A 56,635-nucleotide genomic window follows, 5' to 3' on the forward strand; every position below is an offset into this window, starting at 1 on the left:
GCCGTCCGAAGATGCTGGCAGCGACAAGGCGCCCGCCGGGACCGCCGTTGTAAGCAAACCCGCAGCGGCAGCCGCGACGGCGACGAAACCGACGGCAAAGGGCGCTCCCCCGCAACAGCCCGTGCCGCATCCCCCGCTCGCCAGCGGCGAGAAGCCACTCGCCTCCCCTGCCGTTCGCCGCCGTGCCCAGGATGCCGGCATCGACCTGCGCCTGGTCGGAGGATCCGGCCCGGCGGGACGCATCCTGCACGAGGATCTCGACGCCTATGTCGAGCACGGACCTTTGACGGCGCGCCAGAGCGGCCGCGTGCCGGCAACCGGCACGCGCGACGTCAAGGTCGTCGGAATGCGGCGGCGCATTGCCGAGAAGATGGCGCTCGCCAAGTCCCGCATTCCCCACATCACCATTGTCGAGGAAATCGACATGAGTGCGCTGGAGGACCTGCGCGCCCAGCTGAACGCCCTTCACGGCAAAAGTCGCGGCAAGCTCACCGTGCTGCCGTTCATCATGCGGGCCATCGTGCTCGGCGTTCAGGCCCAGCCGGAAATGAATGCCCATTACGACGACGAGGGCGGCGTCATTCACCAGCATGACGCGGTCCATATCGGCATCGCCGCGCAGACGCCGGCCGGACTGACCGTCCCCGTCGCCCGCCATGTGGAAGCCCGCTCCCTCTGGGAATCGGCGTCCGAAGTCGGGCGCCTGGCCGAGGCCGCGCGCGAGGGCAAGGCGAGCCGCGAGGAACTGTCCGGCTCCACCATCACCATCACGTCCCTCGGGCCGCTTGGCGCCATCGCGACGACGCCGATCATCAACCACCCGGAGGTGGCGATCGTCGGCATCAACAAGATGGCGGTGCGCCCCATGTGGGACGGCCAGGCTTTTCAGCCGCGCAAGATGATGAACATCTCCTGCTCCTTCGATCACCGGGTGATCGACGGCTGGGATGCCGCCGTCTTCGTGCAGAAGCTGAAGAGCCTGCTGGAAACCCCTGCCCTGATGTTCGTCGAGGACTGAAGCCATGAGCGACATGACCTGCAAGCTGCTGATCGTCGGGGCGGGACCCGGCGGCTATATCTGCGGCATCCGCGCCGGCCAGCTCGGCATCGATGCCATCGTCGTCGACGAGCAGAAGCCGGGAGGCACCTGCCTGAACGTCGGCTGCATCCCGTCCAAGGCGCTGATTCACGCCGCCGAGGAGTTCCACAAGCTCGCCCACTACAACGGCGCCTCGCCGCTCGGCATCACGGCGGCCTCTCCGGCCATCGACCTGTCGGCGACGATCGACTGGAAGGACGGCATCGTCTCCCGCCTGAATGCCGGCGTCGCGGGTCTGCTGAAAAAGTCGGGCACGCGTCTGATCTCCGGCAGGGCGACCTTCCAGGACGGCAAGACGGTCAAGGTCACGACCGGCGACACGTCCATCACCATCCGTGCCGAGCAGGTGGTGATCGCCACCGGATCCGCGCCTGTCGAATTGCCGTTCCTTCCCTTCGGCGGCAAGGTGATCGGCTCCAGCGAGGCGCTGGCGCTGCGCTCCGTGCCGGAAAAGCTCGTGGTGGTGGGCGGCGGCTATATCGGTCTCGAGATCGGCACAGCCTACGCCAAGCTCGGTTCGAAGGTCACCGTGGTCGAGGCGGCCGAACGCATCCTGCCGCAATATGACAGCGCCCTGACGCGCCCCGTCCTGAAGTCGCTGCAGGGGCTCGGCATCGAGGTGCACCTGGCGACGAAAGCCAAGGGCCTTGGCGACAAGGGCCTCGTGGTCGAAGCGCCGGACGGCGCTGAGCGGGAGATCGCCGCCGACAAGGTGCTCGTCACCGTCGGCCGCCGGCCGCGATCCGACAGCGCCAACATCACCAGCCTGGGCCTTGCGACAAACGGACCGTTCCTGCGCGTCGACGACCGCTGCCGGACGTCGATGCAGGGTGTCTACGCCATCGGCGACGTGACCGGCGAGCCGATGCTGGCCCACCGGGCGATGGCACAGGGCGAGATGGTGGCGGAGATCGTCGCGGGACATCCCCGCAGCTGGGACAAGCGCTGCATTCCCGCCGTCTGCTTCACCGATCCGGAAATCGTCACCTGCGGCCTGTCGCCGGAGGAGGCCAAGGCACAGGGCGCGCCGGTGACCACCGGGCAGTTCCCCTTCTCCGCCAACGGCCGGGCGATGACGATGGAGGCCGAGGACGGTTTCGTGCGCGTCGTGGCGCGCAAGGAAGACGGGCTCATTCTCGGTCTTCAGGCGGTCGGACACGGTGTGTCGGAGCTCTCCGCCGCCTTCGCCATCGCCATCGAGATGGGTGCGCGCGCCGACGATATCGGGGCGGTCATCCATGCCCACCCGACACAGAGCGAAGGCCTGCAGGAAGCCTGCCTGGCCGCCCTGGGACACGCGCTGCACATCTGAGCCCGCCTCCTCTTTTCCCGTTTGCCGGACAGAGAACGACAACACCCGGGATCGCCTTGCGGTCCCGGGTTTTTCACATGCGATTGCAGTCATGTTGCGGAAGCGGCCCGCGTGGCCACGCGGCGGATAGCGACGGCGGCAAGGCAACCCTTGAGCCGGGAACGCGGCGTGTTCCCGGTATGGTATTGCCTTGCCGCCGCCACCCACCGGATCCGTCAGAAACGGTTCCGGTGGTGGGAGCAGATTGGCCCGGCCTTGCGACCGGACAAGCACGTGACGCGCCGGATCAGGCCTGCGTGGCCCTCTCACCGACGCCGATCCCGGTCGCCAGGTAACCGCCATCAGCGACGAGCACCTGGCCGGTGATGAAGCCGGCTGCCGGCGACGCCAGAAATCCGATGGCCTCGGCCAGTTCCCGCGGCTCGCCGTAGCGGCCGAGCGGCATGCGCGCCGTCCACTCCGCCTGGTTGCCCGCCGAGTGGAGGCCGGACACCATCGGCGTTGCCACCGGGCCCGGGGCCACCGCGTTCACGCGGATGCCGAGGGCCGCAAGCTCGACGGCCATCACCTGCGTCAGGGTAATGACCGCCCCCTTGGAGGCGCCGTAGGCCGTGCGACCGGCATTGCCGATCAGGGCGGAAACGGAGGCCACATTGACAATCGCCGCGTCCGGATGACGGTCCGCCCCGGCGAACATCCGGGAACAGAGGAACGTACCGACGACATTGACGTCGAACACCTCGCGCATCATCGCCGCGCTCGTCTCCATGAACGGGACGTTTCGGGCAATCCCTGCCGAGTTGACCAGTCCGGCCAGCGGCGCGTCGAAACGGCTGCAGACCTGCTCGAAGGCGCGGGCAAGACGAACCTCGTCGCGAATGTCGGTTGCGATCTCCAGCAGGCGCCCGGAGGCCACTTCCGCGCTGTCGCAGACCTCGTCGCGGGCGGCGGCCAGGGCCCCTTCCGACACATCGAGCATGGCGACCCGCGCACCGCGCGCCAGGAACCAGCGCGTCGTCGCGAGACCGATGCCCGAGGCACCGCCCGTGACCACGAAACAACGGCCGTCAAGGCAACCGGCGGCGGCGTCCATCAGGCCCGCAGCCTGTCGCTGTCGCCCTCGAGATGCGCGGCGATCACCCCGTCGCGCGGGGCAAGCCGCGCGTCGGCGGGTTCCGCCAGCCATTCTTCCAGCACGATCTCGAAGGTCACGCAGACCGGGTTCTGGCCGGCGACGAAACGCCCCCCGGCGACCGTCCCGTTGGGGGCGGCCAGAAGGCCGACAAGCGTCGCAACCGGATTGCCGTCCTCATCCGGCAGGACCTCGCCCGCAAGGCCCACCACCTCGACCGCAGGGCCGCGCAGGACCCGGATGTTGCCGTTCGAAAGGCTGACGCAGGCATCGGTCAGGCTGCCAAGGCTGCCGCGCAGGAAACAGCGCTCGACACCCTCGCGCAGGCAGATCTTCTCCACCCCCTGGACGAGGTCCTCGTTCGGGTGAACACGGGCATAGAAGATGCGCCCCGTGCGGCCGCGTTCGATTTCCACGTTTTCGCTCATTGCACCCCTCCCAGATGGCCGACTGGCGAAAAGATCGCATGATTGGTTTCCGCGTCCGGCACCTGCCGGATGTCGAGATCACCCAGCAGCGTCATGCGCGCGACGAGGCCGCCCGGACCGATGCGCGTCGCCGTGGTGTCGAAATGACCGCCGGCAACCTGCCCGTCATGCGGATCGACGAACCATGCGTGGCAATGGACGAGCGGCTTGCCGTCGAGACCCGTGCCCAGCGTGGCGGCACCGCCCTGCACCGACACGGTGCCGGCATCGCGCATCGGGGAATAGGTGACGAGCCGCGCCCCGCTGGGATCGCGAACCGCCAGGCAGTAGACGCAAGGGGCCAGCGATCCGTGCAGGATCGCGAAGGCGGCGGAACCGCGTCGGCTTTTCCCCGCCCCTGCCTTTTCGGCCTCCACCAGTGCATCGGCCAGACTGGCCCCCTCCGGCAGGCAGATGCGAAAACTGCGTGCAGTCTCGTCGGAGAGCACCGTGAACCGTTCGCGGGCGACCGGTCCGGGGTGGCGCAACAACCGCGCCGGCGCCGGCCGGACCACGGGGGGAATGGCAGGCGCGATCATGTCGCCGCCCCCGACATGCGCGGCAGCGCCATGCGCTCCTCGATCATCTCGCGGACGAGCTTCTTGGTCACCTTGCCGTAGCCGGAGCGCGGCAGCGCCTCGACGATCTCGAAGCGTTTCGGGATCTTGTAGCCGGCGATGCGCCCGGCAAGATCGGCGCGCAGTTCCTCTTCCGTCACGCCGGCCCCTGGCGCCAGCACGATCGCGGCGACGCCGATCTCGCCCCATTTCTCGTCGGGGATGCCGACCACGCAGGCCTCGGCGACGGCCGGATGCGCAACGATCTTCTCCTCGATCTCGAGCGGGTAGATGTTGGATCCGCCGGAAATGAACATGTCCGAGGCGCGGCCGGTGATGAACAGGAAGCCCCGCTCATCAAAATGGCCGATGTCGCCGGTGCGGAACCAGCCGTCGCGAAACGCCTCGGCATTGGCGGCCTCGTTGCGATAGTAGCCGTTGAAGACGGCCGGGCCGCAAACGCAGATCTCGCCGTTTTCGAACGGCGGCAGCGGCTTGCCCGCATCGTCCTGGATCTCGATCTGCATTCCGGTGCGTGCATAACCGCAGGTGCCGATGCGCACGCCCGGCCCGTCCTCGGCCGCATGGCAGTGCGGCGGCAGCACGGTGATGTTGCCGGTAACCTCGCCAAGGCCGAAATATTGCACCAGGCACGGCCCGAGTTTCTTCAGGGCGAGCTTCTGGTGCTCGCGCAGCATCGGCGCGCCGGCATAGATCACGTAGCGCAGCGAGGAATGGTCGTGGCGGTCAACGGCCGGATCGGCGACCAGCGCGCTGACGATGCTCGGCACCGTGAACATGTTGGTCACCCGGCGCGTCTCGATCAGCCTGAACACCTCGTCCGCATCCAGGCTGCGCGACGTCGTCAGGACGCTCGGCACGCAGCGGGCCACCTGGATGAGCTGGTGGATGCCGGCGCCGTGCGACAGCGGCGCGACGACGAGCGAGACATCGTCTTCGCTCATGCCCGGCATCAGGTCGGCCAGGTGATTGTTGATGACGAAGGCCATCTGGCCGTGGCTGAGCACCGCCGCCTTCGGCTTTCCGGTGCTGCCGGAGGTGAAGAAGAACCAGCAGGGATCGTCGCGCTCGACGGGCGCGGCCGCGAACGGCGCGCCCTGGCCGGCGCGCACAAGATCCCCATAGGCGTGCTCGCCGCCACGCGGATCGTCGAAACACACGACCAGTTCCACACCGGCGGCCACCGCGGCATCGGCATGCGCGGAAAACTCCGCGTCATAGATGATGGCGCGGGCGCCCGAGGAGGTCGCGATATGCGAGACATCCGAAGGCAGGATGCGGAAGTTGGTCGGCACCCAGACCGCGCCGAGCTTGAAGACCGCGAACATCGTCTCGAACATCTCGAGCGAGTTGCGCGCGTGAATGATCACCTTGTCGCCGGGGCCGATGCCGAGACGGGCAAGCGAGGTCGCCAGTCCGTCAACGCGCGCGTTCACGTCCGCCCAGCTCCAGCTCCGTGCGCCGTGGATGACGGCATCGCGCTCCGGATGGCGGGTTGCGGCCTGGGTGAGAAGGTCGCCCAGGTTCATCACGCGGTTCGACATGCGCTGCGCGCCCTCGACCCTCATTTCAGCCGCTCCAGGATGGAGACGTAATTGGCGACCGCCGCGCCGCCCATGTTGAAGACGCCGGCAAGCTCGGCCTTCGGCAGCTGCATCTCTCCCGCGTCGCCGCAAAGCTGCATCGCCGCCATCACATGCTGCGACACGCCCGTGGCGCCGATCGGATGACCCTTGGACTTGAGACCACCGGAAGGGTTGACCGGCAGCCTGCCGTCGATGGCGGAAACGCCCTCGTCGATGACCCTGTGTCCCTCGCCCGTCCGGGCGAGCCCCATCGCTTCGTATTCCAGCATCTCGGCGATGGTGAAACAGTCATGCGTCTCGACGAAGGAAAGATCGGAAACCCCGACCTGCGCCCGTTCATAGGCGGCATTCCAGGCCCGCGCGGCGCCTTCGAAGGACGTCTTCGAGCGCCGGCTGAGCGGCAGGAAGTCGTTCACATGCTCGGCGGCGCGGAAATAGACCGCGCGCGGAGCGCTGGCCAGTGCGGTGTCGACATCGGAGAGAACCATCGCGGCCGCGCCGTCGGAGATCAGCGAACAATCGGTGCGGCGCAGCGGGCCGGCAACGATCGGGTTCTTCTCGGACACCTCGTTGCAGAAGGCGAAGTCGAAGGCCTTGCGCATATGCGCATAAGGATTGCTGACGCCGTTGGCATGGTTCTTTGCGGCGATCCGCGCAAGGCTCTCGCGGCGGTCGCCATGAGCCTGGAAATAGGCCTGGGCGATATTGGCGAAGACCCCGGCGAACCCGCCGTCGACCTCCGCTTCCTCGCGGCGGTAGGAGGCGCCGAGCAGGATGTCGCCGACAACCGGCGTCGGCGTTGCGGTCATCTTTTCGACGCCGACGACCAGCACCCGGCGGGCACGACCGCTCTCGATCTGGCGGATGCCGGCATGGATGGCGGCGGAGCCTGTCGCGCAGGCATTCTCGATGCGGGTTGCCGGCGTGAAGCGCAGCTCCGGAACGGCCAGCGCGACGAGGGAGGCCTGGAAATCCTGTTTGGAGAAGCCGTTGTTGAACGCCCCCAGGAAGACCGCATCGATCTCCTCGGCGCCGACGCCGGCATGCCGCAGACAGTCCGAAACGACTTCGGCGACCAACTCCTCCGCACCGGGTTGCTCGGACTTTCCGAACTTCGAATGCGCCCAGCCGACAATACAGGCACCCATCGCGAACCTCCCGTTGCGACATCCCCACTCATCAGTGTGAATATAGACCCGGAATTTCAGCTAAACTTGCCTTTTTCCGTCTGAAATCGAGTATCCTCTGCATGAATTTCGTGCATTTCGTCCAGAGAAGGGTTTTTCCATGCAGCCGCTTGACGATACGGACCTGAAGATTCTCCGGGTGCTCCAGCAGGACGGATCGCTGACCGTTTCGGAAGTCGCCGAGCGCGTCGGACTTTCGCAATCGCCGTGCTCGCGCCGCATCAACCGGATGATCGAGGACAGGATCATTCTCGGGCGTTCGATCATCCTCGACCGGCGCAAGCTCGGCTTCGATGCGACGATCCTCGTGCGCATCAAACTCTCCGGTCACGGACGCCAGTCGATCTCCGTGTTCCAGGAAGCCGCGTTGCGCATTCCCGAGATCCAGGTCGTGCAGCTGATGCTGGGCGAATTCGACTTCAATCTGCGGGTGGTCGTGCGCGACATGGATCATTTCCAGGCGCTTCTGCGCGAGAAGCTCGTCATGCTTCCCGGTGTGCACGAGATTCAAAGCACCGTCATCCTGGAAGAAACAAAATACACAACACATCTTCCGATCTAGACCACCATACCTACAATACAGCGCTATACATCCGGCCGCATATCAACTAATATGAATTATATATTCAAAACTATAAAACAACTTTTTTGAGGCGATTAGGTATCAACATATCTTATTATAATAATTGAAAGGCAAAACTTTACTCACTAGCCTGAAATTGTCCTGCCGGGGAGTTGCTCACGTCCTGAACCCGGCAGGCCAGAGGCCTCGTGGCGGAATGGCGACGCAAGGGATTGCAACTCCCTAAATCCTGGTTCGAATCCAGGCGAGGCCTCCAACTCTCCCCCTTTCCGTACCTTGTCTTGAGGACCGTTCCGGGCGTCGCTGCGGCAAACGGAGTGACGTGTTTCAAGGGGCGCTGTGGTCAACAGCCCCGCGCGCACCTTGCCGGGGGCCTCCCCGACAAGGCAAACAGCACCTTTCGTCCCGGCTCCGGATCTTCTCTCAGGCCGTCGCCCGCTCCGCTTGTGCCGGCGCGTCAAGGCGTGCCCGCAGGGCCTGCCGGTCGATCTTCCCGGTCGAGGTCTTGGGCAGGGCCTCAAGCAGCTCGAAGCGTTCGGGGACCATGTAGTTCGGGACGAAGCCGAGGCAGTGACGCTTGAGCTTGCGCGTATCGAGATCGCTGCCCCGCGCGACGAGGAAGGCTGCCAGATAGCGCGTCCCCTCGCCGTCCATCTCGTCGACAACCGCCGCCTCGCCAATTGCCTCGTGCCGCAACAGCGCGGTTTCCACCTCGCCGATGTTCACCCGGAACCCCCGGATCTTCACCTGGGTGTCGCGGCGGCCGACATAGTGGAAGGTCCCGTCCTCGCCGATGCGCACCAGGTCGCCGGTCCGGTAGACGGGATCCGGGTAAAGATCGTGCCGGGGGTCCTGGATGAAGCGCGCCGCCGTCATCTGCGGGTCACGCCAGTATCCTTTCGAGACGGTAGGGCCCCTGGCGCAGAGTTCGCCGACCGATCCGGCATCCTCCAGCAAGGCGCCGTCCTCGCCGAGTACCAGCGCCTCCATGTGCTCGCACGGCGCACCGATGGGCAGCGGGCCGTCGCCGGGAAGCGCGGTGACGGGGTGACAGGTGACGTCGTTGAACTCCGTCGCGCCGTAAACGTTGAAATAGAGCGCCTGCGGAAGCTTCGACATGAGATCACGCAGGTCCGCCGGCGGATAGGGCTCCCCGGCAAAGAAGATCAGGCGCAACGCGTCATGGCGCGTGCCGTCCTCCGGCAACTGTCTTGCAATCAGCCGCAGCACCGAGGGCACCGACTGCCAGACGGTGATGCGGTTGTCGGCGATGAACTCCACCAGGTCGACCGCCATGAAGGCGATGCCCTGCGGCACCAGATGCACCGCGGCGCCGTGAGCCAGCACCGTCCACACGTCGAAGAGCGAAAGGTCGAAATGCAGCGGCGCATGCGCGGAAACGCGATCCTGCGCCGTCAGCCCGAATTTCCACCCGGCCCAGTCCGAAAAGGCCGTGATGTTGCCGTGGCTGATCATCACGCCCTTGGGGCGGCCGGTGGAGCCGGACGTGTAGAGGATATAGGCCAGGTCGCGGTCGAGCGCCCGTTGCGGCAGCGGAGCCGGCTCCGTGTCCTCCGGCGAACCGGCGGCAACAAGACACAGGCGCGGATCGCTCCCCTCGCCCGTCCCCTCGCCAACCAGCAGCACCGGCGGCACGCTGACACCTTCCTCCAGCAGCGCCGTCAGCCTCGCCACCTTGTTGGCCGACGACACCAGCGCCTTCGGCTCGCAGTCGCCCAGGATATGAGCAAGTCGCGGGACCGGCCCCGTCGGGTCGAGAGGAACGCAGATCGCATCGGCCTTCAGGACAGCCAGCAATGCGGCGACAGCCTCCGGCGACTTGTCCAGATAGATTCCGACGCGGTCGCCCCGCCGGACGCCCTGCCCGGCAAGGCGGCTGGCGAGGTCATTGGAGCGGCGGTCGAGCTCGGCCCGCGTCCAGCGCGTTTCTCCCATCACGACGGCAGGCGCGTCCGGGTCGAAGCTAGCCATCTCCTCGAGCAATCGCGGCATCGTGCGTGTCATTTCAGCCTCCTTGCCTCTCCGCCGTTTTCCGGGCCGGCCGGCCAACAGGGGCCGGCCCTGCCGTGCGGCTACAGGTCGTAGCGTCCCATCAGCCAGGCAAACAGCTGGAACCGTTCGCCGAGGAACCGTTCCGCCTTGCCCCACATCTCGTCGTCGGTGATGTCGCTGGGATACTTCCGGCCAACCTCGGAATGCGCGAACAGCGGGCGCAACAGCGTCAGCGCCAGGATGTAGAAGAGGTCGTGATCCATCTTGTAGCTCTTGCGACGATCACCGTCCCACTCGTTGCGGATCGCCTCGCGGTGCTTCTTGAGAAGCTGCATGTGAGGGATGAAATAGCCCCACATGCGGCGCGAGATCTTGCGGATCTCGTCGTCGGGAACCTGCGGGAAATAGCCGGAGATCTTCGCCGCGATCGGATCGAACTCGAGCAGGTTCTCGATCGTGTACTTGTCGAGGGCGGTCGGATAGCCGAGCTTGCCGACCATGCGGTAGATCGCGCTGGCGAGATCCCGCCATGCCTGCATGGCCTTTGCCGGTCCCGGCAGGTGGTTGATGTCCTGAACGGAATCGAGATCGATCAGGAACAGTTGCCGGTTTTCGACGGAGTAGACGAAATTGCCCCAGTCGCCGGAATAGCGATACATCTCGGCAAGCGAGAAATCGTGCAGCAGCTTGCCGGCCTCACGCGCGAGGGCACAGATCACCGCCAGACGAACACGCTCGTCATCGGGATCGCCCTCGATGCCGAGCGCTTCCCGGATGGCGTCGTAATGCGCATCGAAGTCCGGATCCGTGCCGCGGGCAAGTCCGGCGCCGAACAGGATCTCCGAGATCCGGTAGGACGCGGCACCCGGCGACAGGGTCAGCACGGCGCCCATCGGCTGTCCCTGGAAGTTCAGGTTGCCGCCATACTCGATCACGGCCAGCGGCGCGATGGTCGGGATGCCGTGTTTCACCAGCCGTTCGGACGACCAGTATTCGCGATGCGCGCGCTCGTGAACGATGCCGCCGATCGGGCTCGGCGAGCTGTAGGCGTATTTGTACTCGCATTCGTTCGAGATGCCGAAATGCGGATAGGTCACGAGATATTCGAGCAGGTCGGTGAGCGGGGGAACCGGATCGTTGCCCGCATCGTCATGCAGCTTGTTGGAATATTCCGCGTCGCCCGGAAGGATCGGATTCCACAGCCCGACGCCCTTGAGCTTCGCCGCATGGAAGGTAACGGACGGATTGTCCTTCAGCGCGATGGGCTCGTTCAGCGCCTCCCACGATCCCCGGCCACGCCGCGTGAAGGTGGGCACATGACCGTTCCAGCTGGCAATGTCGAGCAGGCGCTTGAACTCCGCCTCGGAGATCGTCAGCCCGTCGAACTGGTGGGTGATGGTGTAGTCAAGCTTCTGGTGCGTGTTGATGTTCATCGAAAGTCATCCCGAAACGGTTTGAAACTGCGGTCAGGCATAGGTCCGGCTGCCGAAGATCGCCGAACCGACGCGCACGCTCGTGGCGCCATGGATCACCGCCTTCTCGTAGTCGCCGGACATGCCCATCGAGCGGCGATCGAGACCGGCATCGTCGGCAAGCGCGGTCAAAAGCTCGAAATGCGGTGCAGGGTCCTCACCCGCCGGGGGGATGCACATCAGCCCCTCGATGGCGAGGCCGAGGTCCTTGCGGCAGTGTTCGACAAAGGCAATCGCCTCGTCCGGATCGATGCCCGCCTTTTGCGGCTCACGGCCGGTGTTGACCTGTACGTAAAGGCGCGGTGCGCGTCCCTGGCGGGCGATTTCCTTGGCGATCTCGCTTGCGATCTTCTCGCGGTCGACGCTCTCGATGACGTCGAACAACGCCACCGCGTCGCGCGCCTTGTTGGATTGCAGCGGGCCAAGCAGGCGCAGCTCCACATCCGGATACTCGGCCTTCAGCGCCGGCCATTTCTCCTGCGCTTCCTGGACCTTGTTCTCGCCGAAGACACGGCATCCGGCGGCGATCACCGGACGTATCGCATCCGCGTCGAACGTCTTGCTGACGGCGACGAGTGTCACCGGACCGACATCCGCCTCGCGCACTTCCTCGGCCGCCGCGATCTTTCCCAGAACTGCCGTCAGCCGGCCTACCGATTCATCGCTGGTCATCATCCCTACTCGCTCACACATGGTTGCAGGAGCCGGGCCCGGAGCCGGGCACGGCATGGAAGTTTCAAACACCGACCCCGAAGAAGCGCGGAACCAGAAGCGTGATCGTCGGGAAGATCGCGCAGAGCACGACGATCACCACATGGGCGAAGGCGAAGGGCATCGCCTCCCTGACCGCGCTTTCGTAAGGGGCGTTTGCTATTCGCGCGGCGGTCATCAAGGTCAGGCCGACCGGCGGCGTGATGTTTCCAAGATTGAGCGCCAGCAGCATCACCATGCCGGCATGCAAGGGGTCGAAGCCGAGTTCGACCAGCGCCGGCGCCAGCACCGGAACGGCGATGATGATCGCCGGCAGAACGTCGATGAACATGCCGATCACGACGAGCAGGGCCGCCACTGCCAGGATCTGCGCGATCGGGTTGTCGCTCATCGTGGCGATCGTCTCGGCCGCGTGGCGCGCGATGCCGGAGCGGGTGACGAACCAGCCGAGCACATTCGAGGCGCCGAGCAACAGGAACACGACGCCGCTGAAGCTGACGGTGGAGACGAGCGATTCCCACATGTCGTTCCGGCTCAGCCGCTTGTAGGCGAACCCGCCAAGGGCCAGCGCGTAGATGCAGGCGATGACCGAGGCCTCCGTCACGGTTGTCAGCCCGCTCAGCACGCCGCCGAGAATGACCAGCGGAATGCCCATCGCGGCCAGCGCGCTGATCCCGGTCGAGATCACCACAGACAGCATCACCCGCTGGTGGCTGGCATATCCGCGCCGCCAGGAAATGATGCCGCTGACGATCAGCATGGCGAGGCCCATCATCAGGCCCGGCACGATGCCGGCGGCGAAGAGGCCGAGTATCGAGATGTCGCGCAGGGTCGCGGCATAGGCGATCATGATGATGCTCGGCGGGATGATCGGCCCGACAATGGCCGAGCACGCGGTCACCGCCGCGCAATAGGAGGCGCTGTAGCCCTCGCGGCGCATGGAGGGGATCAGCGTCTTGCCGATTGCTGCCGTCTCCGTCACCGCCGCGCCGGTCAGGCCGGCGAACAGCAGGCAGGTCGTCACGTTGACATGCGACAGCGCTCCCGGCACGCGGCCAAAGAGCGAGGTGGCAAAGGCGATCAGCCGTTCGGTCAGGCCGGCGCGGTTCATGATCTCGGCGGTGATGATGAAATACGGCACCGCAATCAGCACATAGCCCGAGACGCCGGCATAGAACCGGTCCGCCAGAATACCCAGGAAGTCGACACCGCCGATGGAGAACGCGCCGACCATTCCGGCCGCCGTCAGCACCAAGCCGAGCGGCAGGCCGATGAACATCAGCACGACGAATGCAATGGAGGCGCTCATTTCACCAACTCGAGCATCTTGCGCGGCGCGCGCCCCGGCACATGCGTCGGCCCGCCTCCGCCGTCATTGACGGCATGGAGATTGCCGGCCGGTCCGTCGCCGAACTCCTGCATGACACCGGCAACTGCCGGCTCACGCCCGTCCGCGGTTTCGCCGGCCACATCGGATGTCTCCCCGTCCGGCAACATGTCGGCGCTCAGCACGCCGCGCTCCTCCAGCAGGGCCATCCCGTCGACCAGATGAAGGCAGAGGATGAGGCCCGCGACAGGCACGGCCGCCGCCGTCCAGTGGTGCGAGACCTGCAAGCTGCTGGAAATGATGTAGAGATTGGTCGCGTCCCGGAAAAACGTGATGCCGTACCAGACCAGCGCAAGCCCGAAGATCGCGATGGCCGCCAGGTTGATGCCTTGCGCCAGCCGTGCGGCCCATCGCGGCAGCAACCGGGCGACGGCGCCGATCGCGATGTGCTCGCCATACTTGAAGGCGACGGTGATGCTCAGCATTCCGAGCCAGGGCAGGAACAGGCGAAACAGGGACGGCCGGGTGTTGGCATAGGCAAAGGCCAGCGGACCGCTGTCGAAGAGCGAGGCCTGGCCGATGCGGGAAAGCAGCGCGAGCAGCAATTCCAGCACGATGCCGGCAGCCGAGATGGCCAGCATCAGGGCAAGGATCACGGCGCAGACCGCAATGGTCGCCTGGTTGACCCCGTCGCTTATCCGGCGCAAGCCGAACAGCAGGCGCACGGATCCGTTCGTGGAAGACACGCTCATGCCCTGCTCCCGGGTTGGGTCCATCGATTGCCGGGGCGGGACGATCCCGCCCGCGCCGAGACCACGCGTTGCCGCGGGCCCTGGACGGACGGGACCGGCGGATCTGGCGCCGCCGCCCGTCCGACATGCCTGGCCGTTCAGTCGAGATAGTTCTCGACGACCGACCGGTTCAGTTCGTCGCTGATCCGCGTCACTTCGGCGCGCAACTCGTCATAGAGCACCGCCTTCTCGCCGAACTCCTCGACCAGCCATTCGCGATAGACCGGTTGCGCGATCTCCCGCATCCGCGCCTTCTCGTCATCCGACAGGATGTGGCATTCCTCGAACTTCTTGCAGGAGTTCACCCAGCCGATGACCGTGATCTGCGCGGCAATGCCATGCGCCATGGCGACGGCCTCGCGGGCCGAGGTCATGATGATCCTCTGGTAGTCCTCGGGCAGTTCCGAGAACCACGCCTCGCTGACGCTCCAGGTGATGGTGTTGTAGACATGGCCGCTCCAGGTCGTGAAATTGGTCACGTCGTAGAGCTTGAAGATGTCGTTGACGCCCGGGGCATGGAAATGCCCGTCGACGAGCCCTGTCGCCAGGCCGGTCTGCAACTCGCCCCATGGCAGGGGCGTGGGCGAGGCGCCGAGCGCCTTCATGATCGTCATGTGCGCCTGGTTCTCCTCGACCCGGATTCGCAGGCCCTTGAGGTCCTCGACGGTGCGGATCAGGCGCTTGTTGTTGGCGAAGGCGACAAAGCCGCCGCCATCGTCGAGCGTGCCGAGATAGCGCAGGCCGCTCTCCTCGACCATCGGCTTCATGAACTTCGCGAACCAGGGGCTGTCGAAGAAGGCCCAGGCCGTGCGGTAGTCGGGAAACAGGAAGGGAGACGTGATCATCTCGTAGTTGCGATAGAACGACGCCTGGGTGCCGGAACCGAGCATCACCGACTGGATGGTCTTGCCGGCGCGTGTCTGCTGCGCAGCCTCGACTTCGCCGCCGAGCGCGCCGTTGCCGAAGACCTGGACGTCGATGTCGCCGTTGGTGGCGCTTTCCACCAGCTGCTCGAAATGTTTCAGGGCCGGCGCGGTCTCGTTGTTGGTGAGATCGTCGGGATAGAGATGCGCGATCGTCATCGTGTAGCTGGCCGCCATGGCCTGCGGCGCTGCAGCCAGGGCAAGCCCCGCGAACAGCGCTCCCGCGATCATCGAGCCGACGCCCCTCAGGCGTACCGCGCCGCCCGAGCGGCTCCGCCGGGTCGCAAGCTCCGGCCGGCGCCCGTTACTTTTGAAAAGACAACAACAAGAACACTCTCCAGCAGACATAATCCCCTCCTCGCACGGACTTTATTTATCTTGATTATGGCGAGGAGGATATTGAGCAACGAAATGACGGTCTAATTCTATTTTTCTATTTCTGACTATGACCAGATCAACTTGAATGCTGGAGGCACAAGCACGTTCGACCGGGGCCCGCGAAGGCCCCGGTCGACCGGATCACAGACCCGGCACCTCTTGCAATGCGAACCCGCGGGAGCGCCCGGCTCAGCCGGTGACGGCCCCCTTGCTCGCCGGCGTGGCGAGCTGCGCGAACTTCCCGAGCACCCCGGTCCGGTAGCGGGGCTCCGGCTGCCGCCAGTTCTTCCGCCGCCGCTCCAGTTCGGCATCGTCGACCTCGAGCTGCAGCAGTTGGCGGGAGGCATCGATGGTGATCGTGTCTCCCTCCTCCACCAGCGCGATCGTTCCGCCTTCATAGGCTTCCGGCGTGACGTGGCCGACAAGCATCCCCCAGGAACCGCCCGAGAAGCGGCCATCGGTGATCAGCCCGACGTCGGCGCCCAGCCCCCGGCCGATGATGGCCGATGTCGGCGCCAGCATCTCCGGCATGCCCGGTCCGCCCTTGGGGCCGAGATAGCGAAGCACCAGCACGTCGCCCTTGCGGATGCCGTCCGACAGGATCGCATCCATGGCGCTCTGCTCGTCGTCGAAAACGCGTGCCGGTCCGGTGATCGAGGTCGCCTTCAGGCCGGTGATCTTGGCAACGGCCCCCTCCTCGGCAAGGTTGCCGCGCAGGATGGCCAGATGGCCCTGCTTGTAGAGTGCCTCGTCGATCGGGCGAATGACGTCCTGATCGGCCGGCGGCGCGTCCGGCACATGCTCCAGCTCCTCCGCCAGGGTGCGCCCCGTGATGGTGATGCAATCGCCATGCAGCAGCCCCGCGTTGAGCAGGATCTTCAGCACCTGCGGGATGCCCCCCGCCTTGTGCAGGTCGACCGCCATGTACTTGCCGGACGGCTTGAGATCGCAGATCACGGGAATCTTGAGACGGATCCGCTCGAAATCGTCCAGCGTCCATTCGACGCCGGCCGCGTGACAGATCGCCAGGTAATGCAGCACCGCGTTGGTCGACCCGCCCGTCGCCATCACCAGCGCGATGGCGTTCTCGACGCTCTTGCGGGTGACGATGTCGCGCGGCTTGATGCCCTTCTTCACGGCCTCGACGAGGACGCGGGCGGACTCTGCCGTGGAATCGAACTTCTCCTGGTCGATATTGGCCATGGTCGAGGAGTAGAGCAGCGCCATGCCGAGCGCCTCGAAGGACGAGCTCATCGTGTTGGCGGTGTACATGCCCCCGCAAGCGCCGGTCGTCGGACAGGCGTTGCGCTCGATGCCCTCGAAATCCTCCTCGCTCATCCGGCCGGCCTTGATCGCACCGACGGCCTCGAAGGCGGAGATGACGGAAAGGTCCTGCCCCTTCCATTTGCCGGGCTTGATCGTGCCGCCATAGACATAGATGGCAGGCACGTTGGCCCGCACGATGCCGATCATGCCGCCGGGCTTGTTCTTGTCGCAGCCGCCGAGCACCAGGACCCCGTCCATCCACTGGCCCTGGACCGTCATCTCGACGCAGTCGGCAATGACCTCGCGCGAGATCAGCGAGTATTTCATGCCTTCCGTGCCCATCGCCATGCCGTCGGAAATCGTCGGCACGCCGAACAGCTGCGGATTGGCGCCCGCCTCCTTGATCGCCTTGACGGCAATATCGGCCAACGGCTGAAGGCCGGCATTGCAGGGCGTGATGGTCGAGTGCCCGTTGGCAACGCCGATCATCGGGTTGTCGAAATCTTCCTTGGTATAGCCGAGACCATAGAACATGGCCCTGTTCGGCGAACGCTCGATCCCTTGTGATATCGTCTTCGAACGCTCGTTGTATGCCACCCGCAATCCTCCCTCAGGCAATGCATGGCGCCGGGCCGCCCGTTTTCCCGATCCGTCCTGCGTCCCGGCCCGGCAGCGTTGGCGAAGAGCTCCTCGAACCGGTCCCTGCCGGGTCGTTCAAACGGAACGTGCTCGTTGCTGTAAAGGCTTATGCAGACGGCATTTTCGGCGAAGTTAGCGCCTCGCTATTCATTTCAGAAATATATTTGTCATATTCTTTTGAGTGATTTTACATATCAATCGCCATTCCGGAAAGCCGGGTGCCGGGCCGGCCAAATGCCGGTCCGGCGCCCTCAACGCGTTTCGGCGCGCCTCAGCCGCCCCCGGGAAGCCCCTGGCCGTTGAAGCCGGACGTCGCCTGATTGATGGCAACGGCGGCCGGCGCGGAGACGCCGCCCAGTCCGGGAAGCACCCCGGCAAGGTCCGGTCCGCCATCGCCCGCGTCACGCCCCTGGTCGCTCGCGTTCCTGGCGATCTCGACCAGCCGCAACACGGTTGGCGAGGGATCGTCGCGGCGCCAGACAAGGCCGGTCTCGATCACCGGCGGCTTGCCCTCCAGCCCGACATAGCGGACCCCGACACGGCCGAGCCGGCGCAGGGAGCCGGGCACCAGCGCGATTCCCATCCCCGCCGAGACGAGACTGATGATGGTCTGCATCTGGATCGCCTCCTGCCCGATCGTCGGCTGAAGGCCGTTGGCGACGAAATAGGTCGTGATGACGTCGTGGAAGGCGGGGGCGGAGCGCCGCGGGAAGAGCACCAGGGGCTCGTCCGCGACATCCTGGATTCGCAGCCGCCCTTCGGACACGTCGACACGGCCCGAGCGGACCCAGTCCTCGGGCACGGCCGCCATCAGCGGCTCGTGCAGCAGCGGCAGGTAGTCGAGCGAGGAATGCAGGGTCTGATGCAACGGAATGATCAGGCCGGCATTGATGTCGCCCTGCATCAGGGCATCGATCTGCAGGTCGCTGGTCATTTCCTTCAGCGACACCTTCACCTCCGGATAGGTGGCCCCGTAGTGGCTGATCAGTTCCGGCAGCAGATTGTAATCCGCCGTGGTGACAAAACCGAGCTTGAGGGAGCCGATCTCTCCCCGCGCGAGCTGACGCGCCAGCGCGGGCAAAGCCTCGACCTCCTCCAGCAGCTTGCTGACATGGGAGAGCAGGTGCTCGCCAACCGGTGTCAGGGCGACATTGCGCTTCGTCCGCTTGAAAAGCGTGACGGACAACTCCTCCTCGAGCGCAAGGATCGCCTGGCTGAGCGGCGGTTGCGTCATGCAGAGCCGCTCGGCGGCCCGGCCGAAATGCAACTCCTCTGCAACCGTTACGAAGAACTTCAACCTCCTGAGATTCATTGCTTGCCTTCTTCTCCCTCGGAATTGGTACTTGAACGCCGCCGTAAAAATTCACTCCCAAACCTTTATATGGCAAAAATATATATTTCTCGACACGCACGGAAAGTTGTATCTTGGTTGTAATTAAAATTAGTTTCTCGTACTAGGCGTGCCTATAATACTGAGAATAGGATTTTGTCACGCTCAAGGCGGGGGTCAGGAAGGCTACATCATACGTATTTCGTCTTTCTTGGTCTATATATGCATATTTCATAAACATTTAAGAATATCGAATGCGCATGTAATAAAATATACGATGAATCGCCTTTGGCGAAAGAAACGAAAACAAAATGACGGGAGGAAGGAAAGAAACGATCAGAGCTTTCCCTTCGTAAGAAAACGCAACCTGAAGTCGCATTGCAGCGCCCGATAACGGGCCCCTCCCGTACGGGCGGTCGGCATACGGCGAGGGTTGGCGCACACGCCGAGGATCCCCGCCGGGCGGGGCAGGCAAGAGGAGCAGACATGGATTTCAGCTTCACCCCGGAACAGGAAGCCTTCAAGGAAAAGGTGGTCCGTTTCGCCCGCGACGAACTCAACGAAGGCGACCTCACCCAGCGCGACCGGGATTGCGTCCTGTCGCGTGACCTGTGGAAGAAGATCGCCTCCTTCGGCATTCTCGGCCTGCCCTTCGAGAAAGCCTATGGGGGCAGCGAGCAGGACATCATCACCACGGTGCTGGCGATGGAGGCGCTCGGCTACGGCTGCCGCGACAACGGCCTGCTGTTCAGCATGAACGGCCAGATGTGGACCGTTCAGATGCCCATCGCCCAGTTCGGATCGCCCGAGCAGAAGGAAAAATACCTGAAGGGCCTGATTTCCGGCGAGTTGATCGGTGCCCACGGGATCACCGAGGCGGAGGCCGGCTCGGACGTGATGAGCCTGGGCACCACCGCAACCCGCGACGGCGACCACTACGTTCTCAACGGCGCAAAGGTCTTCTGCACCAACGGCCCCGTCGCCGATGTCTTCGTCATCTTCGGGACCGTCGACAAGAGCGCCGGCTCGCTTGGCCTCACCGGTTTCATTGTCGACCGCGACACGCCGGGCCTGGAGATCAGCCCGAATCGTCAGAAGATGGGCCTGCGCACCTCGCCCATGGCCTGGCTGACGCTCAAGGACTGCCGCGTTCCGGTCAGCGCCAGAATCGGCAAGGAGGGCCAGGGCGGACGCATCTTCAACAACTCGATGGAGTGGGAACGCAGTTCCATCCTGGCCAATCTTGTCGGCGCCATGGAGCACCAGGTGGAGCAGTGCGTCCAGCACGCCAACAAGCGCACCCAGTTCCGCAAGCCGATCGGCAAGTTCCAGTCCGTCTCCAACCGCATCGTCGACATGAAGCTGCGGCACGAGACGTCGCGCCTGCTTCTCTACAAGGTCGCATGGCTGAAAAAGACCAAGGGAAGCTGCGCGATGGAGGCGGCACTCGCCAAGCTCTATCTCAGCGAGGCCTGGGTGGCGTCGTGCCAGAACTCCGTCGTCATCCATGGCGGCTACGGCTACATGCAGGACTACGAGGTCGAGCGGGATTTCCGCGATGCGGTCGGCAGCCTGCTTTATTCCGGCACGTCCGACATCCAGCGCACCATCGCGGCCCGGGCCCTGGGTCTGTAGCGCTCCGCAGTTTCGGCGTCCCGGAACGAGGCTGTTCGGGAGACAGACACTTCAGCACCGACACCGCCAGACCGGTGTGATTGCGTGACGGGCCCGCAAAGCCCGTCACGCACCTGTATAAATTACGTATACATCTCAAATCCCAATATATTTCTCGATACTTATTTACACATACACACGATATTGACTGAAGATAATTTGCAAATATTCTTTCACAAGCGCGATGAACCGAATTTCGATCTAAAAATATCAAGAACATTGAAAAGAAATTCGGGCTTCGAATGAGGCGCTGATCGCATCGGCCGCAACTGTCGAAAGACCAGCCGATGCTGCGAGATCCGGAGGGATCGCCCGCGAGGCGATGCCAGGCGACCGGAAAACCGAGGAGGAAATGGCGATGACCGCACAGGCAACCAAGCTCGACGATGTCAACAAGACCCTGCTGGACTACCTGCTGGAGAACTCCGGCGTGACCATTTCCGGGAGCATCGATCCGGAGGAAAACCTGCTCGACAGCGGCATTCTCGATTCACTCGGCATCGCCGAGATCACCGAATATGTCGAGAAGGAATTCGGCATCGTCATCGACGAGGACGAGATCACCTCGCAAAACTACAAGACGCTCAATGCCTTGACCAACTTCTGTCACAGCAAGATCACCGCCGCCGCGGCCTGAGGGCTTTGCCCGCACGCAACGGCGCCAAACGGATGGCGATATCATGACAAGCACAGTCAAGGCGGACCTCATCCTGGTCCATGCCCCGGCGATCTTCGATTTCCGCAATCGCGACGATTTCGCGCTCGGCTGGTACGCAAGCCAGGAGAGCAGCAACGTCACCCCGATCTTCGAGATGCACCCGCTCGGCTTCCTGTCGATCAAGAGCTTCATGGCCGAGCGCGGGCTCGACGTGAAGATCGTCAATCTCGCCTCGCTGATGCTCAAGCACCCGACGCTCGACGTCGAGAAGCTGCTCGAGCATCTCGACGCGCCCGCCTTCGGCATCGACCTGCACTGGTTGCCCCATTGCCAGGGCTCGGTCGAGGTCGCCGGCCTTCTGAAGAAGGTGCATCCCGACAGTTTCGTCGTCTTCGGTGGCATCGTCTCCACCTATTACGCGCGCGAGATGATGCAGTATCCGCAGATCGACGGCGTCATCCGCGGCTACGACACGCTGGAGCCCTTCGCCAATCTCGTCAGCCAGATCAAGCGCGGCGTGCGCGGCCGCTACGACGTGGAGAACCTCGTCTACAAGGACAAGGGCGAGATGGTCGACAACGGCCATTCCTACACGCCGGAGGTCCTCAACGACGTCGCCATCGACTGGTCGAAGATGTTCCCCAAGACCGACAGCCTGCTCAACATGCCCAACCTGATGGTGCTGCCGAATACCGGCTGCCAGCAGAGCTGCGGCTGGTGCTCGGGGTCGCGCTGGGCCTACCAGCGGATGATGAATGTCGAGAAGAAGACCGTCTTCCACCGGCGCTCCGAACAGCTCGAGCGGGAGATCATGACCTTCCCGAAGACGGAATCGCCCTTGAGCGTCTACACGTTGCAGGCCTATTCGGAATCCTCCCCCCGCCTGCTCTCCTATCTGCGCGCGGTGTCCGAAAGCGGCGTCGTCAACTCGGTCTCCTTCGAGCAGTTCCGCCTGACCAAGCCGTCCGTCCTCAGGCAGATGGTGGCGGCGGCGCCCAATCTCGACATCTACATCAACCTCTCCCCGCAATCGCATGACGTGGAGATCAGCCGCCTGACGGGCCGGGGAACCTATACCAACGAGGAGATGGAGGCCTGGATCGCCGAAGCGCTCGATATCGGCATCAAGGGCTTCTACCTCTGGTACACGATCGGCATGCCGCACCAGACCCATGCCTCGGTCATGGAGACGGTCGCCTATTCCCGCCGGCTGATGGAGCGCTTCCCGGACGACAAGGTGGTGCCGACGATCTTCGGCATGGTTCCCTTCCTCGATCCCGGCTGCCAGTGGTTCGAGCAGCCGGCCGAGCATGGCTACACCGTGTTCCATCGCGACCTGGAATCGCATCGCAAATCGCTCACCCAGCCGCGCTGGCGCGACGCGATGAACTACGAGACCAAGTGGATGAAGCGCGACGAGTTCCTGCCCTCGATGTACGAGGCGATGCAGGTGATGGCCAATGACAAGGCGGATTTCGGACGCATCACCAAGCGCTCGATCAAGATCGTCAACGACCGCATCGATCACCTGCGTCACCTGACCGGGTCCATCGACCGGGAAATGGAGGCGACCGGCCGGCTCTCCTCGTCGCTGCGCAGCGAGCTTGCCGCCCACAACAACGAGATCCTCTCCTACGCGGCGGATGTCGCGCTGGTGAAGAAGCCGTTGTCCGGGCGCTGGTACGACGACCACACCGTGCCGCAGGACATCATCGACGCCTGCACCAGCAAGGCCCAGGCCGCCTGAGCGGCCGGCCCGCGGCACAGCTCCAGGCCCGGCGGCGCGCTTGCGCCGTTCATGACCGGCGGCGGCAATCCGCCGCCGGGGCTGCCGGGCCGCGCCCTCCCTTCTCATCCAAGGACGGACAACGACCATGCAAGCTGCCGGAACCACCCGTAACGACAGTGTCGGAATTCTCGCCGCCGCCCGCTACCTGCCGGAGCGAAGGCAGGAGCTTGGCGAAATCCTCGCCCGCGAGGGCCTGCAGGACAGCGCCGAGGCCGCGTCGGGCATCGGTGTCACGGGCGTCCATGTCTTCGAGGGTGAAAGCCCGACGGACATGGCCGTCTCGGTTTCCCGCCTGGTGCTCGAGGACGCCGGGCTGACGCCGCTCGACCTTGATGCGATCATCGACTTCTCGGTCATGCCGCAGCGCTATGTCGAGCCGGCCTGGTCGATGAGCAACGAACTGCAGGCCAAGCTTGGCGCCAAGAAGGCCTTCACGCTGGGCTATAGCGGCGGGGGTTGCGCCAACCTTCATGCCGGGCTGAAATTCGCCCGCGCGCTGATCCGTGCCAATGCCGACGTCGACCGGGTGCTGCTCGTGGCCGCCGACCAGGCGATCGCCGGCAACCGGGTGATTGCCGCCGGCGGGCCGGTGACCGTGCTCGGCGACGGCGCCAGTGCGGTGATCGTCGCCCGCGGCGAAGGCAAGGCAACGATCGTCGGCACGGCCCTGCGCTCGAACGGGCACATGCACGACGTCCTCAACATTCCCGGCGGCGGCATGGCCCACCCGACCCGGCTCGACCTCTACCGCCTGACGCTGGATGCGGACAAGCTTGCCTCCGTCGACCGGATGGGGGAGTTGCGCGGCCTCGTCGACAAGCTGCTCGGGCGGCACGGGCTCGCGGGTTCCGACATCGGCCGCTTCGTCACCTCCAACATCTCGCTGGAGGACACGCGGCGCTTCGGAGAGACGATGAATGCCAACGGCCGGCTCGCCAGCAACGGCTTTGCCGCGCATGGCCACCTGCATTCCTCCGATCTCGTTTTCAACATGCTTGAACTGATGGCGGGCGACGTGCCGGCCGACACCCATGTCGTGATGGCAAGCCACGGTCTCGGCTTCCTCTACGGCGCCACCCTGCTCAAGTTCTGACGAGGGAGTTTTCCATGGATCACGTCGGCATACTGTCGGAAGCCTTCTACCTCCCGCCGGACAAGAAGCTGGTCGAGGATGTCTTCCGCGACGAGGACGTCCCCTTCGGCACGCTGTCCAAGCATATCGATTTCCAGCGCGACATCGGCATCCACGACATCCACGTCACCGACGAACTGCCATCGGTGCTGGCGATCGAGGCGGCGACGCGCGCCCTCGATCAGGCCGGGGTCAAGCCGGAAGATGTCGACCTTGTCGTCGACTTCACCTCGATCCCGGAAGACTATGTCGGCCCGACCTGGTCTGCCGCCGGCCTGGTGCAGGAGCGGCTCGGGCTCGTCAACGCCTTCGCCACGGCGGTCAATACCGGTGGCTGCGCCAGCTATCATCTGGCGCTGAAGACCGTCATGTCGCTGATGCTGTCCGACGACGATGTGGAGACGGCGCTGCTGTTCGCCGGCGACCGCACGCCGGAGCTGAACAAGACCTATTATCCGATCACGGTGGCAAGCGACGGCGGCAGCGCCATCGTGCTGCGCAAGAATGCGACCCGCGCCCGCATCCTGGGCGTCGAGACGATCTCCATCGGCCGGTTGCACGATGTCTGGTATGTGCCGGGGCTGCAGAACCGTCAGCCGAACGAGGAGGTCACCGAAAAGCTGCTGCACATGTACGCCAAGATGGACAAGTTCAACGAGGGCGTCATCCCGATCAACTTCCGCATGTTCGGCAAGGTGATGAAGCAGCTCCTCGACAAGCTCGACATGAGCTTCGACGATGTCGACTATTACATCTACCCGACCTTCTCGACCTGGGATCAGGCCTATTTCATGAAGAAGTTCGACCTGAACCCCGACAAGGTCTACACGAAGGCGCTGAAGCATCGTGGTCATGTCCAGGAAAGCGACATGGTGATCAACTATGCCGAGGCCGTCGAGCAGGACCTGATCCGTCCCGGCGACAAGGTCATGGTCGTCTCCAACGGGGCGGGCTTCGCCTGGTCGGCAGCCCTCATCCAGCATTGACCGCCGTTTCACACACCCTGCCCGGCCGGAGTTCTCCGGCCGGCGAGCCGACTGTCCTCGTCCGGCGGCAGGGCCTTGCCGGGCGGATCACGCTGAACCGGCCGCGCGCCCTCAACACGCTTGACGAACCCATGCTGGGAGCGATCGAGACGGCGCTTGCCGACTGGCGCCACGACCCCGGCGTGCGGCTCGTCATCCTCGATGCGGCGGGCACCCGCGCCTTCTGCGCCGGAGGCGACATCGCCGCCGTGCACGGACGCGTCCTCTCCGGCGACAGTGCCGGCGCGCGGTCCCATTGCGCCCGCGAATATGCCCTCGACGCGGTGATCGCCGGCTATCCCAAGCCCGTTGTCGTCTTGATGGACGGCGTCACCATGGGCGGCGGCATCGGCCTTGCCTCGCATGCCAGTCATCCGGTCGTCACCGAGCGCAGCACGGTGGCCATGCCCGAGTGTGTTATCGGCTGGATCCCGGATTCCGGTGCCAGCCTGCTGCTCGCGCGCATGCCCGGGCATCTTGGCGACTGGCTCGCGCTCACCGGGGAGAAAATCGGCGCGCATGACGCGATCTCCCTCGGTCTTGCCCGCCATCTCGTCGCCTCCCGGGATCTGGAAACACTTGTCGAACGTCTCTGCCAGGACGGCGAGACAGCAGCCCTGTCAGATATGGAGGAGACGCCCGCCCCCGGCTCTCTCCTGTCCTCGCAGGCCCGTGTCGACGCGGTGTTCGCAAGTGTCGGCGTCCCGGCCGCCCTTTCCCGGCTGGACGGCATCCGCGACGGCGGCGATGCCGACCCGGACGCTGCCTGGGCATCGCGTACCGCCGCAGCCATCCGCAAGGCATCGCCTCTGTCGCTGGCATTGGCTCTGGCGGCAATCGGGAAGGCTCGTGCGCAGGGAACGCTTGAGGCAGCCCTTGCGTGCGAACTCTCGATTGTCAGTCGGCTGCTGAGCCATGAGGATTTCGCCGAGGGCATTCGTGCCGCGATGATCGACCGGGACCGCAAGCCGGTCTGGCATCACGCGCACGACCATGTTTTCAAGGCTGAAGAGCTTGCAGGGTTCCTCGACAGCTCTCGTTGAAAGGTCAGTCGCAAAGGCACCTGAATGCCCGGAAATTATATATTTCACGCTCTTCTGGGCTGGCTTTAGATTTCCCGTGTAAGACGCAGAAATACCAAAAACGATGTGGGGTTGCGGGGCGCCGGGCTGGCGCTTTCGTTGTCGTGCAGACGGCATCACACCGCACCTTCCGTCTTGCCAACCGTTTCACGGCATTTCGCCGTCGGTATCGCCGTCCGAGGGGCTGGCGGTCTCGAAAACGCATTCGGGAAACAGACAATGACCTCAGTCCAATCGACTACCGGCTCTTCGCTGATGGACAACTGGCCGACGCTGCTGGTCGCGGCGCTCGGCTCCTTTCTCGTCATTCTCGACGTGACCGTCGTTGCCATCGCGCTGCCGTCCATCGAGCGTGAGCTCAAGGCGAGCTTCGCGGAACTGCAGTGGATCATCAACGCCTACAACATCGCCTATACGTCGGTGCTTATCGCCGTCGGCGCCATCGCCGACTGGTTCGGAAGACGGCGGGTGATGGTCATCGGCCTGACCCTTTTCGGCATCACGTCGCTGATGGTCGGCCTTGCCGAGACGCCGCTGGCGCTGATCGGCGGCCGCGTCGCGCAGGGTCTCTCCGCCTCGGCGATGCTGATCCTCGGCGTGGCGCTGATTTCCAACGCCTTCCAGGGTGCTCAGCGCGCCCAGGCCTTCGCCATCTGGGGCGTCTCGATCGGTTGCGGCGCCGCCTTCGGCCCGATGGTCGGCGGCGTCCTCGTCGATCTCCTGAGCTGGCGCTGGATCTTCCTGCTGAACGTGCCGATCGTGCTGACGCTCATCGCGCTGTGCTACTGGCGGGTGGAGGAGTCCTCGGACGAGAATGCCGGCGGCCTTGACTGGCCGGGAATCCTGTCCTTCACCGGCGCGCTCGCCTGCCTGTCCTATGCGGTCATCGAAGGCGGCGAGAAGGGCTGGGCCAGCAACACGATCGTCGGTGCCATTGCCGGAGCGGCCGTGCTCTTCCTCGCCTTCGTGTGGATCGAGACGACCGTCAAGAAGCCGGCCTTCGACCTGCGACTGTTCCGCATCCCGACCTTCACCGGCATCCAGCTCATTTGCGTGCTGAACAGCATCACCTTCTGGGTCATGCTGGTCTACCTGCCGATCTATTTCCAGGTCGTGCACGGCATGTCGGCGTCTTCGGCCGGCCTGATGCTGATGCCGATGACGGTACCGCTTCTGCTGTTCGCACCGCTTGGCGCCAAGCTCGCCTCGCCGGACAGGCTCGGCGTGCGCGGACTGATCGCCTTCGGTTGCGGCCTTGTGGCTCTCGGCTTCCTGTGGCTGGCCATCGCACCGCCGTCGGAAGTGATCATGTGGGGCGTTGCCTTCCTGCTGCTGGGGCTTGGCACCGGTCTGATCAACGGCGAGTTGTCGAACGTGGCGACCGCCGTCGTTCCCCCGGAGCGGGCCGGCGTCGCGTCCGGCGTCAACATCACCTTCCGGCACGGGTCCTTCACCCTGTCGATCTCGGTGTTCGGTGCCATCCTGCTGTCCAGCATCACGCTGCAGCTTGGCGGCGATGCGAGCCTTGCCTCCGTCCTCGGCGACGGGCTCACCAACACGGCGAACCTCATCGCTCGCGGCGACTTCGCCGGTGCGGTCTCCAGCGCGCCGCTCGAGATCCAGCCGGCCATCACCGAGTTCGGGCAGGCAAGCTTCGCCAACGCCTTCTCGGTGCTCTTGTGGATCGTCGCCATCCTGTCGATCATCGCGATCGTCATTTCCGGGCTGATGATCCGCCGTCGCGACCTGATGGCCGGGCCGGAGGCCCAGGCTGCCGCAGCCGGCGAATAAGAGCACACCGCAACCAACATCGCCCGCCGCGCCGGTCTTGCCCGGCGCACCGTTCTTTTATCCCGGATCCCGGGCCCCAGCGAGCGACCGGAATGCAGAAGGCGCGCCATCGGAACCGATGGCGCACCTTCTGCATTTTTCAGATCGGCCGTTGAAGGCCTGGATCGCCGGGGAAGGCCAGGAAGCCTCCCCGTTTCGGGATCAGCTCCAGTAGGACAGCGGCTCGTCGTCGCCGCGATATCCGACGAAACACGACATGGTCACCCGCTGCGCGCCCACGCCGGGCGATACGCAATGGATGAGCTGCGAGTTGAACAGCACCAGATCGCCGTTCTGCGGCCGGATTACCGTTCTCGGCTCGCCGAGTTCGCTGCGGTCCACACCGTCGCTCGTCTCCTGGATCTTGTCCTGTTCGGGCGTCGGCTCGCTCAGCCAGAGTTCCAGGTCGCCGCCGGACGGCGGCATGTCGAGATAGACATTGACCGCCAGTTGCCCGCTCAGGCCCGACTGGCCGTCGACCAGCATGCGGGCCAGCCTGTCATTGTGCGGCAGCATCGTCGCCCCGGGCTCGATCACCCGGCAGGTGCCGACGAAGCTTTTCTGTCCGTCGATGGTCTGGATGGTGGCGCCGGCCGGCCACACTTCCTCCAGCAGCAGGCGGAAGTGATCGAGGGGCGTCATGCGCGGGTAGACCAGGTCTCGGATGCCCCAGATCGAACGGACCGCCTCGCTGTGGTAGCGGCTGGCATTGTCCGCGTCCTTGCCGACATCGACATAGCCCATGCCAAGGCGCTTCAGCGCGTTCTGGACCTTGTAGGCCTCCAGGTCGGAATGTCCCGCGATCCGCCGGGAGAATTCCGCCGACAGGTCGGCGGGATAGAAACCGGGCACGTGGATCGCGTCGATGTTTTTCGCGACGAGTTTGCGAATGCTGTCCGCCGTCAGTTCCTTCGAAATCTCCACCGCCTTGAGCATGGATTCTTCCTCCAGATGTATCGTTATTAATAACCAGGATGATTTTACGCGAGAGAATCCGCGAAAAACCTCGTCTCCAAGTATCCCAGAGGAGGTTTCTTGCAACAAATACGGAATTCATATCTTGTGCGAACTTGCGGCCCGGCCTGCGACCGCCCGGAGGCGGTCGCAACGTTCAGTCCGCGCGCGGGCCGACAAAATAGGTCGCGATGTGACCAAGCGCGCGGCGCATCGCCGATGACGACGTCCCGTTGCGGATCGCGTCCCGGGAGATCGGGTTTTCCAGCGTGCCGGCATATTCGAACCCCTTGTCGGGGTCGTTGGGATCGAGAAGCTGCCGGTTGTCGCGCAATTGCAGGCGGTTGATGCAGTTTCTCGGGAACTCCCGCGCGAAGACGTCGTGGCGGGCGAATTTTTCCGCGTATTGCGGATGGGCGGCCTGATAGGTGGCAGCGCATTCGGCGACCAGTCCCCAGAACCGTCCTTCCTCGAGAATGCCGCGTTCGTCGAGGATCGCGGCGAGATGGCGGAAATAGCAATCGAAGACATCCGTGAAAATGCCGTCGAGGCGCACCTCGTCGTCGAGCACGACGCAGTTGCGGCGCACCACCGGCGGCAGACCCGCGCCATCGTTGAGGATGCGCATTTCCTCCGCCAAGTCCTTCATGACGATGCGGGTCGGCGCGTCGTTCTCAAGGATCAGGATGACGTTCTCGCCATGCGGCATGAAGATGATGTCATAGGCGTAGTAGCAATGCAGGACGGGCGCGAAATAGGCGCGCAGATAGCGCCTGATCCATTCCTCGGCGCCAAGCCCGGAGCGCCCGATCAGCGCACCGGTCATCGCATCGCCCTGCGGGTCGAGATGCAGCAAGGCGGCCATGGTCATCAGCCGCTCGCCCGGCCGGATGAGGTTGACCGGGCTCTCGCGCCACAGCGCCGCCAGAACGTCCTTGTAGGGAGAATCCGCCGAAAGGCCTTCCTCGTAATAGGGATTGCGGTAGCTGATCGTGGCGACTTCGCAGATCAGGCAGAACCCGTTCTTCTGCAGGTAGCTGTCGCGCGCCAGCAGGTTGCGCAGCCACTCGTTGATTTCCGGCGTGGTGCGCATGTCCTCCGGCGACAGCCCGCGCTGCAGCATGAAGCCCATGTTGAGGATCGACAGCGCCATCTTCACGTAGCGCTTCGACGGGGATGTCGCGTTGAAGAACGTACGGATCGACTGCTGCGGCTGGTAGAGATCCTCCGACAGGCCGAGATAGACGATGTTGCCGCGGGCGATTTCCGCAGCAAAGCTCATCGATATCCGGTTGAACCACTGCCAGGGATGCACCGGCATGAACAGGTAGTCGTCCGGATCATGCCCCGCGCCGGCGAGCTGCTTGCGGTATCCGGAAACGACCTGTTCGCCGAGTTCCTCCGCCATCAACCGGTCGTGGTCGAGGCCGGCCATGCCCACGAAACGCGCGTGTTCCCGCGAAACCGCGACCCACACGATGGAGAGCGGGCCGGCCGCCTCGGGCGCGTAGAGCGGATAGTCGGCGGTGTTGAAGCCGAGCCGTCCGTTGTTGGCGACGAAGGAGGGATGCCCTTCCGTCATGCCGGTCTCGATGGCCTGGAAATCGGCGACGGCAAGATCGGACGCCCGATGCGGCTTGGTCGCCGCCTTGTAGGCGCTGCCATAGAGGATGCTGCTGATCTCGTCGAGATAGACGGGCATCATCGCGTCGCGGATGCCGAGCGGCTTGCGGAACTCGATGATGAATTTCAGCGCATCGATCGGCGCCGGCTTGCCGTTCACCCGCTTCTCGATCGACGCCGCGTCGACCTGCCAGTGATCGAGACGCAGGCGCCTTGCCAGGAACCTGTACTCGACATGTTCGGAAGGCTGCTCCAGCACATAGCGCGCCTGGTCGCCGGCCGGACCGACCAGACGCGGCAACAGCAGAAGCTCGTGCGAGAACTCGCTGATCGCCTTGCGCACCAGCAACCTGTTCACCCAGGCCCAACGGTCGCCTTCCAGATGCGCGGCGGCGCGCTCCTGCGGGGGCATCACATGCATTGCGGCACTCATGTCGTCCATGCTTGTCCCCTCACCCCCCGGCCGAGGCCGCTTCGTCCGCCGGCGCGACGGGTGCGGAGAAGCGCTGGAACGCCACCCGGCGCTCCACCGGGTAATACTCCTTGCCGAGCACATCCCGGATGATCACCGAATTCCGGTAGCAGGCCTGCCCGAGATCCGGCGGCAGGTAGCTGTCGGCGTGGATTTCCGCGTTCTGCACGAAAATCCCGCGGCCCTCCGTATCGATAGAGCCGTTGCGGGCGACGGCGAAACGCCCCTCCCCGCACCAGTTGATCCGATCGCTGACCGGAGCAAGATAGTCCGGCACCTTGAAGCGGTAGCCGGTTCCCAGGATCAGTGCCTCCGTTTCCATCCGGAAGGAGCGTTCCTCCTCCATCTGGCGAAAGCTCATCTGGAACAGCCCTGTCGCGGGATCGTGGGTGCAGGCCTCGATTTCCGTGTTCGACATCAGTGTCATGTCGACATCGCCATACAGCTGCTTGCGGTAGCGCAGGTCATAGATGTCGTTGATCAGCGAGGGATTGATGCCCTGGAAGATCGCCTGCATGGCGCGCACAAGGTCCTCGCGCTTGGGCCGAGACAGCGAGAAGAAGTATTCCGCATAGTCGGGCGTCGTCATCTGCAGCGTCAGCTTGGTCAGCTCGCGCGGCACCAGGCGGGAAGATCTCGTGATCCAGTTGAGTGTGTAGCCGTGCCGGTCGATGTCGCTCAGGAGGTCGTGATAGACCTCCGCCGCGCTCTGGCCGGAGCCGACGACGGTGATCGATTTCTTCTGCCGGATCTCGTCGCGGTGGCGCATGTAGTCGGCGCTGTGCATCACCTTGTCGCGCACCGCCTCGCAGGCCGCCGGCACGTTCGGCGACATGCCGGATCCCAGCACGATATGCTTCGCCAGCAGCGTCTTGCGCTGGCCCATCTTCGTGTTGAGGCAGGTGACCTTGTAGACGCCCGCCGCCTCGTCATACTCGACCTGCTCCACCTCCCGGTTGAAGACGACATTGTCGAGCCGGCCCGCCGCCCAGCGGTAGTATTGGTTGAACTCGTTGCGCAGCAGGAAGAAGTTCTCTGTGTCGAGCAGGAACGCATAGAAGGCATAGATGCGCCCGGTCTGCTTCAGATAGTTCAGGAAGCTGTATTCGCTGGTCGGATCGGCCAGCGTGACGAGATCGCACAGGAACGGCGTCTGCAGCGTCGCCGTTTCCAGCAGCGTGCCCTCGTGCCAGTTGAACTGGTCCTTGCGTTCCAGGAACAGGCAATCGAGATCGCGGATCGGCTGGGTCAGGCAGGCAAGGCCAAGATTGAACGGACCGATGCCGATGCCGATGATGTCGTGAACCTGGCTGCCGGTCTGGCCGGCACGGCCCCGCCCCTCTTCCGGCCCTTGCACGGACTGCGACATCATCCAGGCTCCTTTCGACGATTGCGGCCCGGCGCGGGCTCGACCAGACCGGTCGGATGCCGGCCGGAGGCGGCCCGGCCCTGCGCACATGCATCAGCCGATCCTCCGCCAAAACCTTATCGAGGTGCCGGATGTTACTGAAATATATTATATTCGCGCCAGTCGGTTGCTTTTTGAATGACGCTCAACTGATCGTTCCGACCAAGCGGCGCGTCCGGAGCGCGACCTCGGGGCCGCGCCGGAAACGACACCCGGGCACCACTTCTAGTAGGAGGACGGGCTCTTGCCGGAAAAGTCGTGCGCCTCATGGCCCTCGATGGGCGGGCTGAAGACGCTGAGGCAGACGGACGGGTCGCGCACCACCATGCGATGAGCGTCGTTCCGGTTCATGATGAACACGGTCGCCCCCGCGCCGTTGGTGTCGATCGGGTGACTGCCGCTCTCCCACACATATTCGCCGCTGCCGGATACGTAGTAGCAGCTCTCGAAATGATGCTTGTACTGAAGGGGCGAGTCGGTGTTGGCATTGCCCAGCGTCTGGCACAGCGCGAAGCCGAAACCGTCATCGCGGACCAGAAGGCGGCGGCTCTGCCCGTTGCCCCAGAACACGTCGCGCCCGGTGCCGACCGTCTCCGCGACGCGCCGGATCAGCGGTTCGGCGCGGATCGCCTCCTCCGGCCCCTCGCCGCCGAAGATCGTGCAGATGCGCAGATCGGTCTCGGCGTGGAAGGTGATGTCGGTTCCCGCGCGGGCGGCAATCAGCGTGTCGGCCTCGACGATGGCGCTGCGGCCACCGACGGTGACCATGCCGTTGCCGGACAGACAGAAATGCGCCTGGGCGGGAAACTCCGAGGGCGCGTCACGGGCGACCGTGTCGCTGGTACCCGCGGCCAGCGTCGTGTCAAACACCGCATGCCCCACCTGGTCGGTGCGCGCGACGATCTCGCGGGACGGGGCGTAGCGGAAGACCGGCACATCGCCGGCAGCCTTGAACGTACGGACGATCATGATCCTCACCTCCTCGATCAGGGGCCGGCCATCAGACATACCGCACGCATTTCAATAAGTATAAATCTTGTTTTGTATTAGAACGTGAGAAATGAATATCGAATGCATGGCTATTTCTTACAATATAAAAAGATATCCGGCCTGCAATTTATAAATACAGATAAGATATTTCCGGCAAGATTACCCGAGAGACTAGACTTGCGCGCGAGCGGGCCGCGAACGGCACGAAACGCGAGGGGGCGCATGTCCGGCGACAGCCATGGCAACCGGGACCTTTGGGTCTTCGGCTACGGATCGCTGATGTGGCGACCGGGTTTCGCCCATGCCGCCTCCTGCCGGGCACGCCTTCACGGCTACAGGCGCCGGCTCTGCATCTATTGCGAGCGTCATCGCGGCACGCCGGCCCGGCCCGGCCTCGTGTTCGGGCTCGACCGGGGCGGCTCCTGCGTCGGCCTCGCGTTTCGCGTTCCCGGCGCACACCGGGCCGCCGCCCTTGCCTATCTGCGCCGGCGCGAGCTTGGCTGCGGCGCCTACCGGGAACGGCATCTCGGTATCCGGCTGGAAAGCGGGGAGAGTGTGCGGGCGCTCTGCTACACGGCCAATCACGCACATGCGCACTATGCCGGCAACCTGTCTCCGCCGGAGGCCGCCGGGATCGTTGCCGGCGCCAACGGTCCTTCCGGTGCCAACCGCGACTACATGCTGAACACGCTCCGCCATCTCGGCGATCTCGGCATCGTCGATCCCTGGCTCGCGCAGGTCGCGCGCCTCGTCGATGCCGTACCGGCTGCGGCGCCGGTTGCAGCGATCAGTTCGCAGGCGTCATTGCCGGACTGCGTTCCATGACCACGCGGCGCCCGCGGCCCGGACGGGCCTGAAGCGTGCCGCCGTGCACGATCACTTCGCCGCGCGACAGCACGGTTTCCGGCCAGCCGGCGACCTCCCGCCCGGCGAAAGGGTTGTAACCGACATTGTCGTTCAGGTCGTCGGCGCCCAGCACCCGCCGCGCATCCGGGTTCCAGATGGCGATATCGGCATCGTATCCGGGATCCAGACGCCCCTTGCCCGCCAATCCGAACAACGCGGCCGGGGCCGTCGCGGTCAGTTCCACGAATTTCTCCGCGCCGAGGCGGCCGCCCGCCACCATCGCGTCGAACATCAGGGGCAGGCGCAGTTCCAGACCCGGCATGCCGTTGGCGATGCGGTTGAAGGGCGGCGCCTCGCCATGGGCGAACTTGCCGCTTGCGTCCATCCGATACGGTGCGTGGTCCGAGGTGACGAGTTGCAGGTCGCCGAGCGCCAGTCCGCGCCACAGCGCCTCCTGGTCTGCGGCCTGGCGCTGCGGCGGACTGCAGAGCAGCGCTGCGGCTTCCATGCCCGGCCGGTCGAGATCGGCTTCCGTCATGAAGAGATAGTGCGGGCAGGTTTCCGCCCAGACCGGCGCGCCCCTTCCCCGGGCAGCGCGAACGATCTCGACACCTTCGCGCGTCGAGACGTGAAACAGCATCACCGGCTGTCCCGTGGCCTCGGAAAACCGGCAGATGCGCTCCAGCGCCTCGATCTCGGCAAGCCGGGGATGCGACAGGGCGTGGAAACGGGGAGCCGTGTCGCCGGCTGCCAGCAGGCGTTCCGTGGCCCAGCGTATCAGCCCGTCATTCTCCGCATGGAAGCAGACCAGTGCGCCACCGCCCCGCGCCACCTCCAGCACCCTGAGGATCGACAGGTCGTCGAGCCGGACCTTGTCATAGGTGGTGAAGACCTTGATCGAGCGGTGACCTTCACCCACCAGCCGTGAGATATCGGCAAGGTTCCCGCCGGAAATGTCGGCGACGATCATGTGGTAGGCATGGTCGATCAGTGCGCCCCGGCTTGCACATGCAGCATAGTCGGCCATCACGTCGGCGATCCGCATTCCCGGATGCTGCGCGGCGAAGGATACCGTTGTGGTGGTACCACCGAAAGCGGCGGAGCGCGTTGCGGTCTCGAACGTGTCAGCATTCATCAGGCCTGCGCCGGAAAGCTGCTCGATGTGACAGTGGGTGTCGACGCCGCCGGGCATCACCAGCCGATCGCTGGCGTCGATCTCCTCGGCGCCCGCGCCCAGGTCGCGGCCGAGCGCCGCCACCCGGCCGCCCGAAACCGCCAGATCCGCCTCGAAGGTTCCTTGCGCGGAGACGATCGTCCCACCGCGAATGACGAGATCATAGGTCTTGCCGGTCATGGATGCTCCCTTCGTTGCCGTCACGATATACACTGTGTATACCGTAATTGACAACTCGCCCCCTGCCTCCTGTTCGCAAGGGTCGATATCATGCAGGAAAGGTCATGCCGCAAGCGGCCGGCCATCTGGCGGAGCGATCAGAATGTCCAGCTTAGAACACGGCCAGACGCTTGGCGACACCACCCATGACCGGTTGCGCCGGATGATCGTCAGCGGCGAGTTGCCCGCCGGGACACGGCTTCAGGAAAAGGCCTTCGCCGACCGGCTCGGCGTGTCGCGGACGCCGGTGCGCGAGGCGATCGCCCGCCTCGTCTCGGAGGGTCTGGTCACCCGCTCGCAAGGCGGAGTGCCCGTGGTCAACCAGATTTCAATCTCGGAAATCATTGAAATCCTTCACATAAGACGCCTTCTGGAATGCGAGTCCGCGCGCCAGGCCGCGACCGTGCATGCCCAGGTGGAACCGCTCCTGTCCTTGCGTGCACGCACAGAGGCCCTGCTTGCAGGCGGCATGACGACACCGGCCGAACACGCCGATCTGGACGAGGAATTTCACACGACGATCGCGCGGGTTTCCGGCTCGCGGCTGCTGGCCGAGCTCGTCCAGAACCTCAAGCTGAAGACCCGCATCTTCGACAAGGGCTTTATTCCCGAACGGTTCGAGCCCGGCCTTAAAGAGCATCTCGACATACTCGATGCGATTCTCGCCCGCGATTCCTCGCGAGCCGAAACGGCGATGCGCCGCCATCTCGACAATGTACGCGAGTCGATCCTGACCTCCATCCAGCGCCTCTACTGATTTTCGATATCGCTATTTTTTCGGGGTGTGGAACTATGTCCATTGACTCGGAATGCCGACGGTATACCATCGGCATGCAATCACGACCGAGGATCCCTCCCCCATGACGAGCCAGACAGACGTGCGCCGCCCGGCCGGCGACCCGCTGCTCACCGTGACGTTCCTGTACTTCCGCGACCTGCCCCGTGCGATGGCCTTCTACGAGACGGTTCTTGGCGTCGAGCTGGCCATCGACCAGGGCTGGTCGAAGATCTACCGCCTTGGTGGCACGGCCCATGTCGGCCTCGTCGACGAAACACGCGGCTCGCATCGCGCCGCCGATCCCAAGCCGGTTCAGCTCTGCATGCGCGTCGCGGATGTCGACGCCTGGCATGCCTGGGCGGCGAGCTGCGGCGTCGCCGCCCTCACAGCTCCCAAAGACAGTCCCTCCCTCGGCATCCGGGCTTTCGTCTTCGACGATCCGGAGGGCTACCAGATCGAGATCCAGTCCGTTCTCGGCTGATCCCGCCGCCACGCAAGACGGTGCGGACCTCTCTGGCCCGCGCCTGCCACTGCCCAGCATCGAACGAAGGCGGCCAACCGCCTCGCAGATCACCAGAAAAGGGGAATCCAGATGAAATTTCGGCCCAGCATGACGCGACTGCTCGCTTCAGTGGCGCTTGTCGCTCTCACCGGTTCCGCGGCTCTTGCCGACAAGACGCTGACCATCGGCCTGACCTCGGATGCCGTCCACATGGACCCGCAGGCGGGCGAGGAGCTCAGCTCCAACATCATGTACTATCACATCCATGACGCGCTGGTCCGCCGCGATGCAGACCTGCGGTTCGGCCCCGGCCTTGCCGAAAGCTGGGAGCTTGTCGACGACACCACCTGGGTGTTCAGGCTGCGCGAGGGCGTCACGTTCCATGACGGCGATGTCTTCAAGGCCTCGGACGTCATCTTCACGCTGGACCGTCTCAAGGCGTCGCTGATGGCCAATCTGGCCGCCAATATCGAGAGCTTCCGCGCCATCGACGACCGCACGGTCGAGATCAGGACCTTCCGCCCTTATGCGGCGCTGCCCAACGACCTCGCCGCGATCCTGATCCTTTCGGAGGATCACGTGAAGAAGGTCGGCGACAAGCTCGACCAGCAGCCGATGGGCACGGGCCCCTACAAGCTGGTGGAATGGGTGAAGGAGGATCGCATCGTCCTGGAGGCGTTCGACGGATACCATCTGGGCGAGGCAGCCGTCGAAAACGTCACCTTCCGGCCGATCACCAATCCGGCAACGCGTACCGCCGCCCTGCTCACCGGCGAGGTGGACATCGTCCAGGATCTTGCGGTGCGTGACGTGCAGCGGGTGAAGGACACCGACGGGTTCGAGGTCGTGACCCGCCCGAGCCTGCTCAATCTCGTGCTGGCGCTCGACGTCCGCGAAAAGAGCCCCACGATCGAGGGCGACAATCCGATGACCGACCGGCGCGTCCGCGAGGCGATGGCCCGGGCCATAGACGTCGCGACCATTTCGCGGGTGATCATGAACGGCCTGTCGACACCGTCCGCCCAGTATGTGCCGGAAAGCCATGTCGGCTACCTGGAAGGCGCCGATTTCCACCAGATGTACCCCTATGATGTCGAACGGGCGAAGGAACTGATGGCGGAGGCGGGGTTTGCCGACGGGTTCACCCTGACGCTCGACGCCACCAACAACCGTTATGTCAACGATGCCCAGATCGCCCAGGCGCTCGCCTCGATGCTGGCCAAGATCAACGTCAAGCTCGTCCTCAACCTGATGCCGAAGTCGAACTTCTTCGGCTACATCCGCGTGCCATCGGACAAGTCGAGCTTCATCATGTCCGGCTGGGACGTGCCCTCCGGCGATGCCGGCTCGATGTATGGCGTGATGTTCTACTCGCGCGGCAAGAAGGAAGGCTACGGCCAGGTCAATCGCGGTTCCTATTCGAACCCGGACGTCGACGCGCTGATCGACAAGGCCGACAGCACGCCGCGCGTGGAAGAGCGCGACGCGCATCTCCAGGCCGTGACGAAGATCCTGCTCGAGGACATCCCGATGATACCGGTCCACTACGAGCAGGACATCTATGCCGCGCGCGACGGCGTGACCTTCACGCCGCGCACGGACAAGTTCCTGTGGGCCTACGAAATGGACGTGAAGGACTGACCCCTTCCCCCTTTTCGCAACGGAGCGGCACGCGCTGGCGCGCCGCTCCCGGCCTTTTCTCAGGCAGGTGAACCTGTACAGGGACCACGCGCGTGCTCGGCTACACGATCAAACGACTGTTGCAGATGATCTTCGTGCTGTGGATCGTCTCGATCATCGTCTTCCTGATGATGAGCTTCACCGGCGATCCGGTCTTCATGGTGATCCCCATCGATTCCACCGATGCGGAGATCGAGCAGGCGCGCCGCATTCTCGGCCTCGACCGCTCGCTGCCCGAGCAGTACCTGATCTTCCTCGAGGGTCTGCTGCGCGGCGATTTCGGACGCTCCTATGTCTACCGCCAGCCGGCGCTCGACCTGATCCTTGAACGCCTGCCGGCGACGCTGGAGATCGTCGTCGTGGCGATGGCGATCGCCGCGACGATCGCGATCCCGCTCGGCGTCTATGCCGGCGCCAATCCGAGCCGTCCCGAAAGCCGGGCGATCATGTCCGGCTCGCTTCTCGGCATCTCGCTGCCGAGTTTCTGGGTGGGGATGATGCTGATCTTCATCTTCGCGGTGAACTGGCGCGTCTTTCCCTCTTCCGGGCGCGGCGACACGGTCGAGTTCCTCGGGCTCAAGACGTCGCTGCTGACCGCCGACGGCTGGCATCACATCCTGCTGCCCTCGATCACGCTGTCGCTGGGCACGATGGCGATCCTTCTGCGCATCACCCGCGCCGGGATGATGGAGGTGACCCGGCAGGATTTCATGAAATTCGCGCGGGCCAAGGGCGTTTCGCGGCGCGGCGTCCTGTACGGGCACGGGCTGCGCAACGCGCTCATTCCCGTCGTCACCATCTTCGGCCTCCAGCTCGGCGACCTGATCGCCTTCGCCACGATCACCGAGACGATCTTCGCCTGGCCGGGTCTCGGCAAGCTGCTGATCGATTCCATCTACCGCGCCGACCGGCCGGTCATCGTGGTCTACCTGATGCTCGTCGCCTTCATTTTCGTGGCGATCAACTTCCTGGTCGACATGGTCTACACGTGGATCGACCCGCGCATAACGGTGAAATAAGATGAGCGCGACCTTCCTCGCTTCCGAATTCTTCCACAACTACAAGCGCAACCCCTCGGCGATCGCCGGCAGCGCGATCCTGGTGATCTTCACGGTCATTGTCGTGGCCGGACCGCTGTTCGTTGCCCAGAACCCCTATGACGTTGCCCAGCTGGACCTGCTCGACAGCTACAAGCCGCCGGTGTGGCTGGAGGGGGGAGACACCCGCTTCCTGCTCGGCACCGACGGCCAGGGGCGCGGCGTTCTCGCCGGTATCCTGTATGGCACCCGCGTCTCGGTGATGATCGGCGTCAGCGCCATGGTCATGTCCTGCCTCGTGGGGACGACGCTGGGCTTGCTCGCCGGTTTCTATGGCGGTCGGCTCGACGCGGCGATCATGCGCATCGCCGACATCCAGCTCTCCTTCCCGTCCATGCTCATCGCGCTGTTCCTGATGTCCGCCTTCGGCACGGGCATCGACAAGGTGCTGATCGCGCTCACCGCCGTCGGCTGGGTCGTCTACGCAAGGACGGTGCGCGGCTCGACGCTTTCCGAGGTGCAGAAGGAATACGTCCAGGCGGCACGGGTCGCGGGGCTGCGCGACGGCAAGATCATTCGCCGCCATGTCCTGCCCAACGTGCTGACGCCGCTGATCGTGGTGGCGACCGTGCAGGTCGGGTCCTTCATCCTGATCGAGGCGAGCCTGTCCTTCCTCGGCGTTGGCGTGCCGATCACCGAACCCTCGCTCGGACTCCTGATCAAGAACGGCTTCGACGTGCTGTTCTCCGGCCTGTGGTGGACCTCCGTGTTTCCAGGCCTGTTCATCATGGCACTGGTCTTCGGCATCAACCTGTTCGGCGACTTCCTGCGCGATGAACTCAATCCGAGGCTGAAGTGATGGCGCACGACACGACAGCGGCCGGCGCCCTGCTCGCCGTCGAGAACCTGCGGACCTGGTTCCACACCTTCTCCGGCACGGTGAAGGCGGTGAACGGGGTCAGCTTCTCGCTGAAGCCCGGCGAGATCATGGGGCTCGTCGGGGAAAGCGGTGGCGGCAAGTCCGTCGTCGGCTTCTCGATCCTCGGCCTGATCGACCCGCCGGGCCGGATCGAGGGCGGCCGCATCCTGTTCAACGGGGAGGACCTCGTTGCGGCCGGCGAGCCGCGCCTGCGCCGGATCCGGGGCCGCGACATCGCCATGGTCTTCCAGGACCCGATGACCTCGCTGAACCCGCTGCGGACGGTGGGCGAGCAGATGGACGAGATGCTGCGCCTGCACACGGACCTGGACGCCCGCGCCCGCCGCGAGCGCTGCATCCGCATGTTGGAGGATGTCGGCATCTCGCGCGCGGCAGAGCGGCTTGCTTCCTATCCGCATCAGTTCTCCGGCGGCATGCGCCAGCGCGTCGTCATCGCCATTGCCATGCTGGCGGAGCCGAAACTGGTGATCGCCGACGAACCGACCACCGCGCTCGATGTCACGATCCAGGCGCAGATCCTGAAACTGATGCGGCACCAGATCCGCGAGCATGGCGCCTCGATGATCCTGATCACGCACGATCTCGCCGTCGTCTCGGAAATGGCCGACCACATCACCGTCCTTTATTGCGGCAAGGTGGTGGAGCGCGGCGCCACCGACGATGTCATCCGCCGTCCGGCACACCCGTACACGCGCGGGCTGATCGACAGCATTCCGAACCCGGAGCATCGCACCGCGCGGCTCAGCCAGATCCCCGGCGCCGTGCCCGACATCCGCAAGCTGCCGAAGGGGTGCACCTTCCGCGATCGCTGCCCGCGCGCCGCTGCCATCTGCGCGACAAGCGAGCCCGACCTCACGCTTGCCGGCGGACGGGCCTTTGCCTGCCACTTCCCGCTAGAGGAAGGAGAGACCCGATGACCGCAATGCTGCAGGTGGACGACCTGCGCCAGGAGTTCCGCATCGGCGGATCGATGCTCGACCGCATGCGCTTCACAGACGGCCGGCTGCGATTTCCCGACCGGCGCGTCCAGGCGGTGAACGGGGTGTCCTTCGCCATCGAGCGCGGCGAGGTTCTGGCCCTGGTCGGCGAGAGCGGGTGCGGCAAGTCGACGGTCGCCAAGACCATCGCCCGCATCTACCGGCCGAGCGCCGGGTCGATCCGCATCGACGGGGAAGACATCTCCCGCCACGGCGTGCGGGAGATGCTGCCGGTGCGCGCCCGGATGCAGATGATCTTCCAGGATCCCTTCGCCTCGCTGAATCCGCGCCAAAGGGTGCGCGACATCGTCGCCGAGCCGCTGCTGGAACAGACGAAGGGCCGCGCCGCGCGCAGGGAGGTCGCCGACAAGACGCTGGCGCTGCTCGCCCGTGTCGGTCTCAACACGGAACATGCCGGACGCTATCCGCACCAGTTCTCCGGCGGCCAGCGGCAACGCATCGGCATTGCCCGGGCACTGTCGGTGAACCCGGGCCTGATCATCGCCGACGAGCCGGTCTCCGCCCTCGACGTCTCGATCCAGGCGCAGATCCTCAACCTGATGATGGACCTGCGCGACGAATTCGGCCTCGCCTATCTCTTCATCAGCCATGATCTGGCCGTGGTGCACCACATCGCCGACCGGATCGGCGTGATGTATCTCGGGTTTCTGGTGGAGACCGCGCCGCGCGACCGGCTCTTCTCGGCCCCGCGCCATCCCTATACGCGCGCGCTCCTGTCCGCCGCCCCTTCCATCGAAAAGATCCGGCCGCGTGAGGAAATCGAGCTGAGCGGCGAGGTTCCTTCCGCCCTAGACCTTCCCTCCGGCTGCTGTTTTCGCACCCGCTGCCCGCTCGCCTTCGAGCGCTGCAAGGTGGAGCGCCCGATCCTGAAAGACACGGGCGGCGGCCAGCAGGTCGCCTGTCATCTCGTCGACGAACCGGAGCGCGATATCCAATGACCCCAGACATGTCCGGCGTGGCGACGATCGCCCTGCCCCGCCTGCCGCTTGGCGATCCGCATGACTGCACCGATGCCAATGACGAACTGAGCCTCTATCTCGCCTTCTACGACACGCTGGTGAAGCGCCGGAACGGACGCTTCGTGCCGCATCTGGCGCACTCGTGGCGCGTCGACGAGGATGCCCGGAGCTGGACCTTCGAGCTGCGCCCCGGCATCCGTTTCCACGACGGCACGGCATGCGATGCCGAGGCCGTCGCCGCCTCGCTGCGCCGCATGGCACGCGAGGACAAGGGATATACGCTCGGCTCGCCGGCGGTCTGGCGGCAATATCTCGGCGATGCCGAGATCGACGCGGACGGGCTGACACTGCGCATCCGCCTCGGCGCGCCGATCGCGGACCTGCTGGACGTGCTGGTCCAGGGCTTCATCGTCGCACCGTCGATCCTTGGACGGCTCGACCGGGGCGAACGCGCACTCGCCTGCGGCACCGGCCCCTATGTCGCGGAAACCTTCGCCGCGGGCCTGGTCAGCTCGCGGCGCAATCCCCACTGGTTCGCCGGGCGGCCGGCCAATGCGGGCCTGCGCTTTCTGCTCGAGCCGGATGCAGGCACTCGGCTGGAGATGCTGAGGGACGGGCGGGCGCAACTTGCCAACACGCTCGATCCGGCGGCGGGCGGCCCATCCCGTATCGATGGCCTGACGCTGCACCGGTTCGCCGCGCCGGTCGCCATCATCTACCTTCTCAACGCGGCGAAAGGTCCTCTCGCCGATGCGCGCGTGCGCCTTGCCCTCTCGCTTGCCGTCGATCGCGAGGCACTGATCAGGACGGTTCTACCCGGCGCTGCCGACCCGTTGCAGGGTTTCGTCAGTCCGAGACATTTCGGGGCGGGGACGGGCCCGGCCGGCGGCCCCGACCTTGCGCGCGCGAAAGCCCTTCTCGTGGAAGCCGGCCACGGCAACGGGCTCACGCTCGGCCTTGACTGCCCGACACGCCTGCCGGACGAGGCGGAGCGCCTGACCGCAGCGCTCGGGACACAGCTTGCGCGTATCGGCGTCCGTTTCGACGTGCATCTCCACCCGGACCGCGAGGCCTATGCACACATGGTCCGGCGCAAGGAGATCCGCGATCTCTGCGTCTTCGATTCCAGTCCGATGTCCACCTTCAGGGTGCTGCATGAAAAGATCGATTCCCGCATCGCCGGCGCGTGGTGGCAAGGCTATCGCAACCAGGTCGTGGAAGAGCTGATCGACATCGGCAGGGGGGCGACCGATGATGCCGCGCGCGCCTGTCGATACCGTGCCGCCTACGAGGAGTTGCAGCGCGATCCGCCGTGGCTGACCCTTTACAATCCGCATCGGGTCATCGGCCTGGCCGGCCATCACCCGGACTTTTCCCTTCCCGACGACGGCGTCATCGACGTCTCCGACCTGCCCGCGCTGGCCAGACAGGCCGCCACCTGAGGGATGACCATGACCAGGACACAGGCAGACCTCATCCTGTCCGGCGGAACGTTCATCCCCGTCGATGCCGGACGGCGCATCATCGACAATGGCGCCCTCGCGATCGCGGAGGGACGCATTCTCGCTGTCGGAACGGCAGCCGAGATCGAGGCCAGGTTTGCAGCGGCGCGCAGGATCGACACGCATGGCAAGGCGGTCATTCCCGGCCTCGTCGACGTCCATGCCCATGCCGGGCACGGCTTGATCAAGACCATGGGCATGGACCGGCCGGATCGCTGGGAAGCGATTTGCGGTGAAGTCTACACCACCGGATCGACGCCCGATTTCTGGTACGCGGAAGCCAGGCTCGCGGCGCTCGAGCGACTGCGTTTCGGCGTGACCACCGGCGTCTCGCTGCTTGGCGGCGGCGATACGATCATCCGGACGGACGATCCCGCCTACGGCTCGGCGCATGCCAATGGAATACGGGACGTCGGCACCCGCTCGGTCATCGCGGTCGGCCCGACCCGCGCGCCGCATCCCCTGACCTATGCCAATGGCGGCAGGGACCCTCGCCCCGTCTCCTTCGAAACGCAGCTCGCCACCTCGGCCGAGATTATGAAGCGCTGGCACGGGGCGGCGGGCGGACGCATCCGCGTCGCCCTGCTCTACCCCGTGCTGCGCGACGAACACGAGCGCGACATGTCCCCGGCCGACTACGAAGAGGCAAAGCGCCAGGCCGGCATCACCCGTGCGCTGTCGCGCGACAACGGCGTCCTGTTCACCCAGGACGGACATCGGGGCGGATCGGTGCTGCGCGCCGAGAAGATGGGCCTTCTGGGACCCGATGCCCTGCTCTCGCATGCTGTCGATCTCTCCGAGGAGGAGATCCGCATCTGTGCGCGCACGCGAACGCGCATCGCTCACAATCCGTCGGCCATCGCCTCGGTCTTCGGGCGCTGCCCGGCGATCGAACTGATGGAGGCCGGGGTCACGGTGGGGCTCGGCTCGGACGCAACCGCGCCCGACAGGTCCTCGGACATGTTCCGCCACATGCAGCAGGCCATGCATTATCACCGTCGCCACTTCCGCGACGCCGACGTCCTGCCGCCGGGCAAGGTGCTGGAGATGGCGACGATCGATGCCGCCGTCGCCCTTGGCATGGACCACGAGATCGGCTCTCTTGAACCGGGCAAGCGTGCCGACATCGTCGTCGTCGACATGAACCGGCCGCATCTGGCGCCGCCCAACATGATCGCGCACCGGCTGGTCTGCTTCGCCAACGGCAACGATGTCGAGACCGTGCTTGTGGACGGCGAGGTCTGCCTGGACAACGGACGGGCAACGCGCGTTTCCGAACGCGCCGTTCTGGACGACGCGGCGCGGGAGGCGGAGGCGATGATCGAGCGGATCGGGGGACGCGACGACCTCGCCGTGCCCGCGCATTTCTGGGGCTGCCCGCGTGGCCGCACCACCATCCCGCATCCACCGGAGGCCGGCCGATGACCCTTCACATTCTCAACCCGAACTCCTCGCGTCCGGTCACCGACGGCATTGATGCCGCCATCGCCCCCATGCGCTCCGTGTCGCCGGTCGAGATCCGCTGCCACCTGCTGCCCGAAGGGCCCGCCGGCATCGAGACACAGGTCCATGTCGAGGGGGTAGTCCGGCCGTTGCTGGCACAGGCCGCCGCGCTGGAGGCGACGGCCTCGGCCTTCGTCATCGCCTGTTTCTCCGACCCCGGTCTTGCTGCCCTGCGCGAGCAAAGCGCCCGCCCGGTGCTCGGCATCGGTGAGAGCGCCTATCTGACCGCCCTGACGATGGGACAGCGCTTCGGCATTGTCTCGATCAAGCGCGGCTCCGTTGCCCGTCATATCCGCACGCTTGGCGCCATGGGACTGCTCGACCGCCTCGCCGCCGACCGGCCGCTGGAACTCGGCGTTGCCGAGCTTGCCGAGCAGGAGCGCACCCGCGCGAGGCTCGAGCAGGTCGGCGCGCATCTGCGCGATGCCGACGGCGCCGATGTCCTCGTGCTCGGTTGCGCCGGCATGGCGGGCTATCGCGCCGCCCTTCAATCCACACTGAGCATTCCGGTGATCGATCCCTGCCAGGCCGCCACGGCCATGGCGCTGGGACGCATCGCGCTCGCCCGCTGCACATGACACGGAACGGAAAGGACAACATGACCCGATTGAGCGAAGCGGCGCGGGGCGTCTACGTCATCGCGATCACCCCCTTCACCGAAAGCGGCGCCCTCGATCTCGAAGGCTGCGACCGGATGGTCGATTTCTATCTGGAGGCGGGCGCCACCGGACTGACGGTTCTCGGCATGATGGGCGAGGCACCCAAGCTGACGAGCGAGGAGTCCGGGATTGTCGTCAACCGCATCCTGAAGCGGGTTGCCGGACGTGTACCGGTCGTCGTCGGCGTTTCCTCGCCGGGCTTTGCCCAGATGCAGACACTGACCTCCCAGGTCATGGATGACGGCGCGGCCGGCGTCATGATCGCGCCGCCGGGGTCGTTGCGCACCGACGACCAGATCGTCGCCTATTACGGTCAGGCGGCCGAGGCGATCGGCGACGTGCCCTTCGTGCTGCAGGATTTCCCGCTCGCCACCGGCGTGCAGATGTCCGTGCCGGTGATCTCGCGCATTGTTGCGGACAATCCGACCTGCGTCTGTCTCAAGCATGAGGACTGGCCGGGGCTTGCCAAGATCACGGCCCTGCGCAAGGCTGGCACGCTTGACCGGCGGATTTCGATCCTGTGTGGCAATGGCGGCGTTTTCCTGCCCGAGGAGATGGCACGCGGCGCCGACGGGGCGATGACCGGCTTCGCCTATCCGGAAATGATGGTCCATGTCGTGGAGGGCCATGCCCGGGGCGACATGGAGCGGGCCCGTGATCTCTTCGACGCCTACCTGCCGCTTGCCCGCTTCGAGCAGCAGCCCGGTCTCGGCCTCGCCATCCGCAAATACACTCTCTACAAACGGGGCATCATCGACACGCCGGCGCTTCGCAAGCCCGGAACCGCCCTCGATCCGCTGACGCGGGCCGAGGTCGACATGCTGGTTTCCCGCCTTGAAATGCGCCTGAAGGAGTTGAACTGATGGATCTGGGACTGAAGGGCAAGCGCGCCCTCGTGCTTGGAGCAAGCCGTGGCCTCGGCCGGGCGATCGCGGAAACGCTGGCGCGGGAAGGTGCATCCGTCATCGCGGCGGCCCGCAACGACGCGGCCATTGCCGAATGGGCAGCCGCCCTGCCCGGCACCGACGTGACGCCGCTGAAGATCGACCTTGCGGACATCGCCAGCGTCGATGCCGCCGCCGACCGCCTTCTTGCCGATGGCGGGGTCGACATCCTGATCAACAATGCTGGCGGACCGGCGCCCGGCACCGCGCTCGGCTCTCCCCGCGAAGGCTGGATCGACAATTTCGAGGCGATGGCCGCCAGCCTCTTCCATCTTTCCTCGCGGCTGGTGCCGGTGATGCGCGAGCGCGGCTGGGGCCGGGTGATCACCATCGGCTCCTCGGGCGTCGAGCAGCCGATCCCCAACCTTGCCATGTCGAACGGCATTCGCGCCGCGGTCCTGGCCTGGTCGAAGACGCTGGCGAGCGAGGTCGCGGCCGACGGCGTGACCGTCAACATGGTGGTGCCGGGCCGCATCCACACGGCGCGCGTCGACGAGCTCGACGCGGCGGCGGCCAAGCGCACCGGCAAAAGCGTCGAGGAGATCGCGAAGGCATCGGCGGCATCCATTCCGGCCGCGCGCTACGGCCGGCCGCAGGAATTCGCCGACATGGTCGGCTTCCTGGCATCGGAGCGCGCCTCCTATGTCACCGGCAGCCGGGTGCGCGTCGATGGCGGAGCGATCCGAAGCCTCTGAGACGGGCCCGGCTCGCGGGGACGAGGCTCCCGCCTTCCAGCACCTTCCGGGAAGGCAAAAAGATCCGGGACGGCCGCCGCGCTGTCCCGGATCTCTTCAATTCCCGTGCAAAATTTCGACAATCTCGTGCAATTTTTCGAAAAAATCCGCTCGATATTGTCGAAATTGCATTATCCGAAAAGCGCGCTTCGGCCGCGCCCGAGATAGGTTCCCTTGCCCTTCCCGGTGACCAGCCGTCCGTTCTCCACGGCCAGTTCGCCACGCAAGAGAACCGTTATGGGCCAACCGGTTATGCCCATTCCCTCATAGGGGGTATAGTCGGCACCGTGGGCGAGATCCTCGTTGCGGATCGTCCGGACGCTTGCCGGATCCCACAGCGCCAGATCGGCGTCGGAGCCGATCGCGATCGTCCCCTTTCGCGGATACAGCCCATAGAGTTTCGCGTGGTTCGTCGCGGTCAGCGCGACAAAGCGGTTCACGTCGATGCACCCCTTGGCGACCCCTTCCGAATACAGGATCGGCAGGCGTGTCCCGACACCGGGAATGCCGTTCGGGATCCACCGGAACGAGGCCTGGCCCTTCTCGCTCTTCTTGCCGGCCGGGTCGTCGAAGCGGAACGGGCAATGATCCGAGGAGTAGAGGTCGAAGACCCCGGTTTCCAGCCCCTGCCAGCAGGCTTCCTGGCTCGCCTTGTCGCGCGGCGGCGGGGAACAGACGTATTTCGCGCCCTCGAAATCCCCGGCCTTCAGGTCCTCTGCAGTAAGCACCAGATATTGCGGGCAGGTCTCGCCGGCGATCTTCTGGCCGCGCAGCCGGGCCCGGCCGATCTCCTCCATCGCCTCGCGGTTGGAGACATGGACGATGACCACCGGCGTATCCACGATCTCCGCCAGCGACAGGGCCCGATGCGTCGCCTCCCGTTCGGCCGCGACCGGCCGGCTGGTCGCATGGTGGTAGGGCTCGATATCCCCGTCCGCCTCGCGACGTCCGATCAGGTAGCGGATCGCGTCCTCGTTCTCGCAATGAACGAGGACAACCTGCTTTGCACGGCGGGCTGCATCGAGGGTTGCCAGGATCTCGTCGTCGCGCAGCCGCAGCCCCTCGTAGGTCATGAAGACCTTGATCGAGGTATAGCCCTCCTCGGCCAGCGCGGGCATTTCCTGGCCGAGCACGGTCGGCGTCGGGTCGGAGACGATCAGGTGGAAGCTGACATCCGTGTAGCAATTCCCCTCGGCAAGCGCATGGTAGCCGTTCAACGCCTCTCGCAGGCCGACGCCCTTTTCCTGCAGGCAGAACGGCATCAGCGTGGTGTTCCCGCCCAGCAGCGCCGAGCGCGTGGCACTCTCGAAATCGTCGGCCATGACGATCCCCTCGCCGGAGGGTTGGGCGATGTGGACGTGGCTGTCTATTCCCCCGGGCATGACGAGAAGGCCGCGCGCGTCGACCTCGCTGTCCCCGTCCGCAAGGTCCTTGCCAAGCGCGACGATGCGGCCGTCGCGAATGCCGATGTCGGCGGCGAAGGTATCGGCGGCCGTCACCACCGTGCCGCCGCGCACCACCGTGTCGAAAGCGACTCCGGCCACCGTCACGCCCCGCCCGCCGGGCGCGACGCCGCCTTCCCGCCGCCGTCGATCGCCCTGTCGAGCGCCGCCGTCAACCGGTCGACCTCCTCAAGCGTGTTGTAGTGGACCATCGAGACCCGCAGCACTCCGCCGGCCTCGGCAAGCCCGAGATATTCCACCAGGCGGCGCGAATGAAAGTCGCCGTGGCGGATGGCGATATGCTCGGGATCGATCGCCAGCGACAGGTCTCCCGGTGTCCAGCCGTCGACGGTGAAGGAGATCGTGGGAATGCGCGTCGCACCGCCGTCGTTCTGCGCCGCTCCCACGACATGCACGTCGTCCCGGCCCTTCGCCCAGCCGAGCAGCCGGTCGACAAGCGTGTTCTCCTGAGCCGTGATCGCTGCAAACGCCGCCTCGACGCACTGGCGCGGCGACGCGTCTTTCCCGGCGCCGCTACGCCGGCCAAGCTCCTGAAGGTATTCGACAATTCCGGTGATGGAATAGGCAAGCTCGTAGCACGGATTGCCCGCCTCCAGCTTTCCCGGAACGCGGTCCTTGCCGTAGAAATAGTGATAGAGCGAATCCAGCTCCAGCAGGTGGTCATACCGCCCGTACATCATCGCCACGTGCGGCCCGTAGGTCTTGTACAGGCTGAAGATGTAGTAGTCGGCGTCAAAGGCACGCACATCCACGGCCCGGTGCGGCGCGTAGGCGACGGCGTCGACGCAGATGCGGGCTCCGCGCGCATGCACGAAATCGGCGATTTCGCGCACCGGATTGACCTCGCCAAGGACGTTCGAGACATGATGCACGCAGACAAGCCGCGTGCGCTCGCTCATCAAGGGTTCGAGGTCCGCGAGCCGCAGCTTCAGGCTGTCGAGATCGAGCGGCCAGACCTTCACGACGATGCCGAATTCGCGCAGTCGCTCCCAGGGGCCGATGTTGGATTCGTGATCGGCAACGGTCACGACGATCTCGTCGCCCGGCGCCAGCTGGCTGCGCATGGCATTGGCGAGGTTCTGGGTGAGAACGGTCGTCGAATGGCCGAAGACGATCTCCTCCGCGCGCTCGGCATTGACCAGCAGACGGCCGGCTTCCCTGGCCGCGTGCAGCGCCTCGGCCGCCTTTTGCGACACCTCGTAGCTGCCGCCGATCTGGACGTTGCGCTCATAGAGGAACGCGTTGATGCGCTCGACCGCGCCTTTCAGGATCTGCGATCCACCGGCGTTGTCGAAGAACACCCAGCCGTTGTCGAGGCCGGGAAACTGGGCACGGACGAAGTCCATGTCCAAGGGGGCGTTGGTCAGCATGTCAGGCTCCGGACAGTCTCTTGGGACGTCATCAGTGATTGAGCACGGCGCTCAGGAAGTCGCGGGTGCGCGGCTCCCGAGGCGCGTCGAAGATGTCGGCAGGCGTTCCGGTCTCCACGATCCGCCCCCCGTTCATGAAGATCACCCGGTCGGCGACCTGTCGGGCGAAGCCCATCTCGTGGGTGACGATCACCATCGTCACGCCGGTGCCGGCAAGCGCGCGCATGACGTCGAGCACCTCGCCGACCATTTCCGGGTCGAGCGCCGACGTCGGCTCGTCGAAGAGCAGGACGCGCGGCTCCATGGCGAGCGCCCGGGCAATCGCGACCCGCTGCTGCTGGCCGCCCGAAAGATGCCCGGGATACTTGTCCGCCTGCTCGGCGATGCCGACGCGGGCCAGCAGTTCCCGCGCCTTCTCCTCGGCTCTGGCGCGGGTCATCTTCCGCACCCGCATCGGCGCCAGCATGATGTTGCGCAGAACGCTCATGTGCGGGAACAGGTTGAACGACTGGAACACCATGCCGACCTCGGCGCGCACCTGCGCCAGATGGCGGCCCGGCTCCACCGGAATGCCGTCGACCGTGATGATGCCGCCGGGCGAGTAGCTCTCCAGCAGGTTGATGCATCGGATGAGGGTCGACTTGCCGGACCCCGACGGTCCGATGACGCAGACCACCTCGCCCTCGGCGATCTCCAGGTCGATGTCGGTCAGGGCCGCGAAGCTGCCGTAGTGCTTCGACAGGTTGCTGATCTTGATGATGCCGGCCATCAGCGCGCTCCCTGTCCCATGCGCCGCTCGAACCGCGACACCAGCGCCACCAGCGGCCAGAGAAAGGCGAGGTAGATCAGCGCCGCGCCGATCAGCGGGCTTGGATTGGCGGCCAGCGCCTGGGCCTGCGTCGCCTGCTTGAGAAGGTCAGGCATGGCAACGACGGATGCGAGCGCGGTGTCCTTCATGACATTGATGCAATTGTTGGTGAGCGGCGGAATGACGATCTTCACCGCCTGCGGCAGGATCACGTCGACCATCATGTCGCGGTAACCGAGACCGAGCGCCCGCGAGGCCTCGAACTGGCCGGCGGGAATGGCTTCGATCCCGGCCCGGAAGATCTCGGCCGTGTAGGCGCCAGAGACAAGCGTCAGCGCGACCACGGCGGACAGGAACGGCGACAGGCGGATGCCGACGAAGGGCAGCGCGTAATAGACGACGATCAGCAGCACGAGCAGCGGGATCGAGCGGAAGATATCGATATAGAGCCGCGCCAGCAGGACCACGGCCCGGGGACCGTAGAGGCGCACGAGGGAGAGAAACAGGCCGAGCACGAGGCCGGCGATGATGCTGGTCACGCCGATCTGTATCGTCACCGCAAGCCCGGCAAGGAGCAGCGGAAAGGTACGGATCAGGATCGGGACATTGAAGAACGTGTCTAGGAGGTCCATGGGCTTCCCGGAGATGCTTGGGCCCTGGCGGGGCGAGACCGGCCCGTCAGACGACGGGCGGAACGATGCGAAGCCCTGCGGGCGGTGGTGCGAACCCTCCGCCCGCAGGTCGTCCGCGATCAGTCCAGCTTGGGCATGTCCAGGACCTTGACGGTCGAGGTCGTGTCTTCCGGCGTCGCGCCGAACCACTTCTCGTGAAGGGAAGCAATGACGCCCTCCTTCTTCAGCGTGCTCAGCACCTCGTTGACCTCGCCGGCCAGCGGCGCGTCCTTGGCGAACATCATCGAGTATTTCTCGCCGGTCTCGATGCGCTCGACGACTGCCAGGTTCGGCTTGTCCTTGGTGTAGTAGAGCAGCGCCGGGATATCGCTGACATAGCCGTCGATCCGGCCGGCGGCGAGATCGAGCATCGCCGGTGCCAGCCCCTCGTAGCGGCGGATCTCGGCGAAGCCCTTGGCGTCGGTGTTGGCGGTGGCCCACATGTCGCCGGTGGAACCGGTGTCGACGCCGATCACCTTGCCCTTCATCTCATCGGTCGACTTCAGGCCGCTCGCCGCCGTCACCGTCAGCGACTGGTCGCTGTCATAGTAGGGCTGGGCGAAGGTCACCGATTCCAGGCGCTTCTGCGTGATGGTGATCGACGATACCGCGATGTCGATGCGGCCCGACTGGACTGCGGAAAACAGGCCGTTGAACGGGATGTTCTCGAAGGCGACGGTCTTGCCGAGACGGTTTGCGACCTCGGTGACGAGATCGATCTCGAAACCGACGGTCTTGCCGCTCTCGTCCTGGAACTCCCAGGGCACATTGCCGATGTTTGCACCGACCGTGAGGTCGGCGGCGAGTGAAGGGGCGGCCGGTGCGGCAATGGCGACAATGCCGGCGAAAACGGCGGATTTCATGAGCGTGCGGAACTTCATGATTGGTCCTCTGGTGTGATTTTTCTTTATTTGGTCTAACTGGTCTGACCAGTTAGGCCAAATAACCCCTATGCAGCGACGGATGCAAGGTGGAAAGTTGCCTTTCGCGGGACCCGCTTTGGCCGGGCCGTTCCAAAACCGTCGCCGAGAGGGCGGCAAACAGGGCGAAACGAGCGGAATGTTGACCCGGACACCGGTGCCGCAAAGCGTGGCGAGAAAACTCCAGACGATGATTCTGGACGGCGAACTGAAGGCGGGAGAGAAGATCCCCTCGCAGCGTGAACTGTCGGAGCGCTTCGGGATCAGCCGCGCCTCCTTGCGCGAGGCGTTGCTGACACTGGAGACAGTCGGCCTGGTCAAGACGGAGGCGGGACGCGGCACGTTCGTCGTCGGCACCTCCCCCTCCTCCTCCAAGACGATGGCCGAGTGGCGCTACTCCCAGGACTATTCGCTGCGCGAGGTGTTCGAGACCCGCTACATGCTGGAAAGCGAGATCGCCGCCCGGGCAGCGGGACGGCTCGGCCGGGAGGAGCTCGACCTTCTGTCCAGGCTGACGGACGACATGGAACGCTCCTGGGCGGGACGCGACTATCTCGCCAACGTCGAAGCGGACCTGCGTTTCCACGAGATCATCGCACGGGGATGCGCCAACCGGATGCTCGGCGAGCTCTACGGCCGGGTTCGCGATCAGGTGACCGAGACCCAGCGGCAACCGATCCCGATCACCGACCCGGTCCGCATGCAAGCCTCCGTCGGAGAACACCGACGGCTGATTGCCGCGCTGGAATGCGGCGATGCCGAGGCCGCCCGCAGGGCGATGGCGGATCATGTCGCCAACACCGCCGCCTGCGCCGGCTTTTCGGTCGGACCCGCCTCTTCGTGAGCAGGAAACTCATCGAAGGGCAAAGACCAGGATGGCCACCCCGGCGACGATGTTCAGCAGCCAGTAGAGGGCGAGATCGCGCGTCCTTGCCGCGCGCGGACGGCGGATATCAGTCATAGCGGAACCTCTCCGAGAGGATCTGCGACGGGGCGACCCCGAGATCGAGAAGCGCCCCCTCGACCGTTTCCATCATCGCCGGCGGCCCGCACAGCACATAGAGCCAGTCGCGGTGGCGCGGTTCTCCAAAGAGCCGGCCGACGAGCGCCGCATCGATCATGCCGGTCTCCCCGTTCCAGTCCGCCGGCGGTTCGCTGACGACCTGCACCACATCCGTGTGATGAGTGCGGCGCATGCGGGCAAGGTCTCCTGCGCAGGCGATCTGCGTTGCCGTCCTGTTGCCATAGACCAGCGTTGTCGGTCGTGCATCTTCGTCGATCTCCAGTTGCCGAAGCAGGCCGAGCATCGGAGCGATGCCGACGCCGCCGGCAATGAAGGCGATCCCCGGTTCCTGCCGCCCGTCGATCGTCAGGTGACCATGCGGGCCATCGAGATGGGCGGTCGCTCCCGGCGGCACCTTGCCGATCGTCGCGGTGGAATCGCCAAGTTCCTTGATGATGAAGCGCAGCAGTGGCCCGTCACCGGGCGCCGAGGCAATCGAGAACGGGTTCTCCTTCAGCGAGAATGCATGCCCGGACAGGCCAATCCAGGCGAACTGGCCGGCCTTGTAGCCGACGCCGTCGTGACCGTCCGGCGCAAGCACAAGTTCCCAGGTGCGATCCGCGAGGCTGGCGACGCGTTCCACACGCCACGGCCGCCGCATCTTGAGAAGCGGCTTCACGGCATAGACATAGGCAAGCGACAGGACGCTGACCGCCAGCAAGCCACTCCACAGCCCGGCAAGCAGCGGATCCTGACTATAACGGCCCGCATGGAGCGCATGGACCTGCACCAGAACCGCAATCGCGAGGGCGCCCAGACCATGCAGCAACCGCCAGGTCTCATAGGTCCAGGACATGCGGTCCCGCCCGATCGACAGGGCGACGAAGGCCGGCAGCAGGATGAAGGCGAAGAGGCCGGCGACGAGCCCTTCCGCCTCGAAGGTGAGCGTCAGCTGGCGCGTCGGATCGTGGGGCATGGGCCGCGCGAAGGGCAGCGTGTAGAGGAAAGGATGGACGAGCGCGAGCGCCAGCGCCGTGCGGGCCAGAAGCTGGTGAAAGCGCATGGTGACGTCGAGCCCGACGCGCCCCGATATGCTCCGGAAGCGGCCGGACAGCACGAACTCCATCAGCAGGATCGCATAGGCGACAAGACCGGCGGCGGATGCGATCTCGTCCATCAGCGGACGCGGAGGCCGCAGGCTTGCTGCAGCCAGCACCAGGGGTGCGATTGCCACGCCCAGATAGACGAAGATCAGTGCCAGACCCGACATCGCGGTTTCCTGCGTTTTGCTCAGGCATGATACGGTACGCGACGGGTCCGGCGATACGGGCAATCCGCAAGAGCGCCCCACGTGCCCGTTGCCGATTGCCACCAGCCCGACACATTCACCGATCCTAATCCGCAAGCTGGCCAAGGCTCGGGGAGCGCGCGATGAGAATGTTTTTCCAGGCAATTGCGATAATGACACTGGTTGCGGCGACGAGCCCGCTACCTGCGTCCGCCCAGGATATCCGGCAGGAACGGCTGCGCTTCGACGCTGGCGAGACCAGCACCGAGATCCGCGATCATGTCTCGGGCTACGAATCGGTCGACTACCTTTTGCGTGCACGCTCGGGACAGCAACTGACCGTCGCCCTGCGATCCCCGAACCGCGATATCCACTTTGACGTGCTGGCGCCGGGGAGCGACGAACCGATGTTTACCGGGTCTCGCGAAGGCTCCAGCCTCGATACCCGGCTGCCCCTTTCCGGCGACTACCGGATCCGTATCTATCTGGCCCGCCATGCCGGGAGACCGGAGGAGCGGGGCCGGTTCAGCCTTGCCGTCTCGGTTTCCGGGCAGCAGGCAGAGCGTCCCCGCCCGCCGGCGCCGGGAGGGACAAGGGGTCCCGAGTTCTGGGAGGTGACCGGCATCGGCGGACGCGACTACCTCAATGTGCGCACAGGTCCCGGCACCCGGTTTCCGGTGATCGCCCGGCTTTCGGATGGCGACGTGCTGCGCAATCTCGAATGCCGGACGGTGAACGGGCAACGCTGGTGCAACGTCGAGCGACAGCGCGGCGGCGACAAGGGCTGGGTGGCCGCCGACTATCTGCGCGAGGCCAATGTCCGCCCGCGGCCGGACGCTCCCTCCCGTCCCGCACCTGAGCCGGAGACGGACGGGCACGGGCCGGATTTCTGGGAAGTCACCGGGGTCGGCCGCTGGGATCACCTCAATGTCCGCACCGGTCCAAGCACGCGCTATCCGGTGATCGCCGGCATTTCGGACGGCGACGTACTGCGCAACCTTGGATGCCGAACGGTCTACCGGCAGCGCTGGTGCCATATCGAACTGCCACGCGGCGCCGGCAACGGCTGGGTGTCGGCCGACTATCTCAGCGAGACGCGAGTGGCACCCAGGCCCGGTCGTCCCGCGCCTCCCGCCCCCGGGACCGACGGGCACGGCCCCGACTTCTGGGAAGTCACGGGGATCGGCGGGCGCGACTATCTCAACG

49 protein-coding genes and 1 tRNA gene (1 of these 50 cut by a window edge) are annotated in these 56,635 nt (G+C 65.1%); 26 read left to right on the top strand and 24 right to left on the bottom strand.

Annotated elements, in window-relative coordinates; translation table 11 throughout:
- Positions 1–1,018, top strand: a 1,018-nt coding sequence (locus ACN0T5_RS09230; protein ID WP_417768336.1) for a dihydrolipoamide acetyltransferase family protein, incomplete at its 5' end; no start/stop codon positions are given.
- Positions 1,019–1,022: 4 nt separating this feature from the next.
- Positions 1,023–2,411 (top strand): dihydrolipoyl dehydrogenase, encoded by a 1,389-nt coding sequence (gene lpdA, locus ACN0T5_RS09235; RefSeq protein ID WP_417768337.1) that lies wholly within the window; start codon positions 1,023–1,025, stop codon positions 2,409–2,411.
- 286 nt (positions 2,412–2,697) lie between these two features.
- Here the strand turns inward: lpdA and ACN0T5_RS09240 are convergent, their stop codons facing one another.
- From ACN0T5_RS09240 to ACN0T5_RS09260, 5 genes are read right to left on the bottom strand one after another with little or no spacing between them, the layout of a single operon-like run.
- Positions 2,698–3,504 carry an SDR family NAD(P)-dependent oxidoreductase gene (locus tag ACN0T5_RS09240; protein WP_417768338.1) on the bottom strand — a complete coding sequence of 269 codons (807 nt, stop codon included), beginning with the start codon at positions 3,502–3,504 and terminating at the stop codon, positions 2,698–2,700.
- Positions 3,504–3,971 (bottom strand): PPC domain-containing DNA-binding protein, encoded by a 468-nt coding sequence (locus ACN0T5_RS09245; protein WP_417768339.1) that lies wholly within the window; start codon positions 3,969–3,971, stop codon positions 3,504–3,506. The genes ACN0T5_RS09240 and ACN0T5_RS09245 overlap by 1 nt, the downstream gene beginning before the upstream one ends.
- Positions 3,968–4,549 (bottom strand): hypothetical protein, encoded by a 582-nt coding sequence (locus ACN0T5_RS09250; RefSeq protein WP_417768340.1) that lies wholly within the window; start codon positions 4,547–4,549, stop codon positions 3,968–3,970. Before ACN0T5_RS09250 ends, ACN0T5_RS09245 begins: the two co-directional genes overlap by 4 nt.
- Positions 4,546–6,156 carry an acyl-CoA synthetase gene (locus tag ACN0T5_RS09255; RefSeq protein ID WP_417768341.1) on the bottom strand — a complete coding sequence of 537 codons (1,611 nt, stop codon included), beginning with the start codon at positions 6,154–6,156 and terminating at the stop codon, positions 4,546–4,548. Before ACN0T5_RS09255 ends, ACN0T5_RS09250 begins: the two co-directional genes overlap by 4 nt.
- Complete coding sequence (locus ACN0T5_RS09260; RefSeq protein ID WP_417768342.1) at positions 6,153–7,322, bottom strand: acetyl-CoA acetyltransferase; 1,170 nt, start codon at positions 7,320–7,322, stop codon at positions 6,153–6,155. Before ACN0T5_RS09260 ends, ACN0T5_RS09255 begins: the two co-directional genes overlap by 4 nt.
- 139 nt (positions 7,323–7,461) lie before the next feature.
- Between ACN0T5_RS09260 and ACN0T5_RS09265 the strand changes: the two genes are divergently transcribed.
- Both ACN0T5_RS09265 and ACN0T5_RS09270 read left to right on the top strand, forming a co-directional pair.
- Entirely contained in the window at positions 7,462–7,923 is a 462-nt protein-coding gene (locus tag ACN0T5_RS09265) for an Lrp/AsnC family transcriptional regulator (protein WP_417768343.1), read from the top strand.
- Between the two features lie 203 nt (positions 7,924–8,126).
- Positions 8,127–8,200, top strand: a tRNA-Cys gene (locus ACN0T5_RS09270).
- A gap of 167 nt (positions 8,201–8,367) precedes the next feature.
- Here the strand turns inward: ACN0T5_RS09270 and ACN0T5_RS09275 are convergent.
- From ACN0T5_RS09275 to ACN0T5_RS09310, 8 genes are all read right to left on the bottom strand, one after another.
- On the bottom strand, positions 8,368–9,969 hold the full coding sequence (locus ACN0T5_RS09275) for an amino acid adenylation domain-containing protein (RefSeq protein ID WP_417768344.1): 1,602 nt from the start codon (positions 9,967–9,969) through the stop codon (positions 8,368–8,370).
- Positions 9,970–10,037: 68 nt separating this feature from the next.
- Positions 10,038–11,390 (bottom strand): hypothetical protein, encoded by a 1,353-nt coding sequence (locus ACN0T5_RS09280; RefSeq protein ID WP_417768345.1) that lies wholly within the window; start codon positions 11,388–11,390, stop codon positions 10,038–10,040.
- Positions 11,391–11,423: 33 nt separating this feature from the next.
- Positions 11,424–12,104: a YggS family pyridoxal phosphate-dependent enzyme gene (locus ACN0T5_RS09285; RefSeq protein ID WP_417768346.1), complete on the bottom strand. Its 681-nt coding sequence runs from the start codon at positions 12,102–12,104 to the stop codon at positions 11,424–11,426.
- 61 nt (positions 12,105–12,165) lie between these two features.
- On the bottom strand, positions 12,166–13,449 hold the full coding sequence (locus ACN0T5_RS09290; RefSeq protein WP_417768347.1) for a TRAP transporter large permease: 1,284 nt from the start codon (positions 13,447–13,449) through the stop codon (positions 12,166–12,168).
- Complete coding sequence (locus ACN0T5_RS09295) at positions 13,446–14,219, bottom strand: TRAP transporter small permease (protein WP_417768348.1); 774 nt, start codon at positions 14,217–14,219, stop codon at positions 13,446–13,448. Before ACN0T5_RS09295 ends, ACN0T5_RS09290 begins: the two co-directional genes overlap by 4 nt.
- Positions 14,220–14,356: 137 nt before the next feature.
- Positions 14,357–15,412, bottom strand: coding sequence for a TRAP transporter substrate-binding protein DctP (dctP, locus tag ACN0T5_RS09300; protein WP_417768349.1), 1,056 nt, complete (start codon positions 15,410–15,412; stop codon positions 14,357–14,359).
- Between the two features lie 336 nt (positions 15,413–15,748).
- Positions 15,749–17,422 carry a dihydroxy-acid dehydratase gene (gene ilvD, locus ACN0T5_RS09305; protein ID WP_417768350.1) on the bottom strand — a complete coding sequence of 558 codons (1,674 nt, stop codon included), beginning with the start codon at positions 17,420–17,422 and terminating at the stop codon, positions 15,749–15,751.
- Between the two features lie 313 nt (positions 17,423–17,735).
- On the bottom strand, positions 17,736–18,776 hold the full coding sequence (locus ACN0T5_RS09310) for a LysR family transcriptional regulator (protein ID WP_417768351.1): 1,041 nt from the start codon (positions 18,774–18,776) through the stop codon (positions 17,736–17,738).
- A gap of 504 nt (positions 18,777–19,280) precedes the next feature.
- Here ACN0T5_RS09310 and ACN0T5_RS09315 point away from each other — a divergent pair.
- From ACN0T5_RS09315 to ACN0T5_RS09345, 7 genes are all read left to right on the top strand, one after another.
- Positions 19,281–20,429 (top strand): acyl-CoA dehydrogenase family protein, encoded by a 1,149-nt coding sequence (locus ACN0T5_RS09315; RefSeq protein ID WP_417768352.1) that lies wholly within the window; start codon positions 19,281–19,283, stop codon positions 20,427–20,429.
- A gap of 397 nt (positions 20,430–20,826) precedes the next feature.
- Positions 20,827–21,105 (top strand): acyl carrier protein, encoded by a 279-nt coding sequence (locus ACN0T5_RS09320; protein WP_417768353.1) that lies wholly within the window; start codon positions 20,827–20,829, stop codon positions 21,103–21,105.
- Between the two features lie 43 nt (positions 21,106–21,148).
- Positions 21,149–22,873: a cobalamin-dependent protein gene (locus tag ACN0T5_RS09325; protein WP_417768354.1), complete on the top strand. Its 1,725-nt coding sequence runs from the start codon at positions 21,149–21,151 to the stop codon at positions 22,871–22,873.
- Positions 22,874–23,000: 127 nt separating this feature from the next.
- Positions 23,001–24,008, top strand: a complete 1,008-nt coding sequence (locus tag ACN0T5_RS09330; protein ID WP_417768355.1) for a hypothetical protein — start codon at positions 23,001–23,003, stop codon at positions 24,006–24,008.
- Between the two features lie 14 nt (positions 24,009–24,022).
- Positions 24,023–25,033 carry a 3-oxoacyl-ACP synthase III family protein gene (locus ACN0T5_RS09335; RefSeq protein ID WP_417768356.1) on the top strand — a complete coding sequence of 337 codons (1,011 nt, stop codon included), beginning with the start codon at positions 24,023–24,025 and terminating at the stop codon, positions 25,031–25,033.
- A complete protein-coding gene (locus tag ACN0T5_RS09340; RefSeq protein ID WP_417768357.1) occupies positions 25,030–26,115 on the top strand; it encodes an enoyl-CoA hydratase/isomerase family protein in 1,086 nt (361 codons plus the stop codon). The genes ACN0T5_RS09335 and ACN0T5_RS09340 overlap by 4 nt, the downstream gene beginning before the upstream one ends.
- A 258-nt stretch (positions 26,116–26,373) precedes the next feature.
- Positions 26,374–27,945 (top strand): MFS transporter, encoded by a 1,572-nt coding sequence (locus tag ACN0T5_RS09345; RefSeq protein WP_417768358.1) that lies wholly within the window; start codon positions 26,374–26,376, stop codon positions 27,943–27,945.
- A 201-nt stretch (positions 27,946–28,146) separates the two neighbouring features.
- Here the strand turns inward: ACN0T5_RS09345 and ACN0T5_RS09350 are convergent, their stop codons facing one another.
- The 4 genes from ACN0T5_RS09350 to ACN0T5_RS09365 form a co-directional block, all read right to left on the bottom strand.
- Positions 28,147–28,920, bottom strand: coding sequence for a 2OG-Fe(II) oxygenase (locus ACN0T5_RS09350; RefSeq protein WP_417768359.1), 774 nt, complete (start codon positions 28,918–28,920; stop codon positions 28,147–28,149).
- Between the two features lie 175 nt (positions 28,921–29,095).
- On the bottom strand, positions 29,096–31,003 hold the full coding sequence (locus tag ACN0T5_RS09355; RefSeq protein ID WP_417768360.1) for an IucA/IucC family protein: 1,908 nt from the start codon (positions 31,001–31,003) through the stop codon (positions 29,096–29,098).
- 10 nt (positions 31,004–31,013) lie between these two features.
- Positions 31,014–32,405: a lysine N(6)-hydroxylase/L-ornithine N(5)-oxygenase family protein gene (locus ACN0T5_RS09360; RefSeq protein WP_417768361.1), complete on the bottom strand. Its 1,392-nt coding sequence runs from the start codon at positions 32,403–32,405 to the stop codon at positions 31,014–31,016.
- A 261-nt stretch (positions 32,406–32,666) separates the two neighbouring features.
- Complete coding sequence (locus ACN0T5_RS09365; RefSeq protein ID WP_417768362.1) at positions 32,667–33,410, bottom strand: ectoine synthase; 744 nt, start codon at positions 33,408–33,410, stop codon at positions 32,667–32,669.
- Positions 33,411–33,653: 243 nt separating this feature from the next.
- Between ACN0T5_RS09365 and ACN0T5_RS09370 the strand changes: the two genes are divergently transcribed.
- The gene (locus ACN0T5_RS09370; RefSeq protein ID WP_417768363.1) at positions 33,654–34,256 is read left to right on the top strand and encodes a gamma-glutamylcyclotransferase; all 603 of its coding nucleotides are present in this window, start codon (positions 33,654–33,656) and stop codon (positions 34,254–34,256) included.
- Here ACN0T5_RS09370 and hydA (ACN0T5_RS09375) read toward each other — a convergent pair.
- Complete coding sequence (gene hydA, locus ACN0T5_RS09375) at positions 34,219–35,631, bottom strand: dihydropyrimidinase (protein ID WP_417768364.1); 1,413 nt, start codon at positions 35,629–35,631, stop codon at positions 34,219–34,221. The two genes, ACN0T5_RS09370 and hydA (ACN0T5_RS09375), sit on opposite strands and share 38 nt — an antisense overlap.
- 142 nt (positions 35,632–35,773) lie before the next feature.
- Between hydA (ACN0T5_RS09375) and ACN0T5_RS09380 the strand changes: the two genes are divergently transcribed.
- The 12 genes from ACN0T5_RS09380 to ACN0T5_RS09435 all read left to right on the top strand — a co-directional run bounded on the left by ACN0T5_RS09380 (position 35,774) and on the right by ACN0T5_RS09435 (position 47,867).
- On the top strand, positions 35,774–36,427 hold the full coding sequence (locus ACN0T5_RS09380; protein WP_417768365.1) for a GntR family transcriptional regulator: 654 nt from the start codon (positions 35,774–35,776) through the stop codon (positions 36,425–36,427).
- A 103-nt stretch (positions 36,428–36,530) separates the two neighbouring features.
- Positions 36,531–36,929 carry a VOC family protein gene (locus ACN0T5_RS09385; RefSeq protein WP_417768366.1) on the top strand — a complete coding sequence of 133 codons (399 nt, stop codon included), beginning with the start codon at positions 36,531–36,533 and terminating at the stop codon, positions 36,927–36,929.
- 111 nt (positions 36,930–37,040) lie between these two features.
- Entirely contained in the window at positions 37,041–38,591 is a 1,551-nt protein-coding gene (locus ACN0T5_RS09390; protein WP_417768367.1) for an ABC transporter substrate-binding protein, read from the top strand.
- 92 nt (positions 38,592–38,683) lie between these two features.
- On the top strand, positions 38,684–39,649 hold the full coding sequence (locus tag ACN0T5_RS09395; RefSeq protein ID WP_417768368.1) for an ABC transporter permease: 966 nt from the start codon (positions 38,684–38,686) through the stop codon (positions 39,647–39,649).
- Position 39,650: 1 nt separating this feature from the next.
- On the top strand, positions 39,651–40,526 hold the full coding sequence (locus tag ACN0T5_RS09400; RefSeq protein ID WP_417768369.1) for an ABC transporter permease: 876 nt from the start codon (positions 39,651–39,653) through the stop codon (positions 40,524–40,526).
- On the top strand, positions 40,526–41,524 hold the full coding sequence (locus ACN0T5_RS09405) for an ABC transporter ATP-binding protein (RefSeq protein WP_417768370.1): 999 nt from the start codon (positions 40,526–40,528) through the stop codon (positions 41,522–41,524). The genes ACN0T5_RS09400 and ACN0T5_RS09405 overlap by 1 nt, the downstream gene beginning before the upstream one ends.
- Positions 41,521–42,543, top strand: coding sequence for an ABC transporter ATP-binding protein (locus tag ACN0T5_RS09410; RefSeq protein ID WP_417768371.1), 1,023 nt, complete (start codon positions 41,521–41,523; stop codon positions 42,541–42,543). The genes ACN0T5_RS09405 and ACN0T5_RS09410 overlap by 4 nt, the downstream gene beginning before the upstream one ends.
- Positions 42,540–44,006: an ABC transporter substrate-binding protein gene (locus tag ACN0T5_RS09415; protein WP_417768372.1), complete on the top strand. Its 1,467-nt coding sequence runs from the start codon at positions 42,540–42,542 to the stop codon at positions 44,004–44,006. Before ACN0T5_RS09410 ends, ACN0T5_RS09415 begins: the two co-directional genes overlap by 4 nt.
- Positions 44,007–44,015: 9 nt before the next feature.
- The gene (locus ACN0T5_RS09420; protein ID WP_417768373.1) at positions 44,016–45,491 is read left to right on the top strand and encodes an amidohydrolase family protein; all 1,476 of its coding nucleotides are present in this window, start codon (positions 44,016–44,018) and stop codon (positions 45,489–45,491) included.
- On the top strand, positions 45,488–46,147 hold the full coding sequence (locus ACN0T5_RS09425; RefSeq protein WP_417768374.1) for an aspartate/glutamate racemase family protein: 660 nt from the start codon (positions 45,488–45,490) through the stop codon (positions 46,145–46,147). Before ACN0T5_RS09420 ends, ACN0T5_RS09425 begins: the two co-directional genes overlap by 4 nt.
- 20 nt (positions 46,148–46,167) lie before the next feature.
- Positions 46,168–47,091 carry a dihydrodipicolinate synthase family protein gene (locus tag ACN0T5_RS09430; RefSeq protein ID WP_417768375.1) on the top strand — a complete coding sequence of 308 codons (924 nt, stop codon included), beginning with the start codon at positions 46,168–46,170 and terminating at the stop codon, positions 47,089–47,091.
- Positions 47,091–47,867 (top strand): SDR family oxidoreductase, encoded by a 777-nt coding sequence (locus tag ACN0T5_RS09435; protein WP_417768376.1) that lies wholly within the window; start codon positions 47,091–47,093, stop codon positions 47,865–47,867. Before ACN0T5_RS09430 ends, ACN0T5_RS09435 begins: the two co-directional genes overlap by 1 nt.
- Positions 47,868–48,037: 170 nt before the next feature.
- Here ACN0T5_RS09435 and hydA (ACN0T5_RS09440) read toward each other — a convergent pair whose 3' ends face one another.
- The 5 genes from hydA (ACN0T5_RS09440) to ACN0T5_RS09460 all read right to left on the bottom strand — a co-directional run bounded on the left by hydA (ACN0T5_RS09440) (position 48,038) and on the right by ACN0T5_RS09460 (position 53,081).
- Positions 48,038–49,456 carry a dihydropyrimidinase gene (hydA, locus tag ACN0T5_RS09440; RefSeq protein ID WP_417768377.1) on the bottom strand — a complete coding sequence of 473 codons (1,419 nt, stop codon included), beginning with the start codon at positions 49,454–49,456 and terminating at the stop codon, positions 48,038–48,040.
- Positions 49,453–50,739 (bottom strand): cysteine desulfurase-like protein, encoded by a 1,287-nt coding sequence (locus tag ACN0T5_RS09445; RefSeq protein WP_417768378.1) that lies wholly within the window; start codon positions 50,737–50,739, stop codon positions 49,453–49,455. The genes hydA (ACN0T5_RS09440) and ACN0T5_RS09445 overlap by 4 nt, the downstream gene beginning before the upstream one ends.
- 31 nt (positions 50,740–50,770) lie before the next feature.
- Complete coding sequence (locus ACN0T5_RS09450) at positions 50,771–51,508, bottom strand: amino acid ABC transporter ATP-binding protein (RefSeq protein ID WP_417768379.1); 738 nt, start codon at positions 51,506–51,508, stop codon at positions 50,771–50,773.
- A complete protein-coding gene (locus tag ACN0T5_RS09455; RefSeq protein ID WP_417768380.1) occupies positions 51,508–52,179 on the bottom strand; it encodes an amino acid ABC transporter permease in 672 nt (223 codons plus the stop codon). The genes ACN0T5_RS09450 and ACN0T5_RS09455 overlap by 1 nt, the downstream gene beginning before the upstream one ends.
- Positions 52,180–52,298: 119 nt before the next feature.
- A complete protein-coding gene (locus ACN0T5_RS09460) occupies positions 52,299–53,081 on the bottom strand; it encodes an ABC transporter substrate-binding protein (RefSeq protein ID WP_417768401.1) in 783 nt (260 codons plus the stop codon).
- Between the two features lie 196 nt (positions 53,082–53,277).
- On the opposite strand from ACN0T5_RS09460, the gene ACN0T5_RS09465 reads away from it, so the two are divergent.
- A complete protein-coding gene (locus ACN0T5_RS09465) occupies positions 53,278–53,982 on the top strand; it encodes a FadR/GntR family transcriptional regulator (RefSeq protein ID WP_417768381.1) in 705 nt (234 codons plus the stop codon).
- 109 nt (positions 53,983–54,091) lie between these two features.
- On the opposite strand, the gene ACN0T5_RS09470 is transcribed toward ACN0T5_RS09465, so the two are convergent.
- The gene (locus tag ACN0T5_RS09470; RefSeq protein ID WP_417768382.1) at positions 54,092–55,411 is read right to left on the bottom strand and encodes a ferric reductase-like transmembrane domain-containing protein; all 1,320 of its coding nucleotides are present in this window, start codon (positions 55,409–55,411) and stop codon (positions 54,092–54,094) included.
- A gap of 191 nt (positions 55,412–55,602) precedes the next feature.
- On the opposite strand from ACN0T5_RS09470, the gene ACN0T5_RS09475 reads away from it, so the two are divergent.
- A protein-coding gene (locus ACN0T5_RS09475; protein WP_417768383.1) for an SH3 domain-containing protein crosses the window boundary here: on the top strand, positions 55,603–56,635 show its 5' portion. The gene runs 521 nt beyond the window's last position; the window shows 1,033 of its 1,554 coding nt (coding positions 1–1,033); it begins with the start codon at positions 55,603–55,605; its stop codon lies off the right edge, out of view.

The organism is Stappia sp., assembly GCF_048261845.1.
Lineage (GTDB): Bacteria > Pseudomonadota > Alphaproteobacteria > Rhizobiales > Stappiaceae > Stappia.

Excerpts from the sequence above, each read along its gene's own strand:
- lpdA (WP_417768337.1), top strand. The coding sequence starts at position 1,023 with ATGAGCGACATGACCTGCAAGCTGCTGATCGTCGGGGCGGGACCCGGC.
- ACN0T5_RS09240 (WP_417768338.1), bottom strand. The coding sequence starts at position 3,504 with ATGGACGCCGCCGCCGGTTGCCTTGACGGCCGTTGTTTCGTGGTCACG.
- ACN0T5_RS09245 (WP_417768339.1), bottom strand. The coding sequence starts at position 3,971 with ATGAGCGAAAACGTGGAAATCGAACGCGGCCGCACGGGGCGCATCTTC.
- ACN0T5_RS09250 (WP_417768340.1), bottom strand. The coding sequence starts at position 4,549 with ATGATCGCGCCTGCCATTCCCCCCGTGGTCCGGCCGGCGCCGGCGCGG.
- ACN0T5_RS09255 (WP_417768341.1), bottom strand. The coding sequence starts at position 6,156 with ATGAGGGTCGAGGGCGCGCAGCGCATGTCGAACCGCGTGATGAACCTG.
- ACN0T5_RS09260 (WP_417768342.1), bottom strand. The coding sequence starts at position 7,322 with ATGGGTGCCTGTATTGTCGGCTGGGCGCATTCGAAGTTCGGAAAGTCC.
- ACN0T5_RS09265 (WP_417768343.1), top strand. The coding sequence starts at position 7,462 with ATGCAGCCGCTTGACGATACGGACCTGAAGATTCTCCGGGTGCTCCAG.
- ACN0T5_RS09275 (WP_417768344.1), bottom strand. The coding sequence starts at position 9,969 with ATGACACGCACGATGCCGCGATTGCTCGAGGAGATGGCTAGCTTCGAC.
- ACN0T5_RS09280 (WP_417768345.1), bottom strand. The coding sequence starts at position 11,390 with ATGAACATCAACACGCACCAGAAGCTTGACTACACCATCACCCACCAG.
- ACN0T5_RS09285 (WP_417768346.1), bottom strand. The coding sequence starts at position 12,104 with ATGATGACCAGCGATGAATCGGTAGGCCGGCTGACGGCAGTTCTGGGA.
- ACN0T5_RS09290 (WP_417768347.1), bottom strand. The coding sequence starts at position 13,449 with ATGAGCGCCTCCATTGCATTCGTCGTGCTGATGTTCATCGGCCTGCCG.
- ACN0T5_RS09295 (WP_417768348.1), bottom strand. The coding sequence starts at position 14,219 with ATGAGCGTGTCTTCCACGAACGGATCCGTGCGCCTGCTGTTCGGCTTG.
- dctP (WP_417768349.1), bottom strand. The coding sequence starts at position 15,412 with ATGATCGCGGGAGCGCTGTTCGCGGGGCTTGCCCTGGCTGCAGCGCCG.
- ACN0T5_RS09310 (WP_417768351.1), bottom strand. The coding sequence starts at position 18,776 with ATGAATCTCAGGAGGTTGAAGTTCTTCGTAACGGTTGCAGAGGAGTTG.
- ACN0T5_RS09315 (WP_417768352.1), top strand. The coding sequence starts at position 19,281 with ATGGATTTCAGCTTCACCCCGGAACAGGAAGCCTTCAAGGAAAAGGTG.
- ACN0T5_RS09320 (WP_417768353.1), top strand. The coding sequence starts at position 20,827 with ATGACCGCACAGGCAACCAAGCTCGACGATGTCAACAAGACCCTGCTG.
- ACN0T5_RS09325 (WP_417768354.1), top strand. The coding sequence starts at position 21,149 with ATGACAAGCACAGTCAAGGCGGACCTCATCCTGGTCCATGCCCCGGCG.
- ACN0T5_RS09330 (WP_417768355.1), top strand. The coding sequence starts at position 23,001 with ATGCAAGCTGCCGGAACCACCCGTAACGACAGTGTCGGAATTCTCGCC.
- ACN0T5_RS09335 (WP_417768356.1), top strand. The coding sequence starts at position 24,023 with ATGGATCACGTCGGCATACTGTCGGAAGCCTTCTACCTCCCGCCGGAC.
- ACN0T5_RS09345 (WP_417768358.1), top strand. The coding sequence starts at position 26,374 with ATGACCTCAGTCCAATCGACTACCGGCTCTTCGCTGATGGACAACTGG.
- ACN0T5_RS09350 (WP_417768359.1), bottom strand. The coding sequence starts at position 28,920 with ATGCTCAAGGCGGTGGAGATTTCGAAGGAACTGACGGCGGACAGCATT.
- ACN0T5_RS09355 (WP_417768360.1), bottom strand. The coding sequence starts at position 31,003 with ATGGACGACATGAGTGCCGCAATGCATGTGATGCCCCCGCAGGAGCGC.
- ACN0T5_RS09360 (WP_417768361.1), bottom strand. The coding sequence starts at position 32,405 with ATGATGTCGCAGTCCGTGCAAGGGCCGGAAGAGGGGCGGGGCCGTGCC.
- ACN0T5_RS09365 (WP_417768362.1), bottom strand. The coding sequence starts at position 33,410 with ATGATCGTCCGTACGTTCAAGGCTGCCGGCGATGTGCCGGTCTTCCGC.
- ACN0T5_RS09370 (WP_417768363.1), top strand. The coding sequence starts at position 33,654 with ATGTCCGGCGACAGCCATGGCAACCGGGACCTTTGGGTCTTCGGCTAC.
- hydA (WP_417768364.1), bottom strand. The coding sequence starts at position 35,631 with ATGACCGGCAAGACCTATGATCTCGTCATTCGCGGTGGGACGATCGTC.
- ACN0T5_RS09380 (WP_417768365.1), top strand. The coding sequence starts at position 35,774 with ATGTCCAGCTTAGAACACGGCCAGACGCTTGGCGACACCACCCATGAC.
- ACN0T5_RS09385 (WP_417768366.1), top strand. The coding sequence starts at position 36,531 with ATGACGAGCCAGACAGACGTGCGCCGCCCGGCCGGCGACCCGCTGCTC.
- ACN0T5_RS09390 (WP_417768367.1), top strand. The coding sequence starts at position 37,041 with ATGAAATTTCGGCCCAGCATGACGCGACTGCTCGCTTCAGTGGCGCTT.
- ACN0T5_RS09400 (WP_417768369.1), top strand. The coding sequence starts at position 39,651 with ATGAGCGCGACCTTCCTCGCTTCCGAATTCTTCCACAACTACAAGCGC.
- ACN0T5_RS09405 (WP_417768370.1), top strand. The coding sequence starts at position 40,526 with ATGGCGCACGACACGACAGCGGCCGGCGCCCTGCTCGCCGTCGAGAAC.
- ACN0T5_RS09410 (WP_417768371.1), top strand. The coding sequence starts at position 41,521 with ATGACCGCAATGCTGCAGGTGGACGACCTGCGCCAGGAGTTCCGCATC.
- ACN0T5_RS09415 (WP_417768372.1), top strand. The coding sequence starts at position 42,540 with ATGACCCCAGACATGTCCGGCGTGGCGACGATCGCCCTGCCCCGCCTG.
- ACN0T5_RS09420 (WP_417768373.1), top strand. The coding sequence starts at position 44,016 with ATGACCAGGACACAGGCAGACCTCATCCTGTCCGGCGGAACGTTCATC.
- ACN0T5_RS09425 (WP_417768374.1), top strand. The coding sequence starts at position 45,488 with ATGACCCTTCACATTCTCAACCCGAACTCCTCGCGTCCGGTCACCGAC.
- ACN0T5_RS09430 (WP_417768375.1), top strand. The coding sequence starts at position 46,168 with ATGACCCGATTGAGCGAAGCGGCGCGGGGCGTCTACGTCATCGCGATC.
- ACN0T5_RS09435 (WP_417768376.1), top strand. The coding sequence starts at position 47,091 with ATGGATCTGGGACTGAAGGGCAAGCGCGCCCTCGTGCTTGGAGCAAGC.
- ACN0T5_RS09445 (WP_417768378.1), bottom strand. The coding sequence starts at position 50,739 with ATGCTGACCAACGCCCCCTTGGACATGGACTTCGTCCGTGCCCAGTTT.
- ACN0T5_RS09450 (WP_417768379.1), bottom strand. The coding sequence starts at position 51,508 with ATGGCCGGCATCATCAAGATCAGCAACCTGTCGAAGCACTACGGCAGC.
- ACN0T5_RS09455 (WP_417768380.1), bottom strand. The coding sequence starts at position 52,179 with ATGGACCTCCTAGACACGTTCTTCAATGTCCCGATCCTGATCCGTACC.
- ACN0T5_RS09460 (WP_417768401.1), bottom strand. The coding sequence starts at position 53,081 with ATGAAATCCGCCGTTTTCGCCGGCATTGTCGCCATTGCCGCACCGGCC.
- ACN0T5_RS09465 (WP_417768381.1), top strand. The coding sequence starts at position 53,278 with ATGTTGACCCGGACACCGGTGCCGCAAAGCGTGGCGAGAAAACTCCAG.
- ACN0T5_RS09470 (WP_417768382.1), bottom strand. The coding sequence starts at position 55,411 with ATGTCGGGTCTGGCACTGATCTTCGTCTATCTGGGCGTGGCAATCGCA.